Here is a 55,742-nt window from a genome sequence, read left to right as displayed (position 1 = left end):
TTGCCTTGACGCAATCCCGGACGGAACACCGCTTCAAGGCCGCGGCGTGGCTATCGGCGGCAGACCTTTGATGTAGCGCGCGATCGCCTGGCGATCACTGTCAGGCAGCATTGCCGTATTTGTCACCACATCGGCCATGGAGGATCCCACACGTCCGTGGTTCGGCGTCTCCCCCGTTTTAAGCATCGTGGCGATGTCGTTCTCGGTCCATCCGCGCATTCTGTCCTGCGTGATGTTCGGCACAAATCCCGTGCCTTGGGGATCGATGCCACCGGCAAAGCGAGTGTCCGGTTTGATTGCGCCAAAGGCGTTGCGGGTAGAATGGCACTCAGCGCAGTGCGAGATGGTCTCGACGAGATAAGCGCCACGATCATGCACAATATCTCGGTCGAGGCGGGCAGCGGTTGATCGTTGGCGAAAAAACAGCAGTTTCCAAATCCCCACGGACCGTCGGATGCCGAACAGCAGCGCAGGGTCATGCGGGGGTGCACGACCAGACACCTTCGGAAGTGTCTTGAGATACGCGTAGAGATCCTTCACGTCGTCAGGCGTCATGCTGGTAAAGCTCGTGTAGGGAAAAGTGGGATAATAGTGATCACGCTTGGGCGACACGCCGCTGATCAAGGCGTTCGCCAAGTCGGTGACAGTCCATGCGCCAATACCATCCACCGCATCGGAAGAAATGTTGGGAGGCCGAAAGGTGCCGAATGGTGAAGCGAGCGCCATACCGCCGCCAAGCCTCAGCCGGTCGGGCTGTCCTGGTGTCGCGTGACAGGACGCACAATCACCTGCAGCGAAGACGAGCTTGCCGCGCGCGAGATCGCCCCGGCCTTCAAATTGCCGATCCTGATCCTTAAACAGAGGCCTCGCCGCGGTCATGTACCACAAAACCGCGGCGACGGCCCCTGCACACAGGAAAACCGCAAGAGCAAATTTCCCCGCGGTGCTCCGCGTGACGATCCCCGAGCTCTTGGGCGGCCCCGCCTCGCGCTTGCCTTCAAATCCACCTTTCATGTGAGAAAGTTGCTCAAGGGTGCATCGCAACCGAGGCCTGAGTGGGTCGGAGATGTCGATCTGGTCCCAGGGGATGCGGTAGAGGCAATCGCGGTGACGCAGGTGAAAGAAATCGAGGACCGCGGTGCCGATCGCCAAGGCGGAGAGGCGCTCGAAAGCGGCGAAAATGCCGACGTGGAATTCGGTGACGACCATATCGTCACCGTGCCGTTCTGCTCGCATCTCTTCTATGTGACCGACGCTTTTGCCGCGCAGCGAGAGCACCCGTCGACCAGCGAGATGTTCAAGATTGACGGTGTCCATGTCAGGCTCCCGGGATGCGGCCGATGACGTGGTTGCGCAGCCAGTCTTGCCAATCGAAGATTGCTGTCCGGTGCACGTCGATGTCGACTTCGATGTCGACGCCGATATCGCGCACCTTGTTCCACGCTATGCGGTGCGGCTCGGCATGGCGTTCGCCGCCAAACCTTGCCGCAAGCCATGCCATCCAGCGTCCCGGCCGCGAACCAAGACGCCGCGCCAGCGTGATCGACCCGAGCTCGACCGCGACGATCCTGGGCGGCTTGCCTTGCCTCAACTCGGCCACCAATCCGTCCACCTTGCCGATCTTGACCCGCTGGCGGTCAAGGACCTGTTTGTCCAGCAGATCGCGCAGCACATCCATCATGAACCTCCCAAAATCTGCAAGGGAATGCTCACCACGGCAAGGACGAAGCCAAGCGCGACGATGAAGATCACCGCGGCGTTCGAAATCATGCCATTGCGGTGCTCGCCGACATAGCGCTCATCGTTGAGCAGAAAGAGGAACGGGACCACGGTCAAAGGCAGGCTGGCCGCCGTCACGGCCATGGAGAAGATGGTAAGCTTCAGCGGGTCGAGGCCGAGCGCGATCGGGATGGCTGCCACCAGTAATGAGAGCGTATAGACACCGCAGAAGGCAGGATCACTGCGGGGTTTCAGGTCCTCGCCCCACGTCCATCCAAAGCCTTGTGCGACGAGATACGCCTGCTGCAGGCCGATTTCGAGCGCCGCGCCGAAGCACGCTATGGCAAGCGAAGCTACAAACAGGACAAAGCCCCAGAACCCGAATATCGGGATCAGCATCAGCGGCAGTTGGTGATAGTTGTTGACCTGGTTGATGCCGTGCGCGCCGAGCACAAGAGCGGCCACGATCAGCACCCCGAGCGAGATGGTGCCGCCGAAGCTCATGCCGAGGCCCGCAATGGCGCGGTTGGTGCCGAGATAGGTTTTGTCCCAGTGGTCCTCGACGGCGCCCGAGGAATAGAACATGAAAAGGTAGGGCGATATCGACGCGCCCAGAATGCTGACAGCCATAAACCAGTAGCTTGCCGCGTCATGCTCCGGCAGACCGGGCACCGCCCCGGCAGCGACCTGTTTCCAATCTGGCTTCAGCATCACCGCCGCGACCACGAAGCAGAGCGTGACGAGACCGAGAATCGCCACGCCCTTCTCGATAAAACCGAAGGTGCCTTTCCATAGAAACAGCCACGCCAGGAACGCCACTGGCAGGGCCCACCATTGAAAGCCTATCCCTGTCGCAAGTTCCGCAGCGATGGAAACGCCGCCGATTTCTGCCGACATCACCATGAAGTTGACCAGCAAAATGGCCAGCAAGGGCCACAGGAAGGCATTGAAGCCGAACCTCTCTCGGATCCCGTCCGTGATCGTGTGGCCGCTGACGGCAGCGAACCGGCCAGCCATCTCGACCAGGAAGATGATGCAGATGGTGCCAAGGAGGATTGCCCAGACCAGCCGGAAGCCGAAAGTCGCCCCGGCTTGCGCGGCTGTCGCCATCGATCCAACCTCAAGGAAGCCGCCAACGCTGGTGACGATGCCAAGAGAGATTTCCAACAGCTTCTTCATGATTTGGGCGCGACAGATCTGGCATAGAAGGCGGCGAGGTCCGTCGCGGCCGTCGCGAGTTCCTGCCGCGCCTGGCTCACCTGCCGCGGGTTGCCGGCCTCCACCCCGGCCTGGGCGCGCCTTGCCGCAGCCGACAGCTGGCCGATCGCCTCCATGACACCGCGACTTTCGGAAGATGGAGGAGAATTGTCAGCCTGCATCTGCCGACCTGCCTCGGCAAGCGTCTCGGCCGATGATTGCAATGTGGCCGATGCATAATCTGAAGGGGCGGCCCCGGCGGCCCAGGCGTCCAAGACCATGGCTGCCGTCCGCGAAGCCGACGCCGCGATTTTTGATTGCTGGGCGACGTGGTCGGATGAAGAACAGGCGGCCAAAGCGAGCATGAATAACAACAGGCATGGGCGCCAAAGCCGATAGGCGTCGTTTTTGACAATGCCCAGGGTTAGCTGCATGGCCACGCAACGATCGTCCGGCCAGCCTGTGTTTCGGGTGCCGACATCAGGGATCCCGGACTGTGGATTTCGGCTTCTTGGGAAATCGTATCACATCACTGGGCAACCGCCGACTTGGTATGCGTGGAGGATTGGGACCTGCCTGCCCGCAACAGCGTGACCCACCGGGGTGCAACTCCATAACGCTTGACGCCGACAAAGTGGCCCGTTGTCTGAAAAGACGCACAAGTTCGGGGTGGAGTCCGTCACTTCGGAGCGAGGCGAGGTCGTGAAGAAATAACAACTCCATTGCGTGCCCTTTCCACGCCGACATCAGGCTCGTCTCGCAACCGAGGTCTGCTGAAATGCGCGACCAGCGAGTATTTGCATCCAGCCTGCGTTGACAGCTCTTCTTCTCATCTGAGTAAAGCTGCTGCGATCGGAAGGTTCCGCCGCGCTCACAAATTCGCCTGCGGGGACCGATTGCATTGACGCTTGTTGATGACGCAACGCATTGACCGCGTTCCTGAAGGCTCGCCGACCTTGTTCTGCTTTTACGCCCGCAAAGGCAGCACATAGATCGGCATCGCCCTCCTCGCGCTAGCTGCGGACCAGTTGGAAAAACGCGGATACGGCCAAACGCCGAAGCGACACGCCGAAGTGTCATGGACGACCCATTTAAATGGTTGGCAAGGGAACTGCCGGCTTCTCTCCGAGTTAGAAAATGCCCACGACGGGTCATTTCAAACAAGCCAACAAGGAGCACACAGCGATGGCAACCACCAAGAAGGCAAGTGCGAAGACCAAGAGCCTTGAGGATCTGTTCCTCGACGGTCTCAAGGATCTCTACTACGCCGAGAAAAAAATTCTGAAGGCCTTGCCGAAGATGGCCAAGGGCGCGGATGACGGGCAGGTCACCGCAGCCTTCGAAAAGCATCGTGCCGAAACCGAGGGCCAGGTGGAACGGCTTGAGGAGGTTTTCGAAATCCTCGGCGCGGCTGCGCGCGGGAAAACCTGCCCCGCCATCGACGGCATTCTCGAGGAGGGATCCGAAATTCTCGAGGAGTATGAGGGTTCGACGTCGCTTGACGCCGGGCTCGTTGGCGCCGCGCAGGCTGTCGAGCACTACGAGATCGCGCGCTACGGCACTTTGATTGCATGGGCTACCTCCCTTGGCAAGGACGATATCGTTCAACTTCTCAGCGCGACCCTCGAGGAGGAGAAAGCTACAGACAAGGCCCTGACGTCTCTGGGCGAAGCCGGCGTGAACGACCGGGCGGCCGAATTGAAAGCGGCTTGAATTGAGACGGTTTTCAATGGTCCCGGCGCGTCTGCCGGGGCCATTTCTATTGCAGCATGGAGAACCGGGGCCCTGCCGTGGATTGGCGCAAGCGGACCACTCCCGGAACCATTGTGGGATGTCGACGTTTCACAAGGCCACCGCGTGGCCGACAGGGGATTTCGGATTCATGGAAAGCGCAGTTGTGGCGGGGGACGGATTTGGGCTTCCGGAAATCGATTATCAGGATTTTTTCGAGAACGGCGGCATCGGTCTGCACATCGTTGACGGCGCCGGCCGTATTCTCCATGCCAACAAAGCCGAGTTGAACCTCTTAGGCTATGAAGCCCCTGACTACGTCGGTCGCGACATCGCCAGCTTTCACATTGATGAGCATGCCATCAACGACATCCTCGCCCGTCTCGCGCGAGGCGAAGCCGTCGAGCGATATCCGGCCAGACTGCGTGCACGCGATGGCTCGATCAAGCACGTGGAAGTCAGTTCCAGCGGCCATTTCGAAAATGGTCAACTGGTGCATTCGCGCTGTTTCACCGTCGACGTGACCCGGCTCAAATCCGCCGAATTGGCGGTGAACCAAAATGAGGACCGCTTCCACCAAATCCTGGATGCATTGCCGGTCGCGGTCTACACGACCGACGCACGAGGCATCATCACCTACTGTAACAGGGCCGCGGTCGAACTTGCTGGCCGGGAACCGAGGATTGGCCAGGATCAGTGGTGTGTCACCTTCCGCCTGTTCACCGTCGATGGCGAAGAGTTGCCTCACGACCAATGCCCCATGGCAATCGCGCTCAAGGAAAATCGTCCGGTCCGTAATGTCGAGGCCATCGCGCAGCGTCCCGATTGCAGTTTCTTTCCGTTCTTGCCATTTCCGACTCCCCTGAGGGACGAGCACGGCAATTTGGTCGGCGCCGTCAATATGTTGCTGGACCTGACCGACCGCAAAAGAGGCGAGGACGCCGTCCAGCACCTTTCAGCAATCGTCGAATCGTCCTTCGATGCGATTGTGAGCAAGGATTTGGATGGGTTCATCAAAAGCTGGAACAAAGGCGCCGAGCGGCTGTTCGGCTACACTCCCCCCGAAGCCGTGGGGCGGCATGTGACCATGCTGATCCCGCCTGACCACCATGATGAGGAGCCACGGATCCTCGAGCGTCTCCGGCGTGGCGAACGGCTCGATAGCTACGAGACAATCCGCCAACGCAAAAACGGGACACTGGTGCCGGTCTCACTCACCATCTCGCCGGTCCGCGACGCCGCAGGCCGCATTGTCGGTGCTTCGAAAATCGCCCGCGACATAACCGCAGCCAAGGAGAGCGAACACCGCATCCGCATGCTGATGCGCGAAGTCAATCACCGGGTGAAGAACCAGTACTCGGTGATCCTTTCAATGATTCGCGAGACCAACAAGCGTTCGGAAAGCCCCGACGTGTTCGAAAAACAGGTGCGGGAGCGCATCATGGCGCTGTCGAGATCGCACGATTTGTTGATCTCGGCGGACTGGAAAGGCGCCACACTCTCCGATCTGATCTTGGCTCAAGCCAAATCCTTCGGTCGGGAAGACGCGATCACAATGGCAGGTCCTCCCGTCACGCTCAGTCCCCACGCCGTGCAATATCTCGGGATCGCGTTCCATGAACTGTGCACAAACTCCGCCAAATACGGAGTGTTGTCCGGCAACCGAGGCATCATCGCAGTCACATGGGGCATTGCTGGTGGGCAAGACAGTCAGACATTCAAACTGACCTGGGCGGAGCAAGACGGCCCTGCGATCAAGTCTATCGGTAACAATGGCTTTGGGAGCGTCGTGCTCAATCGCGTTACGCCGCGGGCATTAAGTGGGACCGCGGAGCTGACCTACGGCGCCAACGATGTGCTCTGGACGCTCGAAGCCCCGGCATTTTTCGTCGAGGCGTCGCTGTTCAACGACGAGCGCGGCACTGAACCACTAGACGCATAGCGCCGCTCTTTAGGCTGAAGAGAGCTGTCAATCCCGTTTCCGCCAGCCCTCAGAGCCCTCGGCCTCGGAATTTTGCGTCGGGCGGCTCGGCAATACGCGCGGTTTGACGCTCGTCACGCCATCGTTTTCGCGACCATGGTCGCTACGCACATATTGCCCTTGGGCGTCGTTCTCGACTTTCTTGCGCAGGGTCTCTTTCGCTTTCGACATTGGCGCATCCTCCTGCCAGTCTGTCGTTTGGTCGAAAAAATACAAAGCCGCGGACTCAACCCCCGCCCTGTTTAAGAAGTCGGGCCTCGCGCAGGATCGATGCCCTGTCCGTCCCGACCAATGAAACGATCTCACGGATTTGGCTCTCCGTAACTCCGCACTCGCGCGCCAGGCCCGCACGGCTTGCGGGGTTATGACCGGGCGTCTGGTTTCTTCGTCAGCCACTGCTCATTCCTTTCAGTTCGAAAGGGAACGCTCCAGCTCATTCGGCGGGGGGTGGCCTGTCGGATGAACCTTTCCTATAACTTGACCCTCGCCTCCCGCGCCCAAAGCCGAAGTTTGCGGCACGCCTCCACGTACGTTCCGGCAGTGTTCCCATCTGTCAAGGGAATGAGGCCTTCATCGGCTACCGGATCGACGCCCGCCTTGGCCAGAATAGGAACCGCGCCGGGCGTAAACCCGATGAATTTGCAATGGGCATAGGCATCCGCAACGAAATCCTGTGCTGCCGCCTCTCCCGTGAGCAATTCCGCGCCTTCTTCGGTGAGCAGCAGAGCCACTGCGTCAAACAGTACGGACGAGCCGCCGTCGATCATATGCTTCGCAATAATCTTGGTGCCGTCACTAGCCTGCACACCGCCCACCTTCAGGGCAATGACTTCCAAGGTCGCCCCTTCATCTTCGATCGCGGCTTGCAAGGCTTTGAACAGAGCGGCGTCGGCCCCATTGCTGACCAGTACACCGACCTTGCGGCCCTCGAAACTGTCGGGGCCGTTCTCGATGATGCTCAAGGCCGGCGATGGCTCCAGATCCTTTCTCGGTGCCACCGTTGCGTCCGCCGGCTTCGGCAAATCGGTAATGCCGAGCTTGTCGGCGACTGTCGCGGCCAACCCGTCGTCAATGTTCAACAGGTGTGCGATCATTCGCTCCCGGATGGCCGGGGTCTCCACCTTGCTGAGCTCAAAGGTCAGCGCTTGGGCGATGTGGCGCTGCTCGGGAGGCGTCTGGCTGTTGAAGAACTGGCCAGCCTGGCTGTAGTGGTCAGCGAAGCTCTCAGGGCGCACCCGCACTTTTTGCCCCTCCTCGCCGTCAGCGAAGGCGTGAAAGCCACGCTCGGGGGATTCGCGCGGTCCCGCACCAAACGAGTTCGGCTGGTAGTTCGCCCGTCCGACCGGATTGCGCATCGCCATTTGGCCATCCTGCTGAAAATGATGGAACGGGCATTTCGGCGCATTAATCGGCAGATGGGTAAAATTGGGACCGCCGAGGCGTTTCAGCTGGGTGTCTAGGTAGGAGAAGTTGCGACCCTGCAGGAGCGGGTCATTGCTGAAATCGATGCCCGGCGGGACATTTTGGGTCATGAAAGCGACCTGTTCGGTCTCGGCGAAGAAGTTATCCGGCATGCGGTCGAGGACCAGACGGCCAACGGGTATCGGGGGCAGGACCTCTTCCGGTATGATCTTGGTAGGGTCGAGGATGTCGAAATCGAAGCTGTCGGCAAATTCCTGGTCGAAAAGTTGCAGACAGAGCTCCCATTCCGGGAATTGGCCGGCTTGAATGGCATTCCAGAGATCCCTGCGGTGAAAGTCCGGATCGGCGCCATTGATTTTAACCGCTTCGTTCCAGACCACGGATTGCATGCCGAGTTTCGGCTTCCAGATGAATTTCACGAAAGTGGACTCGTTGGCCGCGTTGACCAGCCGGAAGGTATGGACCCCGAAACCCTGCATGAAACGGAACGACCGCGGAATGGCCCGATCCGACATCACCCACATGATCATGTGCATGGATTCGGGCGTCAGGCTGATGAAATCCCAAAAGGTGTCGTGTGCCGACTGGGCCTGTGGAAAATCCCGATCGGGCTCCGGCTTTACCGAATGGATCACGTCGGGAAACTTGATGGCATCCTGGATGAAGAACACCGGGATATTGTTCCCGACAATGTCCCAGTTGCCCTCCTTGGTGTATAGCTTCACCGCGAAACCGCGTACGTCGCGGGCCAGGTCGAACGAGCCCTTGCTGCCTGCCACCGTCGAGAAGCGAACAAACGCTGGCGTTTTTTCGCCAGCACGTTGGAAAATGTCGGCACGGGTGTATTTGGCGAGGGAGTCGTAAGTCTCGAAAAAGCCGTGGGCGCCGTAGCCCCGGGCATGCACGACCCTCTCGGGAATGCGCTCGTGGTCGAAATGGAAGATCTTCTCGCGGAAGTGGAAATCCTCAATGAGAGTTGGACCACGCGCTCCGATCTTGAGCGTATTCTGATCGTCGGCGATCGGGCCTCCCTGAGCCGTCGTCAAATAGTCTGTGTTACCTTCCGCAACCTGGTGCAGCTCTCCACCCTGCCCTCGAACAAGGGTTTGGTCGTGGATCGTCGCGGCATTGGGATTGGGGGGAGCTGCTTTGCGCGCCATTGCGGTCCTCCTTTGGGCTTGCTCTGCGAGGGGTTGCTGAGCAACCCGCGGTAAGCCGACAGGTTCCATCGAACCGGGGTTCCAAGCCAATTTCTTCGACGGTGGTTTTAGGTGGACAGCGCGGAACCGACCGTCCCATGTGAGGCGAACGGCGCAATTGCTGGGAGCCCACCATAAGTCAACAACATGATGGGGATCGTAAGAAGTGTCCTCGCATGGATTTTGCGGCCTTGCTTGCCTACTCCGAGATCGCGCACATCCGGTTCTCGACAGGTCGACCGCAGATCGGCGACGATGCGACAAGATTTGCAGTCAGATGTCCCTTCAATCAAGCATTCCCCGTCAATCAAAGGCCAGAATCTGCCGTTAACTCAATGTCCAAAAGCCGACGCTCAGCGCCAAACACGACCTTTTTGACTACGCGGCGTTCATAGCCGACTGAGTTTGGGAGTGAGTCGCAACGGGCCGTGCCGTAGGTACTCTTGGGGAGGTGCTTCTTACGGCCAGCCTGCCTCGGTCCGCCCAATCCGTTGCCGTTGTTTTTTGTCATTTGGCGCCCCCCCGGCTTACTCCGGCACGCGAGTCGTATCCGCCCATTGCCCTCTTGCAAAGACGTTAGCCAGGAGTAAGTGTTCTCTCGAAACCCTGTATAGGAGCCCGGTCGATCCGCATTGCAGCCGATAGATCGAGCTCCTTTAATTTGTGCTGACGAGGTGAGCTTAGCACCCTTCGGTCGTGGTCTTCATCTGGCCAGGGGCAGCTGTTTTGGCGTCAGTGTCCTGCTGTCCGGGAGCCGCTTGTTTCGCACTGCCGGCCTGTTGACCAGGCGCGCAGTCCTTCGCCGAGTTTGGATTGGTCCCGCTCGTTGTTGTAGAGTCAGGGGCCGGATCACTGGCACTTGGCACCGTTGTGGTGGTCGTCGTTGTCGCAGACGATCCGCTGGTTGTGGCGCTCGACTGCGCGAAGGCAAGGCCGGTAGATAACGCCATTATGACTGATGCGAAAAGAAGCCGTTTCATTCTCATCTCCTGTCTCAGGCGGCAATGCCCCTTCGGTTTCATAACCGGGAAACTGGCAGAGGGTTCCTCAAATTGGTAAGCTCCGGGCCAACGTCGGCGCGAGCGGCGGTGAAGGGCGAGGCTTCGACCCCGGCCATGCCTTAGCTTTTCCCCATCATCTTGACGATCTGTGCTAACTTCATAGCGGTTTGCACTGGACCTGCCGAGATGCCGAGGATCAGCCTAGACCATCGATTGGCGACACGTGCCGATATGCCGGCGCTGGCTGTGCTGATGAATGCAGCCATCGGCGAGCTTCAAAAGCCGTTCCTCACAGAGGAGCAAATCATTTCGAGCCGAGCAATCCTGGGGCTCGATACGCAACTCGTCGATGATGGAACATATTTCATTGTGGAGCAAAATGGCATCTTGGCCGGTTGCGGCGGATGGAGTCGGCGCGCAACTCTCTACGGCGGCGACCGTTCGCCCGGGCGCGATGCAGCGCTGCTTGACCCGACGAAAGACGCTGCGCGCGTGCGTGCCATGTATACGCATCCCAGCTTCATTCGCCGAGGCGTGGGGCGTCTAATCCTCACGCTGTGGAGGATGCCGCCCGCGGCGAGGGCTTCACAAGTGTCGAGCTTATGGCAACAATGGCCGGCGAACCGCTCTATCGGGCCTGCGGCTTTGAGGCGGTTGAAGAAGTCGTCGACAACCGAGGCGGAGCGGGCGTGCCACTGTTGCGGATGAGGAAGGCGTTGTGACTGATCGGCGGGCGAGCACTCATAGCCGTTAGCTGACGATATCTGCGAGGCACACGGCGGCATTGACGCACATCAATGCAATGGGGGGCAAGCGCGCCTCGGCCGCGATGGCTGATCCGGGTCAGGGCTTGCGGTAGAAGTCCTCTGAATGAATCGCAAGAAAAACCAACGGCAAATCTATGTTGTCGCTACAGTCGAGGCTTGTCGGTTAAGCGCCTAGGTTCGTCTGCTCCCATCGCCTGATTTTGACAGTCGCCCACTTCATGTCGCCCAATGCTGTCATTGAGCTTACTGACAGTAGTTGCCGCACACGAGCTTCTATTGCTCCATCTTCGGATGGAAATACCGGCTTCTCTCGATCTTGCTGATCTGAGGCGATGCCAGGGAACCTGGATGCCCGTTGTAAGTTCTTGAAGAAAGCAATTTTCGATCGCGAGCATGCTCACCCCAATTCGAGCGATGATTTCCCGTACCGCAGCACCTTTTGTGCTGATGGCCTCCGGTAGCCACGTTCGTAAGCAAAAGAGTGACTGAAGTGCGGCCTTCCGGTCTCCTGGCTCAGCCAGCAAGCGCGAAAGCTCGCAAGTCTGGGTGTTTGCGCACAGGGCTCACCTACGCGGCAATTGCTGTCACCACCAGCTTGCTCACGATCCTGGTCATAAATCTCGCCCCCCAACCGCGCGTTTTGCGATCGATCGTGCCTCACCGTTTTGACTCTGCGGATCCCCAATTTGCCAAGACGATGAGCAGTTTCTCGCAAGGACAGCTGTTTAGTTCCAACGCCGTGCAAACCCTGGTCAACGGAGACGAGATTTTTCCTTCGATGCTGCAAGCCATCCGAGTGGCTCATTCAACCATCGATATCGAAACCTATATCTACTGGTCGGGTGCTGTCGGCTATGAGTTCGCGACGTCCCTGGCGGCCAAAGCAAAAGAGGGCGTTGAGGTTCGGGTTCTGGTCGACTGGGTCGGCAGTCTTCCGTTCGATGAAGACCTGATCCAGATCATGACAAGAGCCGGCGTGACATTCGAGCGTTATCGACCCATCCACTGGTACACGCTTGACCGGGTCAACAATCGGACCCACCGCAGGCTGCTGATCGTGGATGGACGCGTCGCATTCACCGGGGGTGTCGGCATCGCCGACAACTGGCGCGGAAACGCACGCAATCCGGATGAATGGCGCGACACGCACTATCGAATTGAAGGAATGGCGGTGCCAGCCTTCCAAGCAGCGTTCGCGCAAAACTGGCTCGAGACCACGGGGGAGAGTTTGCAGGGTGAGAAGTTCTATCCTGCACCCGAACCAGCAGGAGAGCTTGACGCGCAGCTGATCCTATCTTCGCAGCCGAATGGCTCGCAGGATGTGGAACTGATGATGTTGACAGCGATAGCTGCTGCTCAAGGCCACTTGCGTATCGGGATGGCGTATTTCGTGCCGGATGACATCGCCCTTCAGCAGATCTTGGAGGCCAGGGATCGGGGCGTATCCGTTGATGTCCTCGTACCCAATTCGCTAACGGACGTGCCGTTGACTCGACATGGCTCGCGCTACTTCTGGGGCGCGTTGCTCCAAGCCGGCGTTCGGATATTTGAGTTTCAGCCCACCATGTACCATCCCAAACTCTTGATCGTTGACGATGTCTGGTCGAGCTTTGGTTCAGTCAATTTGGACGAGCGCTCCTTACGTCTGAACGACGAAGCCACGTTGAATGTATACGGCAAGGATTTCGCAAAGACTCAAATCGACTTGTTCAACCAGGATTTGCAGCGATCCAGGCAGATCAGTCTGGAAGAATGGCAAGCGCGTTCGTTGCGCGAAAAGATGACGGACTGGCTTGCCAGCAGGCTAAGGTCGCAGCTTTAACTGGATGTTGCTCCGTGTGGCTATCTTGTCGCCATTATGGCTGTCATCTATCCAAATGTCTTGAAAGGGCCGAAGAATGAACCCGCTGCGCGGGAGGGGTGCATGCCCCATTCTGTTCTCAATGCTCCGATCAATACGGTGCGCGAGGGGCTGATCGACGACATGACCCTGCGCCGAGCCAGGAGATACAGCGAGCTCGGGCTATTCACGGTTGGACAGATCTCGCTTGACGGTCCGCTGGACGGGCCCGGCAGCACGAAAGACCTTGATCGAGGCGCGCGCGGCTCAGCCTCTCCGTGACTGACGTTGGGGCGCCGAACTCGCTGGACTGTGAAGGTTGGCCGCCCGCGACATAGGATCGAATGCCCATCAAAATCAGCACGGTCGGATCAGACAGCATCTTGATGCTCCGAAACGGCCGAAAGCCTTGTGAGTTAGCTCAGGGGAGTGGCGACCATGGCAGGCGGGTTTTTCTTGCGCCCGCCAACTAACGCCAGCCAGCGTGAAACTGTTCCCTCTTGTTGTGTTCCTCTGGCCGCTTCTCAAATTCGTATGTCAGCCAACGGCGGAACATCCCAACAATGGCGCGCCGGGCAGCTTTTTGTCATGCCTAAGGTCCTCAATAGCCTCAAGTCCTCGAAACTTTCCCAAACGATTGAGTCTTGTTGCCCACCAGAACAATCACAGGCTCAGCCAAGGCTCTCGAAAGGCGGCGCGACGGAGGCGCGGTAAACTCCGCGCGTATCGAAGGGTAACTTCCACGACAACGCACGGCTTGCCGCCAGTCGAGTAAGTTCCGTGCCTGACCAGTCCCGCATCGGGAACTCCAGGAGAGTTGCCACATAATGCGGTAGCTCTGGAACGAAAGCCTTCATGGAGAATTGTTACTTCGTCTCAGCACCTTAAAGGAGGTTGATATGGGCCGAGGTATCTTGCTTTGGTTGCTCGGGGTTCCGATCCCAATCATCATTCTGATTATGCTTTTTGCGCGGTAGGGGGTGAAAATGGCAACCGTGCTTTCATCGAGAGACATCACGCCGGTCACTGAGTCATCCTCATCGGCCGTCAGCTGGGGGCCGATCGTCGCGGGCGCTTTCGCGGCCTCGACACTGACGGTTATTCTGATGCTGGTCGGCTCCGGTCTAGGACTGACCATGGTTTCGCCCTGGACTGGATCGAGCGCTTCGACCACGACCTTCGCGGTTTCGGCGGCTGCCTGGCTTGTCATCGTTCAATGGCTATCAGCTGGCGTAGGCGGCTATCTGACCGGCCGGCTGCGCACCAAGTGGGTAAATGTCCACACCGACGAGGTCTATTTTCGTGACACCGCACACGGTTTCCTTGCGTGGGCGCTGGCAACGTTGCTTGTTGCCGGCGTGCTCGGCTCGGCTCTTTCGGCGGCGCTGGGCACGGGTGTGCAGGCTGCATCCTCCGTGGCGTCAGGCGCCGCGATGGGGGCAACGACGGCAGCCGTCAATGCGGCCAGGACGGATGCCCCATCTTCTGGCATCTGGACTGGCTATTTTGTAGATTCTCTATTCCGGTCGGCGAACCCTGCCGCAGCGCCCGCCAATGAACAGAACGTCGCCACCGCTACGGAACAGGCAACGCGCATCTTGTTAGCGGGGGCGGCAAATGGCGAGGTATCGCCCGAAGACAAGGCCTATCTGGCGCAACTCGTCGCCGCCCGCACAGGCCTGTCGGACGCCGATGCGAAGACCCGAGTGGATGCGGTGATCGCCAAGGTCGACGACGCCAAGGTCAAGGCCAAACAGGCGGCCGATACCGCAAGGAAAGCCACTGCATCCTTCGCGCTTATAGGCGCATTGTCGATGGCTATCGGTGCCTTCATAGCGAGCGTTGCAGCAGCGTTCGGGGGCAAGCAGCGCGACGACGAGGAGGCTCTCGTCCTGACCCGTTGAAGGTTGGATCGCATCGGCTGGCGGCGGGCTTGGCCTCACGGGTAATTCACCGCCGCTCGAACCTATGGGATGATCAAAGCCAAGGAGCAATGAGGCGACCTCACTGACGATGATCCTGATCGAATCGACGGGCAATCGCGACCCACTGCTGGGCGTATCCGGGAGCGGTATGGGATTCGCCAAGCAGGAAGCAGAGCGGCAGGTTGATGACAATCTGAATCGCGAACGCGAGCCTCGACCCCTGACACGATCAGAGAATTTTGCTGGTGAGTTCCAGGACAATGAGTGAACCGTCGGGGGATTCACCTTCGGGCAAGTGCAATACCCGCAAAACGCGCAGATTGGTGTGGGCTCCGTGGAGCGACATTGAAATGCTCTCGCCGATACGTGGCACCACCTCAAATGTAACATTGTCGATGAATTGGCTATCGTCGACCGAAACGCGACATTGGACGGACATCAGAAGAACCTCCCAAAAATGCACGCGGCCAACCCGGCGCGGGCGATCCGATTCATAACGGGAGCGACCTGCCTTGGCCTGCTGGTCTCGCGCTATCGCGTGCCAAGCGCCCTTGCCTCGCGCTCAAGTGTTTCACGGTCATTCCCATGCTTGGCGACAAGTTCGCGGACCTGCGGGATGGTGAGGCCGAACTTGCTGGCGAAATAACCAACCTCATACTCCTCGTCGCCCGCCAGCCTGTCTCTATCGCGAAAATCCCGCTTGCTCTTGTCGTCGGCCATCTCGCCATCTCCCTTGAAGGTTCTGTCCCTCGATGAAGTTCCCGAACTCAACGCGCCGCCAGACCCTTGGTTGCTTCGCGGGACTTGCCCGGCCGGGTTTTGTCGAACTTCTGATATGACAAAAAAGCCCGCATCGTTGCCGATGCGGGCTTTGACGGGTTAGCGCAAGATCATGCGCTGTTCGCTGCGTTTTTGCACATAGGTGCCTTTGTCATAGGCCGCTTGAGCCTCGAGCTGCTCCTTTGTGAACGTCGTGTACAGGTAACGCCTGCCGTTCTTGTCGGTCATGAACTTGAGATTGTCCATGCCGACCGCCACCTCTTTCTCGCCGACACCGAGAAAACCACCGACGTCGATGATGACCGCATCGACCGTCTTGTCGCCATTCAGCACGACGTCGCCGATCTCGCCCACATTGACGTCATTGGCCCCGTAAACGGTCGTTCCAACGAAATCTTCGGCCCGAATCTGTCCTATCGGCGTTTCGGTCAACGTCGATTTGTCGATAGACCCGGTTGTGGTCTGGTCGGCGGGCGCCGGCGCTTTCTGCGCGGAGTCGCTGGACGGCGCTGCCGGCACCGTAGCGGTAGGGGCCGGCGCAACTTCATTGGATGCGGTGGTCGCCGGCGCGGGGTCATAGGCCTTGCGGTCGAAAGCTGGCTGCGACTCCAACTCTTCCTTCGTGGTCTGTGCGACCACCCAGCGCGACCCGTTCTTTTCAGCCCACTGTACCTTCTCGAAATCGTAGGCAACGTCCTTTTCGCCAATCCCGAGGAAGCCACCGACTCCGAGAATGAGCGACTTCGCCTTGCCGTCCTTGGCTAGAACAATATCGTTCACATCGCCGATGTTCTGGGCGTCGTTGCCGGTGCCATTGTAGACGGTTTTCCCTATGATGGCGCTCGCAAGAACTGGCATAGCCGCCGGCACGGTCTGCGTCGTATCGGTCGACGTCGAAGGCGGAGTTTTGTTCTCCGCGGCAGGCTCCAAAGCCACACGGTCGAAGTCTGGCTGGCCCTTCAGCTCATCCTTGGTCGTCTGGGCGACGAGCCAACGATCGCCGTTCTTCTCGGCCCATTGAAGCTTGCCATAATCGAAAGCAACTTCCTTGGTGCCGAGCCCAAGGAAGCCACCGACGCCAATAACGGCGGACTTCGCCTGACCATTCGTGTCAAAGACCACATCGCTAACCTTGCCGATGTTTTCGGCATCATCGCCCGTTCCATTGTAGACTGTTTCACCGATGATGTTGGTTACCAAGCTGCCATCAGCGCGCGTTACCCGTGAACCCGGCGCCTCCGTAACGGGTGCCTGCGCGGGTTTCGGCGTCGTCGCCTGCTGCGCATAAACGCCCGTGGCGGTCAGCATCGCAAGCGCCGTCGTGGCTAAAAGATTGCGAAACATGTAAGTCTCTCCTTTTGCCTGACTAATGCACGCCGCTCGTCTCGGAAGACATCAAGGCGGCGTTTGCTGCCGTCAAAACGTTGTCACCCGGGCTCTAGTTCCTGGGTCGCCGTGCGGTGACATGCAAAAGGCGCACGCAGTACTTCCGCAACCGCGGGTGCAAGATCACGAATGTGCATGCGCGGCAGGGCCGCTGGCCCGGAAATTGTCAACGCGGCGCCTGCGGAGCGTCGCTCGCGCGTCTCAACGTTCGCACTTTGTCGTCATTTCGGCCATACTGACAGCAGCGGGCCTTTGCTCCCATAGACCGGATCCTTCCGGGGACGGGCAACCCTGGGAATCGTTCGCAATGCCCGCTCATGTTCCTGGGCTGTCGTGCATTCGTCATAAGTGCCCGATGCCGGATAAGCACCGACCACCAGGAAGTCATCACTTTCGCGGAGGCATTGGTGTCCGGTGCCGGCCGGTAGAACGGCCACGTCGCCGGCCTTCAAGGATAATACCCGGCCCCTTTTGCCTCCGAACCGAACCCTGCCGGTACCGCGCGCAACCCCAAGCACCTCGTGTATGCGGGAATGGTAATGAACGTAGTGATAGATGCCGTCACGCCAGCTGTCACGCCAGCCATTCGCCTCGAAAAGCTCTTCCAGCACGGCCGCGAAGTCGAATTGCTCCATCGGCTTCACGGCGCCACGATAGACGACAAATGGCCAGAACGGATGGTTCGGCACGAGGCCATCGTCCTTGAACCGAAATTCGAGTGGTTTCTTCAACCTCACCAGTTCGGCGAGTTCTTGCGTTCTCGGTCGGCCAATACCCGTCGCCAACTCGGCCGCCTTCTTCACGCTCTCAAGAATACCCACGGCTATCCTCGCGCTGGATTGTAGGGGGCCAGATAGAGCAGTGAGGACGCCTCCGCTCTGGTCTCAACAAATCTCAACTAGCGGCCCCGCACTTTGTTCCTTTTGCCGGATGGCCGTGGTCCACGCCGCGATGTCAAAGAAATGCTTCGCTTCCGGGAGCGACGATCATCCAGCCTCACGATTGACATGACCCGCAACCTGGCCGGAGAGGTCAAGTTCTATCCAGGCTGGCGCATGATCGCTCGGCTTTTCCCAACCTCGCAAGTCAGCGTCGACGCCGGCATCCCGCAGCCTGATGGCAAGTGATGGGCTGACGAGAAGATGGTCCATCCGGAGGCCGGAACTCCGATCATAACCGCCCCGGTAGGAGAAGTTCCAATAGGTGTAGATGCCTTTCTCCGGATGGATACGGCGAATGGCATCGATCCAGCCGTTACCAAGCATTTCAGCGTAGGCTTGTCGGCTCTCCGGAAAGTAGACTGCGTCGCCTAGCCAACGTCTTGGTGCCACGGCATCGATGGGCGTTGGCACGACATTGTAGTCGCCGCAAAGAACGCTTGTTGCACCTTCCCTGAGCAGTAGCTGGCCGTAGCTGATCAGACGGTCGAACCAGCGCAGCTTATAGTCGAATTTCGGGCCGGGCGCTGGATTGCCGTTGGGCAGATAGAGGCAGCCGACCACAATCCCATCCACCTCGGTCTCGATATACCGACTGTGGGTATCGTCGGGATCGCCCGGCAGGCCGCGTCGACGTTCCACCGGCTCCCTCCCCCGGGCGAGTATGGCCACACCATTGTAGGACTTTTGCCCGTGCCAGATTGCGCCGTAACCTGCGTTCCTGATGGCTTCGGCGGGAAATTTCTCGTCCGAGGTCTTCAATTCCTGAAGGCACACGATGTCATAGTCAGTCTGACCCAGCCACTTGATGAGCACGGGCAGGCGACCGTTCACGCCGTTCAAGTTGAAGGTTGCGATGCGGATCATCCGAGTCTCAATAAACTCTTGGTGAGCAAGAAAGACTTAGCTGTTGATCCTCAGTGGTCTTTGTAGGACTTGGCGGCCTCGTCAATCTTTCGCCAGTCATTTCCATAGCGACGTATCAACTCCCGCGCCTGCGCTGGTGATAGATCATGTGTCTCGATGACATGCCTCACCTCTGCGTCCTCGCCTTTTATGGGACGCGAACGAGCCTTTTTCGGCCGCTCGCCTTCAGCCGCTCTCTCGTCTGATTTCGACATCCTTGATCCTCTCGGACCCTGCTTAAACTGCCGAGCGTGGGGAAAGTTTCACAGCACACGTCTTAAGCATTGGCTTCGTTCAGGTGCCATATTCCTGCGCGCTTGCCAGGGGCTGATGAACCTTTGGCCCGGCGCCGCGTTCCATGCAGCGAACTCGGTTGATTTACAATGACGGACTCCAACGCTCGTCCTGCGCCGCACAAACAGGATGCAATTGGTGCCGAAGCCGGCTTTGCATACGATCGAATGGCGGTCGAGCGGTTTCAGAAAGCTTTTCCGCGTGCCAGATGGAGCGACGAGCGCAAGAGCTGGTTCGTGCCCGGCAAGACCGCGGCCCGCCGGATCGACCGCTGGCTGGAGCAGGAGGCGGCGTTGCGGGCGCCCCATGACGATAGCAAGGGACGAGATGCCTTCGCCTTCGACCCAATATCGAGCCAGTATCTGGAAATCGCGGACGACCTGCGCATTCGCACGCCCTATTCCAGGACGGTGCTAGAAGAACTGCGTGCCGTGCCGTGGGCGAGTTGGGACGATGAGTTGCGGGCCTGGCGAGTTCCATTCCGCTCATATGAAGCGCTCCGGCGTCGATGGCCAAACATCGAACAGGCTGCGCAATACGCCGAACCGGAGGAAAGGAAACGGCGGCTTGCGGCCACCAGAAACACGGAAGCCCATAGAGCCGCACAACAGCGGGCTGGTGAACGCCGGCGCCATCGCTATCCGTTGCCAGTTCAGGATCTGCCTACCTTGGGCCGTGCTGTCGCAACCGTGCAGTACGGGATAGTCGTCTTCACTGAAATTTCCGGTGAACTCGTTGAGCTATCAGACGCAGCCACCTTCTATCCCCATGCCACACCTGCGAGCGGCGACTTCGTTTGGGGCAGGTGGCGTTCGGCAACCCTGGCCGAACTTGTGAGCACATGGCCTGCTCGGTCAGCCGCCGGGCCGACCGAACGCTTCAGAGGCTGGTGGAGACCAACCCTTGCTGAACTTAGACTTGCTCGGCGAAATGCCCGCAGTAGTGAGCGCAGGAGGCGAAGTCGCGCCTAGTAGGCCCAGGGCCGTCCAGGTCCTCACGAACAGCGGGGAACCAAAGCCGATCACAAGCGGTTTACCAATCGAAGGGACCGCAATGGACGCGGAATAATGGAACTTTTGGATATGGAACTGGCGCGAGCCCGACAGCGGCTTAACCGAGAGGAGCTTGCCCTCGAAAATGCGAACGAGATGCTGGATGAAGACTTGCGGCGCCGCATCAATATCGCTCTCTGCAACAGAATACGGGCCGCGCAACGGCGCGTGGTCGAGGCCAGATCGCGTTTGACGAAGATTAATCGCGGCAGGGCGAACACAATTCGCACAAGTTGAACCTTGCGGCCTTAAATTGGACCACGACCCGCGCGCGGGTCGACAGGTTGCGGTCATGCCAACATCTTCTCTTCCTGGTGGACGCGGCGACTGCTGTTGCGTACCGCGCATTGACTGCCCATTTGGAGGGTCGCAGCTCGGATTGTCGATTTTGGTGTAAAGTCTTCCGCGAACTGGGCGGCAAGCCGAGCTAGCGGCAAGCACCAAAGCCCGCTACTTCGGGGGAGAGCAGCGGGCCGGTGTCGGGATTGCCAAATTATGCCTGACACTGCGCTCTGAACCGGAACCCTCGCGAAGGCGAGCCGTGGCAAAGCCGATCGTTGGCTTAACCGAAAATGAAAGCCCCCCACTGAGCACGCAGAGAAGGGCCTCTGCTCGCGTAACGTCACGATTCTCTTAAGAGAATTTTGGTAGCGGGAGAGAGAAACGCCGCCGCGATCCAAACTATTGATTTCGTTGCTCCGTTCTAGTCATTTCGCAGCAGGATTTGGCGGACTTGGCATGCGGGTGCTGGTCCACATGGACTGGCACCTGGATGACGATCTGGGCCTCTGGGCCTCTCCGACGACCAAATACATTGACTCGGGGAGCCCGGACCCTCGCTTATGAGGCTTATTTTCGCGAAAAGATTTTCACTTCGACCACGAACGCAGTCCGGAATGGGTGGTTCATGCCTGCGGGTACGGCGCGCATGGGGCCGGTACTCGATCCATTTGTGCAGGCATGCCGCCAGCTGCGCTCTGGGCGCGGGAGGCGTCCGTGAAGCTTTGAAACGGGTACCGCGCCGGCACGTCTGTCATGCGGACTCGCGGTGTCACGTTGCTCGGCTTGGCGTAAGAGATCTTCTGCTACTGGGCGAACCTCTGCTACAAACACACTACCCCGGCGGGCTGTCGCCTTTCCGCATTGCCGCACTTTCCATCCGCGCCACGCGCCGACTTGCGCCTGCCGCCGACGCTACCGCGCGGGACCGAGATGCTTCTGAGCTCAAGGGCTAAGATGGCCGTACGGCACGACTACCAATCTTGCCGACCATACCAGTCGTCAATGTCGCGCCGCACACGATCCTTCTCGATACCGTACCGCTCCTGAATCGTGCCTTCCAGCTGATCGCGCTTGCCTGCAATCCGGTCAAGGTCGTCATCGGTGAGCTTGCCCCACTGCTCTTTGACCTTGCCTTTCATTTGTTTCCAGTTTCCTTCCACGCGGTTCCAATCCATGACGCGGTTCTCCTTGATTTAGAAGTTCGAAAAGGAAACGCCGTCCAGACGAGGATGTTCCAGAAACAGCTGACGCAGGTCATGTGGTACGGCTCACCGCCAGCTAAGATTTTTCCTGCGAAGGATCGGAAATCCGTTCACGCACGGCATGCTCGGTCTTGTCTGCTGTGGACTTCACGATTTCTCCAAGCTGATTGGCCGTTGTGCCCGCGTCCATATGTTGCCGGCCAGCTTCCTGCTTGATGGTGTCGTATGCATCGGCTGCAACCTGTTTGGCCTCATCGAGGCCTCTGTTGAGCACGGATTCGGCAGTATCGCGAAGTGTGTCCCCATAGCCGCCCAGTCGCTCGTCCTCCGCTGCGGTATGGGGCAGCATGGCCCCTATAGCGGCGCCTATGGCCAGGCCAAGGGCCGCTATGGCCAAGGGCTGCTCCGCCAACAACTCTTGCGCAGAGCGGCTGGCGTTCGCCGCCATGTCACCGGTGGTCGATCTTGCACCGGCCGCGTTCCTCGCCAGCATCTCGGTAGCGACGCTCGCCGCGCTCGACACCGTATCGCCGACATTGCTTGCGGCCGACGAGACCGTTTCAGCTGCATCGGAGAGTGCACTGCCCAAGCCGCGACTCTGCTCGCTGTCACGCCGGCCAGGCGCTGTGTAGCCGGCAGCGTCACGCGTGCCATTTGAGGGGCCGCTGCCGAGCATCAGCCAAGCTAGGCCTGCGCCCACCATAGTGACCGGCAAGGGGTTGTCCCTGACTTGCGTTCTGAGGTTGCTGAGCATGGCCGAACTTTGTCCTCCGGTGAACAGGCCGGTGAATTCGTCCAGCAGTTGTCCAGGCGTCATCCTGCCCCGAATGGATTCAGCGGTCTCCACGACCCTGGCGCGTGCCGCCTCGGCCTCGCGCTCAAGTTCGGCTGCGGATTTCTTATTCATCTGACTTGTCCCTTGATCACGTTTGCATCACGCTTGAGCTGTTCCTGGGTCCGGTCGGGCGTAAGCTCGGAAGGTGCCATGCTAGCCAGCCCGGTCCGCAGCAGGATGACTCCCAAGACGGCCACGACCACACCGACGAGCAGGGAAGACCACCCTGCGCCAAGCCCTGCTTGTGTCAAGGCGATGACGAGTGCTTGCAGCAGCACCAAAAGCGCCGCGAGGAGGCAAATCGCGCCACCCAGCACTTCACCGGCACCCGATCCGGCTTTGGTAAGCTTCTCAGAAAGCTCCGCCCGAAAAAGCTTGGCTTCGGTCTGCACCAGGGTGGTGATGTGCTGGGTCAAGTCGGTGACCAGCGTGGCAAGACTAGGATTGTCTTGAGTGTTCATCTGTCTTGCTCCGCGTTCTGCGTGGCCGGATCATTGCCGACGAGGCCAAAATCTTGGGACCTATCGGCAGACCAATCCGATGCCTCATCCGTGTGTGACTTGGCGTCTCCCGGAGCGCTTTGAGAGGCTTCAGGGCCTGCCGGTGGAGAAGCTTTGATGAACCGCCCGAGAGCCAAACCGGCCAACACGGATCCCGCAAGCAGGACACCGGGATTTTGTCGGCCGAAGGACTGCACGTCCTCCAGGACATGGCCAAAAGGCTTTTGTTTCAAGGAAGATGAAAGCCGCTCCAAGCCGCCGGCGGCATCCAACGCGAATTTCGATGCGTTCCTTTCATCGTTGTTGGCCAGGTGATCGCTCGCCGCGCGCAACGCGCCACCCAACGCCGCCAAGCTCGATCCGATGTCGCGCTGCGCCTCCTGTGCCTTGTCGGAGATGACATGCGCGGCTTCTTTTGCGTAATCGCCAGCCTTGCGGCTCACCTCGTCCCGCGCGTCGTGAAGCAACTCGCTGGCACGTTCTTTTTCTTCGCGAAGCCTCTCGGATTCTTCGCGAAGCCTCTCGGAAACGTCGCTTTTCGCCTTGTCGAAATCAGTGGGCTGTCCGCCCTCATCATTATCACGCTGCATGGGTCACCTAGTGAAAACCGAGGAAGGAGAGGACCGCGAGCACGACAACGATGAGACCGATAAGATAGATGACACTGTTCATGGCACGTTCCTCCGTGCCTACCCAACTTCGAGGAGCCTGCGATGTTCCTTAGGTGAAAACATTTTTTGATCAGGCTGAAAACGGAGAGCTACGTGATGCACGCAACAATCAAGAACAAGCTGAACTGCCCTCTATGCATTGTCGCTCGATACAAACCGGGTGCGCCCGAGTCCACGGAAGCGGCAAGCCAACCCAGCCGCTTGCGCGCCGGGAGTTCGCTCTGGAATTCTTAAGTTGAACACGCTATATGACCACCTACATGGTCAGGAGAATGTCATGGATGTGATCAATCTGGCAGAAGCCAAGGCCCATCTGAGCGAGTTGGTCGACCGGGTCGAGGCAGGCCATTCAATCGACATCACTCGGCGCGGCAAGCCGGTTGCTCGGCTCACCGCCGTTTCCAATCCTCGCAAACCAATCGACGCTGCCCTGCTCCGGTCTCTGACGGCGATTGTGCCGCCGCAGACTGAAAGCGCTGCTGATCTGGTGCGCGCGATGCGGGACGGCGACCGCTACTGATGCTTTATCTCGACACGTCGCTGATCGTCGCGGCGCTCTCCAATGAAGCGATGACGCCGCGCGTCCAGACTTGGCTGGCGGAGCAGGATGCGGCGCAGCTTCTGATCAGCGACTGGACCCTCACCGAGATGTCTTCGGCCATGGCGATAAAGCTGCGGACCAGCCAGATCAGCCTGGAACAGCGCGCTGGGGCGCTCGCCATGTTCAACAAGCTAGTCATCGAGAGCTTCACCGTGCTCGGCGTGACGGGCGAGCAATTCCGGACCGCAGCGAAGTTTGCCGATCAGCATATGCTTGGGCTTCGGGCCGGCGATGCGCTGCATCTCGCCATTGCATCGGAGCATGGCGCCACGGTGCACACGCTCGACCCGCGGCTCGGCGAGGCCGGGCCGGCGCTCGGCGTGCCGACACAGTTGCTGACATGAAGCGGGCCCTCTCCCACTCCGCAATTGTCTAAGGCATCCATGGCCGGTGACTGGACCGACGAGCAGAATGACGAGATCGTCGCCGATTATCTCGCGATGCCGGGAGCGGAATGGCAGCTTCGGAGAGCGATTTTATTGACGAATTTCAGCTGTTGGGGAATCCCATGCTTTCTCAGACCATCTAGCGATCAACTGATATTGGCCAGGCGATAAGCGCGTCCAAGCCAACGGGATCGTCGCCGCGCCGTTCTTTTCAATGCATGTATTGCCCGCCATAAACTCAATGATCTGTCCATCGACGTAACGGCTCAACGCGTCCGAGGCGAGGATGAGATGGCCTAAAGCGTATCGCAGCATACGCGTGAACCTCTACGTTCGCATCATCGTGAGAGACGGCGATCACATTCATCCTGGCTGACGTGGGTGATCACGATCTCGCCGATCGCTACCTTGAAATCCGATGACTTGCCTATAAGCCGCGACTTATGCAATATCCGCCACGTGCTCCCAACCGAGGCGCGGCATGCTGGCACGAACAGACCCCTTCCTCGCGATATCCCCTCCGGCATGGTCGTCGACCCCTCGCGTGAAAGCGGCTGTGCCAGGAATTCAATGTCCGGATTGTCAGCAAATTGGCCTACCCGCTTCCAGGAGAGACCCGAGCCGTCGCCACGATCCGGCGGATCATCGATCGCCACGGCGTCGAGCATGCGCGCCTATGTGCATCCTGGCTGAAGGGCGGGGCAACAACGCCCTGATAGACGAAACCTCGCTTGTGGCCATCTCTGACCTGCTGCGCGCCTGTCCCGACCTAGTCGAGCAACACACCACGGCGCTGCTCGATATGTTCGATCTCATCCCGCTCGGGCCAATGCCAATGATGGCGCTTGCCAACGAGCTCCGCGGCATCGTTCACCAGGGCCATGCGCTCGCGGGCATGATTTACATGCTGGCGCGGCAGCGGCAGGTCGGCGCCCCACGTCGACAAGCGCATCCGAGCGAGCGAGGCCGCAAAGGGTCGATCAACTGGTGCTCGGCTCTCCGAAGATCGCAAGCTGGCGATCGGGCGCCAGTCGCTGGAGGCAAAGGCATCATTGCCGCATGGTCATTTCGGGCCTTGGCTGGACAAGCAGGAAGGTCTTTCCCGCGGTATGGCGCATCAGTGTATGGCACTGGCGAGGGCAAGACAGGGCGATTGTTGACGCGCTTCGAGCAAACGACACACGCAGTCACTTCTTGCAATCTGGAAGCTTCTTCAAGGCATCGTTCGCTTCCGCCTCGGTGGACGCGCGGCACGCGTTGGCGGCGTAGGATGGCGGCCGGCGGAAACGCGCGCTGGTGATCTTCCCTGTGTCGGCCCACTATTTCGTACTGGGGGAAGGCGGTTTCACCATAACGCGCAATTGCATCTGATCGATAGTTGCGACGATGGCATCCGCCAGCGCTTCCGCCTCATGGATCAGTTCCGGACCGTAGAGACCGTGGATCATCTCTCGATGGGCAGCACGCCGGGCGGGCAGTGTTCCTCGATAGTGCGCCGGATCAGCACCAGCGCTGCCCGGCATTCGTCGGCTTCGATCTTCATAACTCTTCAAACATGCAATTCGTCTAAAATGTTCCGGAACTATTGGCGCAGGCTAATTGAATCGAGGGTTTTGCGAGTCTGGCATGCGTTTAAAGTTCGTCGAGCCGTTGATGCCGACCCTGGTGAAGAAACCTCCGGAGGGAGACGGCTGGATTCACGAGGTCAAGTTCGACGGCTACCGATCGCAGCTCATCATCGACGAAGACGGCACCAGGATCTATACGCGCAACGGCCACCACTGGACGGCGAAATATTGCGACCTGAAAGAGGCCAAGAGCCTCGGCGCCGAGAACTCCATTGTCGACGGCGAAATCATCGTCTTGAACGAAGCAGGCCTCAGGGAAGAATGAGCAAGCGCAGCAGTGACTTTCTCTATCATTGGATATCGGACCATTTACAGGACGATCCGATCATCGACCCGGTGCTGCTGGTAATCGATATGACTGTGGACGCGAAACGGGCGGCGGAAACCCAAGGCATTCCCGGCCAAGAGATTGATTAGGAAATTGGCGTAGTCGTCGACGCTATCATGCAGGGGTTGCGCTAGCTGAAACGCCAGTCTGTGCCTGCCGCTATTGCAGTTCGGGTCGCGGCAGCGCCAGCTTGACATCAAAAGTCTCTGGCAAATTGGGATGCGTGTCGATCTCCACTGAGGTCGTTGTCATGGCATCAACCGGCATAAGGATGACCATCCGGGCTTTAGTCTCGGGCCAAAGCGGTCGGCCGAATAGTAACAACGCGATCGCCAGCAGCCACACAACCAGAGCGGCGGTCAAGGCATTCGCGATGATCTGGCCTAACTTCATGTTGTTCTTCGGTGTGGTGCCCGCCGAGCCTCAGCTGGCAGCCCGCCGCCACATAGGCGACGGGCTTCAGCCGAAAGGTTGGTCAGTCATAGACCTTGATAATCTTGCGAGTGCCTGGATCCACCAGAACTGTCCGGTTGTCGATCACGACATAGCGGTATTTGACGTCGGGCACTTCATGCAGCTCGACGGTGTCGGGCAGCGCTGTGCCGATATTGAGTTCCACGCCGGGAACCTTCACCGATGCCAAAGGCTGTTTCTTCACATACTCATGGATGACCGTGTCCTGCTCAGGCGTGATGATCACGTCCTGAGCCGCGACCGCGCCGACACCAGCGAAGAGCAACAACGCCGCAGCGGCGCTCGTAAGATGCATTCTCATGATTTTCTCCTCTTGCGGCCGGCGACCACGACATCGTCCAACGCCGACCTCCAAACCGAACTTGGGGCAACGTCAAACGTTCCCGGGTTGAGGCTTCGGTCGGGCAGAGGGTAAGACTTAAGTCCGAGCGTAAAACGCAATGGTCCTACCCATGATGTGGTGTGGAACAGCTTGCTTCCAAGGTTATTGTTTCTCGGAAAGTTCGGAGAAATCAGATGGATAGAAGTGTTGGTGAGGCGCGCTGGTTGCTCGCACCGCTATTTGGGACCGTCACCTTTTTCTCGCGATCGCTGGCTGACAATCTTGTAGATCGGCACAGCTACGTTCCTTCCTGCGCTAATAAGGGTTCGCTCGCTTCTGCCGAGAGGCGTGCGAACCCTCTATCTTCAACGATGCGTATGAGGCGACCCTAATGTTAAGCGACAAAGAAACCCGGTTTCTAGAGGCGGGCATGCTCCTGGCAGTGCCTTTCTGCGTGGCGGTCACGGCGCTATCTTCGCCTTGGCCTTTTGGCGGACAATGGTTGGAATGAATCGCTTCCTTTTCGTCGCGGCCGACTTTCTTTCCCGGCCCCCCGGGTTCTATGTGATGCTCATAGCCATGGTGCTTTGCACAGCGCTGGTACCTTTTGGCCTGACAAATACGGTTACGTATGGCCTGTCGGTCGCGGCCATCGTGATTACTGGTGTTGTCCTGATACAGGGCTATCGCGACACCGCCGCCATCCACGCCAAACTCGATGAGATCATCGTTGCACTTGAGGAAACCAGAAACGATGTTGTCGGGCTGGAGCATGCCGACCCGGAGGAGATCAGGGAAAAGGTTGTGAAGCTCGAAGAAGAAGCAGCGCAAGCATCTGGCCCATTCCAATCAGCTATTAGCTAAGCACGAGCTTTCGGAAGCAATAGGAGACAGATCATGAATAATATCATTTGGCTCGTTGGAGCGGTGGTCGTCGTATTATTGATACTGAGCTTTTTTGGCCTTCGGTAAGCCTACGTCGCGTCATCAACGTGCGCGGCCGGCCAAGAGGAGGGGGGCGAAAAGCCCAGCGAATTGTCCGGTGCCGAGAAGCCGCTCATGCGGGCACCAGTCAGCATCTTCGGTGCCTCTTCTTTGGTGAGGCGCACTTGTGCGCAAAACCGCTTGCCTCGATCGCCCTTTCCCGATCCGCCTGAGACTCCGTGCGTTGCTTGGCCTTTTTGCCCATCGATCTACCTATCGGTCTGCTGACGAGACCGAACAGTCGGATTGCTAGTGGTTCCCAGCTGCGCGAGAGCGCGCAGGAACAATGTCAGCGAGCCCAATATCGGCGTCATCCCAGCTGACATATGGCCGCGGCAACAGCCCGAGCCGGCAGGATGTCGACGCGAACGCTCTCCAACGCTTGAGGTTGGTGAAAACGCTATCCGGCTGAAAAATTCTATTCTTCGCGTCCTTTGCGGCTTCGGTCCGGGCGAGCGACTGCGGACTTGCCTGTGGTCGCGGAAGCAATCGTTGGAACAGAAGAGGCATTCGCCAGTTTGCTGGCATGGAGTCGGTGTTCGAACAAATTGCGGGATCACTGAAGGAGCGGAGAGCCATGCTGTTTGTTGGCGCCGGAGTGTCGATGAGCGTCGGCTTGCCACCATGGAGAAAACTCATCGAGCACATGGCAAATGAGCTTGGCCTGGATGAGCAGATGGTCGGTATGCCTGACGCCAGCTATCAGGCCCTTGCCGAGTACTACCGCCTTAAGCACGGCAGTATAGGGTCCCTGCGAAGCTGGATGGACCGGGAGTGGAGTGTTTCTCGGGAAAAGGTGAGGCGATCGGAGATCCACAAACTCATCGTGTTGCTCGACTTCCCGATTATCTACACCACCAACTACGACCGGAACCTGGAAGCGGCTTTCGAGATACATGGCCGCCCATTCGTCAAAATAGCCAATGCGAAGGACATCGCCAAAGCCGGCGGCGACCTTACCCAGATCGTCAAATACCATGGCGATTTTGATGACGATACTTCGCTAGTGTTGGCCGAGACGGACTATTTTGACCGGCTTTCCTTCGATTCCCCGCTGGATGTGAAGTTCCGGGCCGATGCGCTGGGGCGCACCATCCTGTTCATCGGTTACAGCATGTCCGATATGAACATCCGTCTACTGCTGCATCGTCTGTGGCAGACTTGGCGCCTGTCCGGTTACGAGCGAGACCGTCCAAAGTCATTCGTGTTCATGCCGGCCCCGAACGTGGTTCAGGAAGCGGTTCTCGGGCGCTGGGGTCTCAACGTCGTGGCTGGGGACGATAAGAATCCGCAGCAGAGCTTGGTAGCTTTCCTCAGCAAGATCGCCGAAGCGAAATGAGGGAGGTCTGGAGTATGCCGCAGGCGTCCATGGATGCGTTCCGGTCCATGGGGCGTGTCCGCCTCAAATCGGACTTTCGTAGGCTCAGGGCTGCCGATAAGATGCGACGTCTTCAACGGTGGCTGGATGCCGCACATATCTCTCGACTGGGGGAATCGGCGGATTATCGAAACTGCTCTGCAAGGAACCGTGCCGACGCGGTCAAAATGTCCATGTGAGGACGATTGCGGCTGGCCGCGCGCCGTTGCCGAAGCGCCTTTCCGCGACATCTGCGAGTGCTTAGCGAGATCGGCAACCTCGTGTCGGACGGCACCCCTCTTGCGGGCGCCGCCGTCGGGCACGCCGGAGAAGACGACGTTCGTGATGGCGGGTCGGAGCTACCAGAGATAGGGCGCGATACTCGATGCACTGCGCCGCGGTCCTCGACCCTGGCTCGATCACGCGGGGAAAGTGGGGTGATGTGGTCCTTGACGTCCTGTTGGCTTCCCGCAACAGCCGCCCGATTACATCGCCGGCGAGGGCGGATCCGCGACCGGCTTGCTTTTCCATCGCAGCAACAGAACCCGAAGCGACCTTCACGTTCGGACCACGCGGATCCTTGCCGAAGCCTGTTTTCGAGCGACTCTGTTTCAGAGCTCAAGGTGTCCTTCCGGTACGACGCCCTGGGTTTGCAAGCGGACTGAGCCGGGGTATCCCGTGGGATGGGCCGGCTACGGCGGCCAAGTAGCGAGCAAGCCCTGACGGCTAGCGCTTGGCGCTCTCGCTTTCCGTATCGGCCCGCGCAAGGAACTGCTCGGCCGTAGACGGGAGATGATCTTTCAACCAGTCCGCCATCGCGACCTCTTCTCGCAGGTTCTCCTCGCATACGCGTGCGACCTCGGCCTCACCCAGCGATCGAGCGGCGGCGATGAGAATTGTATAGGAGGCAATCTCCATGTGCTCGAACGTGTAGCTCGCAAGCGATCCTTTCATGACCTCGTCGCCAGCGAAGATGCCGCTCAGCGACTGCACCATAGCCGTTAGCTTGCCGCCGGCATCCTTCAGCGCGGAGGACCCTTGCCCGATGCGGTCGAGGCAGGTCTTGAGCCGAGCGGCCTGCTGCACCGTCTCGTCGAGGTGCTGCCGGATTCGGCTGCTGAGCTCAGGATAATTTTCGATACGGCTCAACTGCCCGTTGAGCATAGTCTGGGCTTGCTCCTCCATGGCATGAGCATCCCTGAGCCACTGCACAAACCATTCGCGCGATTCTGACATTTCGTTACTCCTTGCTGGCCGATCCAAACTTGCAAAAGGACGTATTGTTCCAACGCCGGATCATGGAAAAGCCATCGGGGTTGCCCGCCACCAGCCCAGCCTGGCGGGCCAGCTTGGCCATCAACCAGACACGATCTTCATGCTCGAGAACCATGACGATCCCGTCCGCGGGGGTGCTCGCTCGCCAAGACTCGATCTGGCTGTCGAGCACGCGCTGCGGTTCCGATACCCTGCTCGGATAGATTTTCATGCTGCCGCCGGACGAACAAACCATAGACTTACCTAAGCCCCGGCAGGTGCCTTTGCCGACCCCGTTAGTGGTGAAAAACGAATCGAACGCTCTGGCCGACACCTGCCTCGGTACGTCATCGGTTAATGACACGTGATGCGCAGCGCCGCATAAAACGCGAGGTCAGCGGGCAGCTGCGGGAATTGGGCTATTCCGTGCTGGAAATCCAAAGTCCGCGCGACCGCTGGCGGCCCTCAGGCGAGCCACTGATATACTCGGTGACCGTGTGCATGCTGGCTGCATCCTGGACGCCCCTACGTTATCGACTGGAACGGTTTGCTGCTAGCGCCGCTCGAGCAGCACCGACACTGCCCCGCATGTCGGCCGCCTCGGTGATGCTGCCGGTACCGCCGGTTCAGGCGCCTCCCCTCGGCGATTGAACCTTGTTGCTGCTCAGATGGCCCTGGTGGCCCGACGTGTCGGTCACGCTCTCGAACACCCGTAATAGGCGCGTCGACATGGACGCGGAACTCCCACGACGAAGCGGCCGAGCCCGTGAGGACCGAGTTGAGACCGTCCTGGTCAAGCAGCTTCAGCGGTACTCATTCGACCTGAAGCGGTGCGCTGCAACTCGTCTTGGCGAAAATCACGGAGGATGACGATCAGCGCTTGAGTGAGCGCCCGAACCGATCCTCGATCCGCGACTGCAGGAACTCGAGCCCCATCGAGAGCAGCCAATATATCATCGAGGCGGTGATGAGCATCTCGATGTGGCGGAACTCCGTCTGGCCCTGCGTGCGCGCGAGATACATGATCTCCCAGACCCCGACCACCGAGACCAGCGAAGAATCCTTCAACATCGCAATGAACTGGTTGCCAGTCGGCGGCACGATGACGCGCATCGCCTGCGGCAGGATGACCAGGAACATCGTCTGGTTAGCGCTAAGGCCGAGTGCCGTAGCACCCTCGGTCTGACCGCGCGAGATGCTTTCGATGCCGGCACGGAAGATCTCGGTCATGTACGCGCCGTAGCAGAGCGACAGCGCCATGATGCCAGCCGGCACGGCGCCTATCACGTAGCCAATCTGCGGCAGGCCGAGATAGATAATGTAGATCTGCATCAGCAGCGGCAAGCCACGAAACAGAGAGGTATAGAAGGTCGCCAAGCCATAGACCACGCCGTTGCGGGAAAGTTTGGCGATGGCGCCAACGAAGGCGATGAGGGTGGCGATGGCGATCGAAATGGCCGAAATGTAGAGAGTCGTCACGACGCCCTTCGAGACAAGGAAGCCGATCTTCTTGGCGATGAATGCGAAGGACAGGTCGAAGGAATAGAAAAACAGCATTAACAACACGAACAGCTCTATCCAGACCGACACAATCTGCGGTTTGCGGCTGAGATACCGCAGCGCGTTCCAGTTCGCCGCCACGATCAGTGCGATCAGCACCGCTGAGACCGCCCGCCCGATCTCAGGGTTGGCGGCGAGCCACTCGACTGACCCCGGAACAAGCTTGCCAAGCCAACTGGCTTTGATGCCGAACCCATACAGGCCGGCGGAGATGGCGGCGAGCACGAAGAACACGCCAAGCCGGCGCGCCGCGTCGGGGTGAGTAAGCAATAGTCGGCCGATCACGTCCTTTATCTCCCTGTGGTCAGCGGGCGCGCTCGCGCCACCAATCCTGGACCTGCAGCTTCCAGTAGGTAAGTTGCGCGACCGCAAGTCCAGCCGGCCCGCCCGCCCAGGCAAGCCCGAATGGTGCGAACAGCCGGTAGCGGTCCGATTCTCCGAGTATGGCTTCGGCGATCAGTTTGCCGGCGATCGCCGTGGTGTTGATGCCATGGCCGCCAAAAGCCGTGAGGTACCAGACGCCCGGCTGCAACACGCCGATTTGGGGCATCAGGTGGCGGGCATAAGACATGAGCCCGGACCAAGCGAGTTCGGCCTTGAGCTGTTCGAGTTGCGGATAGGTGGCGACCATCTCAAGGCGCAATTGCCTCGCCAACACGCCCGGCGAGGCTGCCCGCGTCGTGATGCGTCCACCCCAGAGCAGCCGTCTGCCGTCTTCGACAATGCGGTAGTAATCGCCAGCGCGACGGTTGTCGCCAACGGCGTCGGTTGTCGTAATCGCCTTGGCGATCAGATCAGGGGCTTCCTCGCTCACCATGACGTAAGTGGCGATCGGCAGGAACGCTCGCTTTAGCCGACCGACCAGTGGCCCCGTATAGCCGCCGGTGGCAAATACGGCTTGGCGGGCGCGCACGTCGCCGCCGTGGGTGCGAACGATCTTTTCCGCGCCGTCAAGGCTGGCTTCAACAGCCCCCGACCTCTCGTGGATTCTGCCACCCAGCCGTTCGATCTCGCTGGCAACGGCGCGCAGATAGTTGAGCGGATGCATGTGGAAGGCGCTGGGATCGCGCAATCCTTGATGATAGCGCTCGGAATGCAGCACCGCTCGCACCTGGTCGCGCTCGAGATAGTCGAGCCGATAGTTGAAATCGCGCGCCAGTTGCTCGGCATATGCCTTGAGTGCGGCGCCGCCATCGTGACGAAGCACGCCCAATATACCGGAGCGCGGCTCTGCCGCCTTGATGTCGAGATCACGGATCGTCTGCCGCACGAAATCGACGCCTTCGATGGACAGGCGGTGCAGTTTTTGCGCCGCGTCCACGCTTGCCATGGCGGCGATGTTATCGGTGCCGGTGGCGAAGCCGGGGTTAACGAAGCCGCCATTGCGACCCGAAGCGCCGAAGCCGATGCGCTGCGCCTCAAGCACGATCACCTGCCTGCCGGCGCGAGCCAGCTGCAACGCCGTCGTCAGGCCGGCCAGTCCGCCGCCGACAACGACTGTTTCGCACTCGGAAACGCCGCTTAGCGGCGGTCTGATGGTGTTGTCGGCAAGCGTGCGTTGGTAATAGGTGTCAGGATACGTCATAATCGGTGTGATGAGTGAAGTTTGCGGCTAGGCGGGGCGGCCGAAACAAACAGAACAGAGCGGGAGTTCAATTTAAATGTATCCCGCTCAAGCTTCGACCACGACGACTCCTCAGTCGGCGCTGTAATCCTTGCCGTACCACTTGGTGGTCAGCTTCGCGAGGGTGCCGTCCTTCTTCATCTCGTCGAGGATGCCGCCGATCTTGGCATTCCACTCGGCATCACCTTTTTCCGCGATCACAACCAGTGGCTCGCGGAAGGCATAGCCGCCCTCTAGGATACGCAACGGATAGCTGTTCTTTATCGCGTTCTGAGCTGTCTGTTCTGGTGCGATGAGCGCGTTGAGGCGCACGCCGTCGCCCAACCTCAAATCATCGAACGGCAGCATTGAGTCGGCGAAAGTCCTGATCTCACCTGGCTCCAGCTTGTATTCGATGGGGGGAAGCCCGGGAGCATCGATCTCGAGCTGTCGGCGGATGAAATCCTCCGACGTGGTGGCGGTCTCGACGCCGATGATCTTACCGTTCAGGTCGGCGACCGTTTTGGCCGGGCTGTCCTTGTGAACTACATAAACATAGGGGCTGTAATAATAGACGCCTTCGAAATCGATCACCTTGGCCCGCGCCTTGGTCGGCGTCACCGAGCCGACACCCAGATCGTAGCGCCCCTGCCAATGGCCGCCCGTCATCGTCGCCCAGTCCGGCGTGTCGAAACTGACCTCGACATCGAGGCGCCTTGCGATTTCCTTTGAGACGTCGATGTCGAAGCCGACCAACTGATTGCTGTCGTCGAGGAAACTCTGCGGCGGCCAGCCGCTGTTTGTGGCGACCACCATGGCCTTCTTCGAGGTTACCCTGTCCATGGTTTCACCCGCCGACGCCCCAGACGCGAACGCAAGCGTGGTAGTAGCCAAGGCCACCCACGCAATCAATTTCCTCATTTAATCCTCCCTCTTCATCCTCATTCAGACCAAAAGCGCACTCCCGTCGGGAAGGGCAATTTGAGATCGCGACATGAGATCGATCTCACATCGGATTAGGCACACATATCGACGAAGGGATCAAGCTTCTTTTTAGCGCTGGGAAAGAAACCCGGGCCCAGCTTTGTTTGCCGGCGCCACGCGCTGACGATCGGCGGCTACAGCCACGCATCGGCGGCTGCCGTGAAGGGTCGTGAGTTACATCAAGGGCAGATCGGCAACCCTATCCTCCTCGATGGCGTGACGGACAAGACGCTGTGGACGTTGCTTATTTCTTGCGGTGGCCTGGCTTCAGCCCGGCCAGCAGGTTGGTGATCCTGTCCGCCTTGCGGTCGCGGATCTCGGCATCGTTCTTGCGGCGGACCGCCCCGCGCACGAGCTTGGCGCCAAGGTAGCGGAATGGCTCCGGCGGCAGCGACATGCGCCGCTCGATGCCAACCAGGCCGCTGTCGCTCCAGCGATCCTTTCGCTCGAGCACCAGGCTGGCCAAAATGCGTCCGGCGATCGGCGTCTGCGCGATGCCGGTGCCGTTGAATCCCATGCCGTAGAAAATGTTGGGATGATCGCGCAGGTGGTCGAAGACGGGAACGTGTTCAGGCACGCAGTCGATTGGCCCCGACCAGTCATATTCGATCGCCACACCACGCAGCGACGGGTAGACCCGATGCAGCTCTCGCACATTGTCGCGGCCATGCTCCGGACCGCGGTTGAAGCTGGCGCCGAAATTCCCGCTGAAGGCGACGTTGCCGCTGCCACGGCCGAAGACGACCCTGCCACTGATGGTGCGCTGGTAGTAGAGCACCTGGGCCTGCGAATCGCAGATCGAGGCGCCGTTGCGCCAGCCAATGCTGTCGAGCAGTTCGGGGACGGCGGCGGTGGCAATCACCTCGCTGCCGACCACATAAAGATGTCGCCGCAGTTCAGGCAGCGCCGAGAGCCAGGCGTTGGCGGCAAGCACGATTTTCTCAGCCCGTACCGCGCCGTGCGCCGTGCGCACCGTGCATGTCCTGCCGGGCTCGATGTCGAGGACCGGGCTGCGCTCGTGGATGATGACCCCGCGGGCCAATGCCAGCTTGCGCAATCCGATGGCCAGCTTGGCGGGATGGACTGTGCCTGCATTGGTCTCGACGACGCCGACATAGGATGCCGATGAACCGGTGCGGCGTTCAATGTCCTCGGCCGTCAGCGGCTTGAAACGGTTCTCTCCAACCGCCGCCGTCATGGCAACGGCGTTCTCCCAGGCGCCCTCTTGCGCAATTGAACTCGCGGTCCACAGCCATCCGTCCAACCGCAGATCCATATCGATGATTCCGCTTTGCTGCAGCGCCTTCAGCTCCGCGATCGATTCCACCGTGTCGGCGCACAGCTGTCGCGCTTCGTCGAGGCCGACGACGGCACTGATCTGCTCGATTTCGGCGAACCAGGAATGGACTTGGCCCCCGTTGCGCCCTGAAGCTCCTGAACCGCATAGATCTGCCTCAAGCATGATGACCCGCGTCTCCGGCGCCAGTTCACGGATCCGCAGCGCCGTCCACAGACCGGTGTAGCCGCCACCGACGATCACCACGTCGGCGCGCTCATCGCCGTTCAACGGTTCGCTCGCGGTGTCGGCGCCGATGTCCTCGAGCCAAAACGACCGGTCGGACGGAAGCGCCACCGCAGGCCGCCGCAAACGAAGTTTGGTCACGCTCGGGCTCCCTGCGCGTGGGTAATGAAGCTGGCATATTTGGCCGGTAGCCAATCGGGTATGGGACGCGGTCTCTGGGGAAACCCGCCGAGATGGGTGCAGGTCTGCGCCGCGGCGACCGACGCCTTGTGCAATGCTTCCAGGGCGCCAAGGCCGCCGAAACGGAAGCCGGCGAGGAAAGTGGCAATAAAGCTGTCGCCGGCGCCACACGTATCCACGACATCGACAAGCGTCGCCGGCGCATGCACGACGTCGATGCCGTCGTCAAAGTAGGAGCCGCGTCGGCCGCAAGTCAAAACCACCTGCCGCGCACCGGCGGCGCGGAGCGCGGACAGCGACGGCTCGATCGGAATATCGTCGTCATCAGGGCCGGAAGCAAACAGCAACGGCACGCCATCGAGCGGCAGGACCAAGTGGGCCGTCGAGACGTCGATGCTGAACGGCACGTTGTCCACCACCAACCTGCGAACAAAGCCCTTGTTCGCATTGGTGCCGAGATGCACCCAATCGGCTGCGGCAATGATCGCATAGTGCTCCGGCGAGGGCATATAATCTTCACCAACCCCAAAGGATTCGTGCAGGAATTTCCGATCGCCAGCCTCGTCCCGAAGCAAGGTCACCGCAGTGTCGCCGAGGCGCTGTTCGACATCGCCGCGCGACAGGCCGACACCTGCCAGTTCGGCAAGAACCACCTCGCCTTCGGAATCCTGGCCGACGGCCCCGAAATAGCGTGCGCTCCAGCCATTGCGCCGCCATTGCGCGGCAACATTCAAGGCGTTGCCGCCAACAGTCATCAAGCCGTTTGTCAGATAGAGGTCTAGGCAATTGTCGCCGACAGCGACAAACTTCCTTGAGGTCATGCCAGCACCGTTGCGCGTTTCAGATAGGGCTCGATGGCGCTGAGACAGCGTGTCCAGGCCTTTACCGGGTCCAGCGCGTAGGAACCGTTGCCGAAGGGCTCGAAGGTGAGCTTTCCCGCATAGCCGAGGCGCGCCAGTTCGCTCACATAGTGGCTGAGCGGCAATGTCCCGTCCCCCCACACCAAATGCCCACCTGGAGTGCCGTCGATAAGATGGACATGCGCCAGCCGCGAGCCGAACAGGTCGACATAGCCGGCCACGGTGTCGCCGGCCGTGGCCGTGGCGACAGTGTCCAGCACGACATCGATGTTGTCAGCGCCCAGCTCGTTCAGCATTTGGCGCAGGCCCGCTGCATCATTGACGATGTTGCTCTCGAGCCGCTGCAAAGGTTCGAGCAGGCAGCGCACCCCGTTTCCGGCGGCATGCCGGGCGATATTGCCGATCGCGTCGGCCGCGCGGTCCCATGCCAGTTGCCGGGCGTGACTCTCATAGCCATGACCGGGCGTCAGGAAGAGATAGCGCGCACCGAGCAGGGCGCAGATGTCGGCTGCACGGCAAAACCGCTCGATGCTGTCTTGGCGCAGTGCCTCGTCGCCGGCGGCGATGTTGATTGGATACAACATCTGCTCAGGGGTAAAGCACCAAGCCGACAGCTCGTTGTCGGCGAGCACCCGGCGAACGGATTCGACACGCGCGTCCGTGGCATGGAACAGGTCTAGATGCTGGGCAATCCCCCACAGTTCGATCTCGCGCATGCCAAAGTCGCGGATCGTCCTGGCGACCTCATCGAACGGGAAGTGCTGAAAGCTGAAATTGGCTCCGATCAGCTGGTGAGCAGCGAGCTGCGGCATGAAGGCTCCTTTGGGGATTGTTATTTGCCGATGCCTTCGGACAGGCCCCGGATGAAGTAGCGTTGCGCGGCAAAGAACACGATCACGATGGGCAGGGCCGAGATCGTCATGGCGGCGAAGACCACGGCATAGTTGGTCCCGTGCGTTGCCATGATCGACGTCAGTCCAACCGGCAACGTCTGCACATCGCTGCCACTCGTGAAGATCATGGCGAAGAGATATTCGTTCCAGGCGAACAGGACGTGCAGGATGACGCAGGAGATGATGATCGGCCGGCACAGCGGCAAGGTGAGGCGCCAGAAGATCTGGCCTTCGCTGGCGCCGTCCATCGTCGCCGCCTCATCGATATCTCCAGGCAGGTCCAGCATGTATGCGCGGATGAGGAAAGTGGTGAACGGCACCCGGAACGCCGTGTAAAGGATGATCAGCGCCCAGTAGGTGTTGTAGAGGCCAAGCCCCTGCAGCATCTTCACCAGAGGAATGATCGCGACGGTCGGGCTAAGCATGAGCCCGCCCAGAACGATGGCGATGACCAGCGGCTTTGCCGGCATTCGCGTTCGGGTCAGGCCAAATGCGGTCCAGGCGCTGATGAGCACGGTGCATACGGCCGAGGTAACAGTTACCAGCACCGAGACTGTTACGTAGCCACGCACGCCCTGGTTCCACGCCTGTGCGTAATTGTTCCATGACCAATGGGTAGGCAGCGCGAAGGGATCGCCGAAGATCTGCGCATTGTCCTTGAAGCCGCTCAGCGCCATCCAGATCAGCGGATAGATGACGACGACACCGAGGCAGACCAGGAACGAATAGAGCAATGTCCTGGCGATGACCGACCACACATTGACGTGCCGGCTGCGCCCGGCTGCGACCGTTGCGCTCATAGCTGCACCCGGCGGCGCTTGGTGTACCAGAGCTGGGCCGCGCCGGTGAGCATGGTCAATATGAAGATGACGGCGGCGATCGCCGCGCCATAGCCGAAACTGTCCTCGATGAAGGCCTTCTGGTAGAGCCATGTACCCAGCACCTGGCTGCTGTTGTTGGGCCCGCCCGCGGTCATCACCATGACTTCGTTGAACACCTGGAAAGCGCCGGTGATGGTGACGATGATCATCAACCCCGTCATTTCCCGGGTCAGCGGAAAGGTGATGCTCCACAGGCGGCGAAGCGGACCCGCGCCGTCGATCGTTGCGGCATCGTAGAGGTCGCGCGGGATCTTCTGGATGGCAATGGCAAACAGAAGCGTCGAATAGCCAAAACCCTGCCACTGGCTCATGGCGATGATGGCATAGATGGCGGTATGCTCATTGCCGAGCCAGGGCATGACGAGCTGGCTGAGGCCAACACGGCTGAGCGCCGCATCCAGCAAGCCGATCTGCGGCTGGTAGATGAAATAAAAAAGCAGTCCAGTCACCGTGATCGAGATGGCAGATGGCACGAAATAGACGGCGCGCCACAGGCGGCGCCAGCGTTCGCTCCTCAAGTCCTCGATGATGGCCGCGAGCAGGAACGCGCCGAAGACCTGGAAGATGACGGAGATGATGGCGTAGAGGCAGTTGTTCCAGAGCGCGAGCAGCACGACCGGGTCATGCAGCAGCCGGCCGTAATTGGCGAGGCCGACATTGGTGACCTCGCCGGTATAGATGTCTTGGTCGGTGGTGCTGACGATGAAATTATCGACGATCGGATAGTAGACGAACCAGCCAATGAGGATGAGCGCAATCGCCGCCCATCGGAACGACAACAGATTGTCGAAGCGGACGCGCGGGCTTTTTGGCCCTTGCGGCCTGGCGACGCCGCGAAGGTCGGCGCCGCTGTCCCTTGTGTCCGAGGCGCTTGCCATGGTCTGCTTTATTTGGCCGCGGATGCGGCTTTGCGCACCTCGTCCATCACTTGCTCAGGCGTCATTGAGCCGCCCGCCAGCGCCTGCAGGCTGGACAGCCAGACGGCGGCGACACGCGGCGGATTGGCCGTATCCAGCCAAGGCATGAGGTAGGAGGCCGCGTTGATATCCTTGAGGCCGTCAACCACAGCCACGCTCATATTGTTTTCCGAGGCGCCGCCGATGGTGGCGCTCGGCTGGCCATAGGGCGGCGCCGACAGCACCTGCGCGTTTTCCTTCGAGGTCACGAACTTCATGAAATCGATCGCCAGCGGGACGTTCTTCGATGCTGCATTGATCATGTAGCCCTCCGGCGCGCCCTCGATCGAGTTGGGGTCACCCTTGGCGCCATCAGGCACCGGCAGTCTGAAGAATCCGAAATCGACAGGTTTCAACGCCGAGTCGGAGGTGGCGGCCTGATCGAACTCGATGATTTCCTGGTAGTACATGGCCGACTGCGCGTTGGTGAAGGCCTGGAGAGCCGAGGCATAGGACGTGCCGTTGACGCCGGCGCCATCGGTGCAGCGCTCGACAAGCTGACTGAACTGCTTGAGTGCCGCGACATAGCCTGGATCGCTGTAATCGGCGGTGGCCGGATCGAAGTCGCGCTCCAGCGTCGCCTGCGGCACGTTGTAGGCGAGCAGCTGACCCGCGAAGTGGATTGCCGGCCAGGCCTCCTTGTTGCCGAACGAGATCGGTGTCGCGCCGGATTTGCGGATGGCGTCGCAGCTGGTCAGCAGTTCCTCGAAAGTGGCGGATGCCTTCAGGCCAAGCTTGGCGAAGACCTGCTTGTTGTAGCCCATGAACTTGGCATCCTGGTAAAGCGGAATGCCATAGAACTTGCCGTTGTATTCGAACGCCTTGACGGCCGCCGGAGACAGCGACTTGCCCCACGCGGTATCGGGACCAATGACGGGAGTAAGATCAACGGCGCGATTGCCGCGCACGAAATTGCCACCCCAACTGCCCGTCCAAGAGAAGTAGACATCGGGCAGTGAGTTCGAAGCGACAAGCGTCTTGGTCTTGCCCTTTACGCTGTCGTCGCTTTCCTGGATGAGTTCGACCTTCACGCCCGGATGAAGTTTTTCGTAGTCCTGCGCCAGGTTGACGAAATAGGGCGACAGCTGCTGCAGCCCGAACTTGGTCAGGATCGACAGCGTGCCGCTATATTCGACCTTGGCATTGGGGTCGGCCGCGACGGTCGTCGAAGCGGCTGAACTGGCGCTCATAGACCACCCCAACGATGATACCGCGGCCACCGTGACCGCCACGACTTGCAGCGAACGTTTCATAAACAGCTCCTTGGGATGTGAGAGGGATCAATATTCAACGCGTTTGTAGTAGCGACGTGTCGTCAGCGGGTGGTTGCGCAGCACCTCGAGATGCGCGCTCAGCCGCTCAAGCAAGGTGGCGAGCAGGACCGGCGAGATCATGCTCCGCACGTGGGCGGAGATGCCCGGCAATTTTACCGAGGCTGCATCGAGGGTACGAACACGGTCCGTGTAGCGTCTGGCAAAGTTCTCGACCCGGTCGGCCAACGGGCGAAGAGCGTCCTCGCCCTTGAACACGAAGACGCTGACGCCCGGCTCGACCAGTTCGAGCGTGCCGTGGAAGAAGTCCGCGGCGTGCACCGGGCGGGTGCGGATCCACTGCATCTCTTCGAGGATGCACATGGCGTAGTAGTTGGCTTGCGGCCAAACCGAGCCAGCGCCGGTGAAAATGTGATAGGTCTCGTCCTTGATCGTCGCGGCCAGTTCAGCCGCCTTGTCCTCGAAGGCAGCCTTCGCATCGGCAAGCAGGCCCGGCAACAGCTTGAGTTCGGCGACAGCCGCGTCGAAGCCTTCGTATTCGCCGCGTTCAGCCAGCAACGCCAGAACGATCAGCAGCGTCTGCAGGTAAAACATTTCCGATGACGTGTCGTCTTCGGCAAAATTCGTGAAATTGTGATCAGCCTCCCGCGCGATCGGCGTGTCCGAGTGGCCTGTGAGTGAGATCGTACGCACGCCCCGCTTTTTCAGGAAAGCCATGAGCTCGACGCCTTCCTTGGTCGTACCCGACAACGACGGGATGACGACCGCAGCCTTGCTGTCGAGACCAGCCGGCGGATCGAGAACGACCTGGGCCGGATATGCGGCGCTCATCGGGAAGGTGGTGTAACGCTGCGCCAGCTCGATTGCGGGTAGGGTCAGAAGCTGCACACCGCCGGTACCCATGAAAAACAGCCGCTCGACGCCTTCCGCAAGCAGCGTCCGTATAAGCGAGCGAGCCTCACCGGCGATTGAAACAGCCCCGCTTTGGATTTTTATGAAGCGGTCCCTATCGAAGTTCAGCATGTAGTTTTCCTTGTACTCGCATGTGGCAGGCCTCTGCCTCGCCAGCGCGCCGTCCCACTTTGTTTCTCTGCTAATGTGAGATCGATCTCACACGCGGATAATGGGCACGCAATTCCGCCAATGGCAAGTCCTCTAGCCAGAAATTTTCTGGAATAGCGGAGTCCGCTCTCAGGGCATGATGGGCTGAGTAACCGAGCCGCGCACGATTAAGCGGGTTTGGAATCGGGTGCGGCGCGGGGCAACTTTCTTGCCGGCGAGCCGCTCGAGCAGATACCTGGCCGCGAGCGGTCCGATCTCGGAGATGGGCTGCGCCACGACCGTTATCTGCGGGTCGGTGAACGTGGCGAGATTGAAGTCATCAAATCCAACCAGCGACACGTCGTGCGGAATCGAGAGCCCCATGGAACGCAGGCCAAGAAGAGCACCTTGCGTCATAAGACTGTCCACCGTGAACAGGGCCGTTGGCCGATTGCGTCGGCTGAACAGGCGGATGGTGGCTTCGACGGCGTGCTCGACCGTCGAGCGCGACACCCCGATGAACGATTCATCGATCGCAATCCCGTGCGACTGGAGCGAGTTTTGATAGCCAGCCAAGCGTTCCTGTGCGGTGAAGATGCGCGACTCGTCCCGCAGAAGACCAATCCGGTCGTGACCATTGCCAACGAGATAATCCACCGCCTCGCGCGCACCACCCTCATTGTCAACGACGACGCTGTCGCATTGCAGGTCCTTGACGACGCGGTCGATCAACACGATCGGCGCCCCTTCTTGCGCCAACTGCACGATGTGATTGCTGTCAGTTGCTGAAGTTGGCGCTAGGATAAAACCCCGAATCCTGAGAGATCGCAGGCTTTGGAGCAATTCTTTTTCCTGTTCGACATCTTCCTCACTGCTGGCGATCAGCAGATTGTGGCGGTGCTTGCGCAGTTCCACTTCAATGTCGTGGGCGATTCGAGCGAAGAAAGGGTTTTGGATATCGCCCGGCACGAAGCCGACGATCGGCAACTGTCCGCTGCGCAACGCCTGGGCGACGAGGTTCGCTCGATAGCCCAGCTTTTCGGCGGCCTCCAGCACGCGCACCGCCGTCTCGTCGCCGACGTAACCATAACTGTTGAGCGCCCGCGCTGCCGTGGCGCGCGACACGTTGGCCGCGGCGGCTACGTCTTTGAGAGTGATCCCCTTTTGCGTCACGGCTGCTTGTCCTCCTGCGACCTGACATTTGGTCAGACGTGCCTGCCGGCCCAGCGTTGCATTTACCGTTGTGCGGCATATCGGCGAATTCTCAAACTGCCAACGCAGCTTGTGCACGCTCTTTCCTCAAACCTCCTATCATCAATTTTGGAAGAAGCACCGGAACTGCGAACTCTGGCCCGTCGGCTCAACGGGCGGCGCCTTATCCTCACATTACCCACCGAGACTCACTGATGTATTGCTCAGCCATCAGAGCATGTGAGGGGACGCTTGATTTTCCGGGCCAAGGCGATCGGAAGGGCTAGCCGGACGGTGACCTCTCATGGGAACCATACCTCGAAAGCGTTTGGCGCTTAGGTGTGGGGCAGTTCCCAATAATGGCCGAGCATTATCAATCAGGGCAGATGTCGGCTGCGAACCGGCGCATGATTGCGTCCGATACGACCCTCCTCATAAGAAGAACAAGAAGGACAGTCCGACGAAGCCTCCTAGGTGCCGCTGTCCAGTTCCCGATCCGTCCTTTCATCCCTGTGGCTCACGCCGCCCTTCTGGCAACTGCCCTGAACGGACGGTCGATCGTAAAGGCATCTGGGCGGATACATTCCTCAACTTGGCTCCAGGTCACCGGATGGGCGATTGGGAAGCCGGGCCGCGCCCGTGGCGAAAAGGCGCCGACCGCAGTGTTGCCGCGCCCATTGCGAAGATAGTCAATGAAGATGCGGCCCCTTCGGGCTGCCGGCGCGGCGGACAGCAGGTAACGGTCCGGATGACCTTCAGCGAGCCGCTTGGCGAAAGACCGGGCAAGGAGCCGGGCATTGTCGTGCGTGATCTTCGCCCCGAGCGGGGCCATCAGGTGAATGCCCTTGCCACCGGTCACCTTCGGCCAACTCTCCAAACCTTCCGCTTCCATGATGCCGCGGAGCGCCAGCGCGGTCTCGATCACTTCACCCCACTCGACGCCCTCGCCGGGATCCAGGTCCAGAACGATGCGGTCAGCATGCTCGATGTCATCAACAGTGGCGTTCCACGGATGCAGTTCTACAGCATCCATCTCGACCAACCCCAGCAAGCCAGCAAGGTCGTCCACCCACACGCGCACACCTTCGCCGCCCTCACGCTTCTGGACCCTTAACTGATGCACCGCGGCCGGAATCTTCGGCAACGCGCCCTTGTGGTAGAAGGTCGCGCCGAGTGCATGGCGGACCAGCTTTAGCGGTCTGTGACCGAGATGGACCAGGGCATGATCCGCAACCCTCTCCCAGTACCGCCCAAGCTCGTCCTTGGAGGGCGAGACAGCGTCAGGCAGCAATTGCAGAATGTTGTGGCTTGGAACGCCATGCTTCGGGGTTGGCCCACGTCGCTTTGATGGAGCTGGAGGCTTGGCCGGGATGGGCACGAGGTCTTCGCGCAGCCCCTTGAACACTGCCTCGCGCAGCACGCCACGATCAGTGACGCCGCTGAATTGCACCTCGGCCAGAACGTCCGGGCTCACCCAAGTTGCCTTGGGTTTCACAATGGGCTCTGACAAAGGCGACTTGCTGATGATCAGCGGGTCAAGCCGCTCTCGAACAGATTGCGCAGCGCTCAAGGTGTACCCGCTTCTCGCCTTCCCCGCATAGAGCAGTCGGTCGCCCTCGCGACGCCCGATATAGAGCGATGCGATGCGGCGCGGGTGAGCGCCAAGTTTCTCGACAAATGCAACGATGGGAAAGGTGTCGCTCTTGACGCACTTCACCTTGAGCCAACTGGTCTGAACGCCCGAACGATAGGTGCCATCAACGCGCTTGGATACGATCCCCTCCAACCCCATCCGGCAGGCATGGTGAAACACGTCTTTGCCACTCACCTCCAGATGTTCGGCATAGGTCAGTGTCGGGGCGGTGTTCTCCAGCAGCTTCTCCAGCGCTGCCTTGCGCTTCACCAGCGGCTGTTGCCGAAGATCGCGCCCGTTAAGGTGCAGCAGGTCGAATGCGTAGAAGATGAGCCTCGCCGAGTCTGGATTGGCCAACTCCCTTTCCAGAGCTTGGTAATCCGGCAGTCCAGTGTCGCCGAGAACGACAGCCTCCCCATCAATGATCGCGGTCTTCACCGGCAAGCCCGCAGCTGCTTGAACAATTCGTCGGTATCGATGCGACCAGTCGTAGCCCCGGCGCGTGAATGCTCGCGCTGTGCGGTTCTCAATGATCAGCTCGGTGCGGTAGCCATCGTACTTGATCTCATGAATCCAATTGCCGCCCCCGGGTGCATTCGCGACCAGCGTGGGCGACTGAAACTCAACGAACGAGAGCCTACCACCCGCGGCTTTGAAACTCACGGCACACTCCTGACACCGAGTCAAAGCGTGCGGCAAGCGAATAGGTTCCACGACACAGTTGGTCGACCGGTTGCATCATCACAAGTGGGGCGCCGGGGCTACATGATCCTGCTCCTCAGCGACAGGTATCCGCCCCACGCGCTTAGCCCGAGGAACATTGAAAGCAGCGCTACAATGACGCCCTTTGGGCGGGTGGAAGCCGATTTGCTGCCAGCGAAGCATATCCAAGTCCCGTATGTCGCGATCAAAAGCACCCGACAAATAAGCTCTCGGGATAGGCCGGTCGCATCAGGCACTTGATCTTGGTCTGGGGCTTGCAGCGGCTGCAGTCGAACTTCAACGTCTGCGGATCGATGCCGCCGCCATAGACCATCATCTAATTGGCCGGTCGGCAGCAGCGGACATTGCCGTGCAAGTTGCGAAATCATTGGTCCAGCCGTTGTCGTCATCCTCCGGAAATCTTGCAGCGCGAAGCGTGTCGCGGATCTTCCTCGCCGCGAGATGCTTGACGCAGCCGATCAGCTCCCGCTGAACCCATAGCGTCGCCGGCCGCTTCATGCGCTTTGGCGCGGTGCCGGGATGGTCCTTGACGCGCTTCCAGAGCCGTTCGCGCATTTCTCGGTTCAGTGTCACGAAAGCGCTGCCGACATAGCGTCCAGTGTCGCGCTCGGCCACCAGCGCGAAAGCCGGTTTGCCGGCCTCACGCTCGACGCCGAGCAGCACAAATTCGTCGATCGAATAGCATTTTGCCTTGAGCCAGTTGGTCGACGGACCGCTGCGGCACTTGCTTTCCCGGCGCTTCGAGATCACGCCCTCAAGCCAAGCTTGGTCGACAAGGTGATAGATGGCCTTGTTCGCCCGCAGCGGCTCGCTGAACCTGGAGGCTCCGCCGGGTTCGATCATGCTTGCCAGGATCTCGCGGCGCTTCCTCCAGCGCCATGTCACGTAGATCGTGGCCGTTGTGGTGGAGCAGATCGAACGCGACGAAATAGAGGTCGTGCTGTCCCCCACAGCGATTCCTACGGCTCGCTATTGCGGTGAGAAACACAGGCTCGAACAGTTATCACCCGAAGGCTTTCGTCGAGAGCACAAAAAAGATCAATCTCTAAACAGCCTCGCCAGCGCGTTCCCGCTCGCTGCTCTTCCGCCCCGCCGAAGCGTTGTCTCAGCCTGCCAGTGGCCCGCGCCCTGTTGCAGGACACGGGCCGACCGAGGAGGACTCTCAGTCAGCAGCAGAGCCCGATGAAAACCTGCCGCATCAGCTTCAATAAGCCAAGGTCAGCGAAGTTCCGAGCGCAAACAAAAAAGCCCGCCGGTCGAGGCCAGCGGGCGAAAGTTTCCGACGGACTAACCAGGACGCTCCCGCCTTAGGAAAGCTAGCAACCTTCCGCAGTTTTTTTTACCTGCCCAGGAGCTGCGGATTTGGCCGCCGTATCTTGCTGACCAGGAGCTGCCTGCTTAGCGCTGCCGGTCTGCTGCCCGGGTGCACAGTCCTTCGCGGAGTTGGAGTTAGTCGACTTGGTCGTGGTCGCGTCAGTGTTCTGATCCGTCGGCACGGTGGTAGTTGTGTTTATTGAAGAGGATCCACCCGAAGTCGTGCTAGTCCAGCCGGCGATCCCAAGACCGGTGGAAAGAAGCAGAAGCGAGAAGAAGTTGTTTCATCATTCATCTCCTATTAGAAGCAATCTCCCTTCTCCCCTCAAACAAGGGAGCTCGGTGAAAGGTTCCTTTTTGAGCTTCTGGACTTTCCGGCGGCTTGCATCGTTGGTCTGACCTCGCGACTTAGGTCCTACAGTTCGGTGCCGGTAATGAATGCGGAGGAGGCGCCCGCCGGCCGGGGCCGGGCGTGCATCTGCCTGGGATGACGGTCCCGACATCAGCAAGCGCATGGACGAGCCTGAAGGCGTTTGCCGAGCGCCCGCTGCAAGAGCCGTTTGCCCACTTCATCCTCGATGCCGGATATGACCGGATATGATGCACGAAGACGGCATTGTCATGAGCCAGCGGTGCTGATCGCTGTCGGCATCGACCGGGACGGAAGGCGCCAGATCCTGGCCGTGGAGATGGCCAATCGCGAGAGCCGCTCGGCCTGGAAGGACTTCCTCGTCGGTTTGAAGGCGCGTGGCCTCAGGGGCGTCAAACTGGTCATGTCCGACGACCATGCCGGCCTGGTGGCGGCGATCGGGGAGAAGCGGCATGGCAGCGCTGCTAATCACTTCCTCAGGAAACGCGCTCGACAAACGGCCGAGATGCGAGCGAAGGCGCCAGCTTCTCTTCCATCCGCTCTCACAAGGGCGGCCAAGATGGCAGCCCCGATTGGCCAGGACCAAATAGGCGAAACACGGCTTGTCCACACAAACCAGCAAAAAAGAGCACCCACAAAGAAGCTGGCTTATGTCGTCTGGCTGATCCGCCTCTGACGTTTGGCATTATGACTTCGGCTGAACTAGACCTCGGATCGCTGGACCGTTAAGTACCGTCCCGTCCGGCGCGAACTGCGAGCCATGGCAGGGGCAATCCCAGCATTGCTCGGTGGAATTCCAGTGCACGATGCAGCCGAGATGCGTGCAACTGGCCGACCGCCTGTGCAGCTTGCCGTCGCGGTCGCGGCACACGGCGAGTTTGCTCAAGCCGTCATGAAGGACGCCGCCTTCGCCGGGTTTGAGATCCTCGGCCGATTTGATCTGGCCGGGTAGCAAGTAACCGGCGAGGTTCTTCACCGTCGTGAGGTTCTCATTGACGTAACGCGTGAAGGCAGCGGGCGGCGTCCGGTCGGGAGCATAGACGGCTTCCCAGGGGTTCGATCCGTCGACGATCAGATCGCGGATCAGGCGTCCGGCCAATGCACCATGCGTCATGCCCTGGCCGGAGTCGCCGGTGGCGATGAAGACGTTGCCGTTGCCGGGACTGCGGCCGATGAAGCCACAGTAATCAATTGTTTCGAGAACCTGACCTGACCATCTCGCTCTTTCTCCGCCAAGGTCGGGCACCAACGCTCTGATCCAGGCTTCGAGCGCCGCAAAGCGTGCGTCGCCATCGTCTGCTTCGCCCGATTTGTGATCGCGACCGCCCGCGATGAGACAGTCGGTCTCACCAGACCCGCGATTGAGGCGGACGTAATAGTAGGGGTCGTCCATATCCCAGTAGAGCGCGTCCGGGAGAATTCCCCTGGCGATGTCAAAAGCCATCGCATAGGTCCGATAGGGCGCCATCTTGCTGTGGATCTTGACCCAAGTGTTGATCGGAGAGTTGGTTGCAAACACCGCATTCAAAGCCATGATGGTTGAGCCGCTGTCGCATTTGAGGCGAACTGGGTTCCCCTCCTTGATTTCGACGACGGCGCTGTCGGCGAATGCCTTGCCGCCTCGCTTCCCGAAATCAGCAAGGAGGGCGCGGAGGTACTTCAGCGGGTGGAAGGTGGCCTGGCCTGGATAGCGCAGGACGGGCGCCGATTCATGACCCTTGAGCGGCACGCCCTTGCCATGCTCGACTTCGACGCCCGTCTTTGCCGCGGCCGCATATTCCTCGTTGCATCGTCTGGCGGCCTCCTTCTCGTCCATCCATGCGGCCGGGAAAAGGAACCCCTCCAGTCGCCGGAAATCGCAGTCAATTTCCAGCCTTGCGATATGCTGTTCGATCCGGTCGACCGCAGCTTGCTGGCTTGCCTGAAACCCGCGCGCCACAGCCTCGCCACGCAAACCGACCAGCGCGCTCAAGCCGTCGTCGCAGATGGGCGCCAGATGGGCGGTCGTGCGCGATGTCATGCCGCCGAGCAAGGGTCCACGATCCACGAGCACCACTTTGCGTCCCGCCAGTGCCAGTTCATAGGCAACCGAAATCCCGGCGATGCCAGCCCCAATCACGGCCACGTCGCATTCTTCGTTTTGCTCGAGACGGGGAGCGGTGGGCAAGCTGGCGTCGAGCGCCCAAAAAGATTTCGTCGCTTCGCTGCTGACGTTCATTGCGCTCTCATCAGCATAAAAACGGATGAAAGGGATAGCTGCCGACGACTGTCATATTGCAGTGCCCGGGGGCGACAGACATGAAGCGAAGGCGTGACATGAACCATAGCTTCCTCCCGAAGGCATCAAGAGCGAGCCATCCAACCAAACTTCGTTAAACGCCTAATGTTCCGCAACGCGAGGAGACAACCCAGATCTCCCGCCCCATTTTGCAAGGCGGCGTCGTCCAGGCGCTATCCTTTAGAAATGGTCGGGCTGTGACCAGCATGGTGGCTGCGACCGACCGCGCGACGCTCCTCGGCTGGATGGGTTCGGAGGTGGCTGACGCAGGCGATCCCGCTCGAATGTTGGTGAAGAGCGCTTGGAATCGCACTCGTGGCGCCGGGCGCCACACTGACGGACGTCCTTGATGGCTGGCGTCCCCGAGGCGCGGCGGCTGTAGCCCCCCGCAAGGACACCCGGGGACGGAGGCTTGGCTGGCCTATCTCTTGGCGTGGGCGGGATCAGTCAAGTTCTCGGCCATCCGTTTGGCGAGGAAGTTGATCCTGCGGGTGCTCATCCAAAGATGATCCACCAACCCACCAGCGGCCGGCCGCGAGCAACACTGCGACCGGTAGTCGTGCGCAGCAAGGCTTTTCGAAAAGGATCCCGCTTCCCCTTGAGCCCGCGCCTCTGGCGGAGAGCGCGGGCCGATCAAGGGTAATGCCCCGATCTTCGGCAGGGGGATGGAGAGGGCCACTCTACCGCTAAGCAACAACCTTTAGCGGCTCGTAATGTTCCACTGCGGGGTATCACCATATGTAGGTCGGTCAGAACGTGCTGCCCTTGCCATCCCATCGACACAGCGCGGCGTTTGGAGCGCCGCCAGACTTTATGGAAAGTGCTCGCAGGATGTCGCTATCGAGCGCCGACACGCGGCAACCTTCAAGATCCTGGTCCATGATGCTAACCTCCCATCTAAGGACGGGAGTGCAACCAGCTCTCAATCACCGATGCCCGCTAGCCTTGCCCGGTGACATTGGGATTGTAATCCATCAGATCCTGGGTTCAATGCCATCAAGCCTCCGCGATAACGCGCAACTTCCTTGAACAAGGCGTGGCCCTGTTGCCACCTGTTGCCAACCACCGGTCGCGAAAGGCAATGCGGCCAAGGCTTTCCGAGACCATTTCGTTGGCTAGGCGTTCGACCCGAAACGCGACCAAGAGAATGGCAAAATACGCGGTGTCTGGCGTCGCACGGATCAGTACAAACGCATCCTTGGCCTTAGCCCGCTCAGTGTTCCCGAGATCCTGTGCAATTGGGGAAGACACTTGCGGCCGCTACACGAGAGAGCTGGTCGGAAATCCACCGCCTCTATCGGCTGACGGCGCCAGCCGAGACCGGCCGCAATGAGGAGCCGCGCTACAATATCGCGCCGACCACAGGACCTTCGTCACTGCCGGTGAAGATGACAATAACCGCCTGCGTGAAGGGCATTAGTGGGCCCCAGGTGAGCGCCGAGGCCGCCGTCAGAGTTGGGGCTGGGCCGCGACACGATAGCCTTGCTTGATCTCGATCTCTCCGGCCTCACGGTCGTCGTTGGCGCTACGACAGGATACCAAGCCGTGACTGCTACAGTGGCGGCGCTTGCCAATGCCAGCCATGTCGTTGCGCTCACCCGCATATCCTCCAGACATCCGAGCCTGGTGGCCATCGCAGACGCGACGTTGGCATTTGCCAAACACGCTAAGGTCTCCGAACGCGTTGAAGCGACAAACCGCATCGGCAGCCGCAAATGGCAGGACGTCGACCTCGTCACGAACTGTCTCCAGGTCGGGCCAATTTCGAGATCGCTTATCGAACTCTTACCCTCGGATGCGGTTGTTTCGCTAATGGCTGAACCATGGGAGCTTCGGCCGGGCGTTGTAGACTTCGACGCCTGTGACGAGGCCGGCATCAAAGTTGCGGCCCCCAATCTCAGCCACCCAGCCATAAATCTGCTGCCGGAATTCGCGCGGTTATGCTGCATCTTGCTCGGCGATGCCGGTGTCGATCCACGTGCCGCCCGGCTCGCCATCGTCTGTGACACGCCCTGTGCGCCGTCCCTTGAGCGAACGCTGCGCGAGAGCGGGGCCACAGTAAGTGTCTTTTCGCACCCCATGCTCCTGACCGACGATGCATGGGATGTGATCGTGGTCGCGATGAGGCCGTCCGACAAGCCACCAATGAACATTAATAGCCTGGGCCGGATTGCCCGGAACTCTCGCCAAGCGCTGCTGGTGCAGTTCAGCGGCGGGATCGATCGCTCGGCCGCCAGCTATTTCGGCCTCAGGATCTGGCCACTGAAGCGGCCCACCAGTGGTCAGCTAGGCCTTCCCCTTGACGTACTCGGACCGGCTCCAATGGTCCGCAGAGTGACGGGAGGACTGAAGGCCGCCGAAGCCGCATATCGGGGCGCAGAGCTTGGAGGGGACAGCAGCGTTGGATTTCTCGTGAGGGCAGGGTCCGCGACGGTTGGCTGGGAACATGCTTAAACACACGCTGAGCGTGCCCGTTGTCGCGAAACGCTCAGACGAGGCCATCGACCTTCGGAACCTTAGATCGGAACGGCGAACCTGTGGTCCCTCCCTTAACGCACCCGGCAGTTACATTGCCCAGAGCCGTCCAGGCAAAGACCGATCGAGGCAGCCTCAAAGCAACATTTGTCTAAGCTTGTACGCTACTTCGGTGCGGTTCGTAGCCTTGAGCTTTTTCATGATATTTCGGATGTGGACCTTGACGGTGCTCTCGCAGAGGTTGAGTTCGTAGGCAATTATCTTGTTCGCCTTGCCTGTCCTCAGTGCCTCCACAACCGCAGCCTCGCGTGTGGTGAACATGCCGGTGAGCGGACGGGCACCGTTTGCGGTCGAGTGGATGACCTCTCGAAGCGCCAGCACGCAGCTGGCGGGTACAAAGATCCCTCCGGCACGAGCGAGACCAATGGCCTCGGCAGCGACCTTCACCTTCACGGTCGTAGGAATGTAGCCTCGGGCGCCGCATTCGAGAGCCGCGAGAATCTCCCCCGGCTCGTCGGAATCCACCACGACGATTACAGGTACGGTGCCAAACTCGGAAATGAAGTGCGCAAGTTCCGCCCGAACACTCTGGTCCGTGACCTTTCTGGCGCCAAGAATTACGAGGATCGCAGATGGCTCCTCGTCCCCGGCAATGTGCTGGATTTCGTCAAGCGATCCTACCGCGCTAACGCGCAAGTTGGGATTGTGTTCGATAAGGCCGCGCGCAAGGCATTCACGCTCAAGCGCTCGCTTGTCGACGATCATGACAAAGCCTTCGCTTGGACGTCCTTCGTCGAGATCGGACCTGCCAAGACCATTCGCGTCCGGCAGATGTCCATTGTGTACCGGTCTTGTTGCGTCGTTCCAAAAATCGGAAATTTGGGGATTTGCCATCGCTTTACCTACTCCTCTCCATCGCGCTGACTTGCTTTTATCCTTTTTGGTTTGGCTCCCTCGCAAAGCATGTCAAAGGCGTGAACTGATACGCTCATCGTCCGTCAGGCTGACTAGATGTTGACTGAAGATTGGATTCAAGGAGTAGGGCATACGCCGCCCCAACGCACGGACGTATGGCTTCCCCGCCCTATGGAGGTAACCCAACCTGGAGGGCATACTACGATGCTGTGGAAAAGACGCATTAACCCTGGTTAACAATTTGGTAATTATATCTTAGCTAGCTAATATACCCGAAAGTACCGGAGTAGGTCGACCGATAATATCCTGCCAGCAGCGTCGTTCCCTCGAAATCACGAGATTTGAAGTTGCCGGTCAGGCCGATGATTTTGTCGACATATTCGGCCAGTCCTGGCTTGCCAGTCATGTTCTCGTGCTGCGTGGACCGCGCAATATAATTGCCGCCGCGAACGCCGATGCCGACCGTCCAGCCTGCCGGCACGGCCGGTAGCATGACGTCGCGAATGCGCGCACTCGGAACCGAGATCGAAAGAAGCCACTCTTCATTCTTGGGTCCGAGCACTCGCCTTGTAACAGCAACGCGATAGCCCCCCGACTGCTGGCCCACAAAGACATTGCTGACCAAGACACCAGTGGACTTCAGCTTTTCACTGTCTTCAGCCGTTGTCGGTTCCACGAGTGGCGAATTTCCACCTTGCGCGATGCCGGTGGTCGCCAGCTGATTGTGATCGGCATCGTTCAACGCGATCACCTGATCCATGCCTTGCACAAGGCGACCAGCCTCATCGTGAAACGATTTCAGATCGCCGTTTGCGAGAGTGGCCGATTTGGAGAGACCGTCAAGAATCCTCTGCAGGTTGATCAGTTCCGCCTCGACCAGCAGCGAGACTTGTCGTGCCGTCTGCAAGGCATCCTGTTCGAAGCGAGCTTGCTGTTGCACTGCATACTGGACGAGCAAATATGCCGCGAACAGCCAGACCGGCAGAACCGCTGCGGCGATAAGACCAAGCAGATGAGCTCCAGCCGATCGACGAAGCACGCCGGTGTCCTCTTTTTGAACCCGCTGGAGCCATAGTGGCAAGCCGCGAAACGACAAGCGTTAGCTATGACAACCCGAAGGCGGTCGGCGCAGCGATGTGCCAAATCAGCAAAACGTCCAGAAGGAGTACAAAAAGCCGTATGGCATTCTGGCGCCGTGGAAAGCGGGAAACGAGAAGCCTTATTCCTACGCTGTCGCAGCCGCCCCTCCTACTCCCACTCTGCTTTAATCAGCACCAGTGCGGCTTCTCGCATATGGTCACGGCGGCGGTCGTCACCCGGTTGTCCCCCCGATTGTTGCACTCGTACTTCTTTCGTATGCTTTGCGCCTATTCAGCATAAGCGCATATAGTCCCCAGCCCCGGCGCCGTTTCTCACAAACTGCCCCGTCGGTTAGGCCCGGTGTCCTAGCCCCATCCCAACAAGGGATGCCGGGCCGCTCGACTCAAACCCGTTCGTTCAAAGGCCCGCCGCCCCATTTGCGAAGCGACGGGCCCTCGCCCCAGCCCACACACGTATCCACGCAATTGCGGTGCCAAGCGTATTGACCCGTAACGGGTCACATTGGGCCCAGCGGGAGATGAGCTCACTTGGTAGCTGGCAGCATTGTGGCCCGACCCTGCCGTGGCCTCGCCAACGCCGAAGTACGCGCCGGTGCTGATGACGTTTTGTGCTCGATCATCATGGCCCTGTTGCAGCTTCAGGCGAACCTGACCCATTGATTGGACCATTTCATGGACGCGCCCCCTGCGGTATAATGATCCAGAGTCCTCTTGCCTGATCCGCGGAAGCGCAGATCGTGAGAAGACAGCGTCGAGGACGAGGATTATGAAGAGCCGGTGATTGGCTTGGAGACGACCATGTCCATCAGGGACCAGATCGCATCGCTCGGCACAGACCCGGCTTTCGGATTGCATCGCGCGACCGACCGCGCGGATGGGGGCCGCCGGACGCCGATCCTAAACCTGTCCTTTTTTCCGCGGCGAGGAGCTCTATTTCGCCAGGAACGGCCGGTGGTGGAACGCGACGGCATGTTGATCCTCAGGGATGACGAGCGCATGAAACTGCGCCCCAGCGAGACGGTGGAGAACC

The 55,742-nt window shown here is 59.8% G+C and carries 56 protein-coding genes and 3 pseudogenes; 21 read left to right on the top strand and 38 right to left on the bottom strand.

The annotated features are described in order from the left end of the window. Positions 1–33: 33 nt before the first annotated feature. Genes NKH19_RS23465 through NKH19_RS23450 form a run of 4 tightly spaced genes read right to left on the bottom strand, consistent with a single transcriptional unit; the run spans position 34 to position 3,356 of the window. On the bottom strand, positions 34–1,317 hold the full coding sequence (locus tag NKH19_RS23465; protein WP_502911012.1) for a c-type cytochrome: 1,284 nt from the start codon (positions 1,315–1,317) through the stop codon (positions 34–36). 1 nt (position 1,318) lies between these two features. Then, positions 1,319–1,678 (bottom strand): hypothetical protein, encoded by a 360-nt coding sequence (locus NKH19_RS23460; RefSeq protein WP_352870832.1) that lies wholly within the window; start codon positions 1,676–1,678, stop codon positions 1,319–1,321. Continuing rightward, complete coding sequence (locus NKH19_RS23455) at positions 1,678–2,898, bottom strand: Nramp family divalent metal transporter (RefSeq protein WP_352870805.1); 1,221 nt, start codon at positions 2,896–2,898, stop codon at positions 1,678–1,680. The genes NKH19_RS23460 and NKH19_RS23455 overlap by 1 nt, the downstream gene beginning before the upstream one ends. Next, entirely contained in the window at positions 2,895–3,356 is a 462-nt protein-coding gene (locus NKH19_RS23450) for a hypothetical protein (protein ID WP_352870804.1), read from the bottom strand. The genes NKH19_RS23455 and NKH19_RS23450 overlap by 4 nt, the downstream gene beginning before the upstream one ends. Positions 3,357–4,101: 745 nt before the next feature. On the opposite strand from NKH19_RS23450, the gene NKH19_RS23445 reads away from it, so the two are divergent. Both NKH19_RS23445 and NKH19_RS23440 read left to right on the top strand, forming a co-directional pair. Continuing rightward, complete coding sequence (locus tag NKH19_RS23445; RefSeq protein ID WP_352870803.1) at positions 4,102–4,629, top strand: YciE/YciF ferroxidase family protein; 528 nt, start codon at positions 4,102–4,104, stop codon at positions 4,627–4,629. Positions 4,630–4,747: 118 nt separating this feature from the next. Continuing rightward, a complete protein-coding gene (locus NKH19_RS23440) occupies positions 4,748–6,589 on the top strand; it encodes a PAS domain S-box protein (RefSeq protein WP_352870802.1) in 1,842 nt (613 codons plus the stop codon). A 27-nt stretch (positions 6,590–6,616) separates the two neighbouring features. Here NKH19_RS23440 and NKH19_RS23435 read toward each other — a convergent pair whose 3' ends face one another. Both NKH19_RS23435 and katE read right to left on the bottom strand, forming a co-directional pair. Beyond that, positions 6,617–6,799: a hypothetical protein gene (locus NKH19_RS23435; protein ID WP_352870801.1), complete on the bottom strand. Its 183-nt coding sequence runs from the start codon at positions 6,797–6,799 to the stop codon at positions 6,617–6,619. A 299-nt stretch (positions 6,800–7,098) separates the two neighbouring features. After that, positions 7,099–9,210: a catalase gene (katE, locus tag NKH19_RS23430; protein ID WP_352870800.1), complete on the bottom strand. Its 2,112-nt coding sequence runs from the start codon at positions 9,208–9,210 to the stop codon at positions 7,099–7,101. Between the two features lie 1,226 nt (positions 9,211–10,436). Between katE and NKH19_RS23425 the strand changes: the two genes are divergently transcribed. The 5 genes from NKH19_RS23425 (at position 10,437) to NKH19_RS23405 (ending at position 15,050) form a co-directional block, all read left to right on the top strand. Then, on the top strand, positions 10,437–10,958 hold the full coding sequence (locus NKH19_RS23425; protein ID WP_352870799.1) for a GNAT family N-acetyltransferase: 522 nt from the start codon (positions 10,437–10,439) through the stop codon (positions 10,956–10,958). 609 nt (positions 10,959–11,567) lie between these two features. Next, positions 11,568–12,839: a phospholipase D-like domain-containing protein gene (locus NKH19_RS23420; RefSeq protein ID WP_352982878.1), complete on the top strand. Its 1,272-nt coding sequence runs from the start codon at positions 11,568–11,570 to the stop codon at positions 12,837–12,839. 102 nt (positions 12,840–12,941) lie between these two features. Further along, complete coding sequence (locus tag NKH19_RS23415) at positions 12,942–13,139, top strand: hypothetical protein (RefSeq protein ID WP_352870797.1); 198 nt, start codon at positions 12,942–12,944, stop codon at positions 13,137–13,139. A gap of 704 nt (positions 13,140–13,843) precedes the next feature. Next, positions 13,844–14,761, top strand: a complete 918-nt coding sequence (locus NKH19_RS23410; protein WP_352870796.1) for a hypothetical protein — start codon at positions 13,844–13,846, stop codon at positions 14,759–14,761. 109 nt (positions 14,762–14,870) lie between these two features. Further along, positions 14,871–15,050: a hypothetical protein gene (locus tag NKH19_RS23405; RefSeq protein WP_352870795.1), complete on the top strand. Its 180-nt coding sequence runs from the start codon at positions 14,871–14,873 to the stop codon at positions 15,048–15,050. A 263-nt stretch (positions 15,051–15,313) separates the two neighbouring features. On the opposite strand, the gene NKH19_RS23400 is transcribed toward NKH19_RS23405, so the two are convergent. The 4 genes from NKH19_RS23400 to xth form a co-directional block, all read right to left on the bottom strand. Continuing rightward, complete coding sequence (locus NKH19_RS23400; RefSeq protein ID WP_352870794.1) at positions 15,314–15,502, bottom strand: DUF3606 domain-containing protein; 189 nt, start codon at positions 15,500–15,502, stop codon at positions 15,314–15,316. A gap of 159 nt (positions 15,503–15,661) precedes the next feature. Further along, positions 15,662–16,906 (bottom strand): PRC-barrel domain-containing protein, encoded by a 1,245-nt coding sequence (locus tag NKH19_RS23395; RefSeq protein ID WP_352870793.1) that lies wholly within the window; start codon positions 16,904–16,906, stop codon positions 15,662–15,664. A 263-nt stretch (positions 16,907–17,169) separates the two neighbouring features. Continuing rightward, positions 17,170–17,769: a cupin domain-containing protein gene (locus NKH19_RS23390; RefSeq protein ID WP_502911010.1), complete on the bottom strand. Its 600-nt coding sequence runs from the start codon at positions 17,767–17,769 to the stop codon at positions 17,170–17,172. Positions 17,770–17,934: 165 nt separating this feature from the next. Continuing rightward, on the bottom strand, positions 17,935–18,753 hold the full coding sequence (gene xth, locus NKH19_RS23385; protein ID WP_352870791.1) for an exodeoxyribonuclease III: 819 nt from the start codon (positions 18,751–18,753) through the stop codon (positions 17,935–17,937). A gap of 422 nt (positions 18,754–19,175) precedes the next feature. On the opposite strand from xth, the gene NKH19_RS23380 reads away from it, so the two are divergent. From NKH19_RS23380 to NKH19_RS33595, 4 genes and pseudogenes are all read left to right on the top strand, one after another. After that, positions 19,176–20,057 (top strand): hypothetical protein, encoded by an 882-nt coding sequence (locus NKH19_RS23380; protein WP_352870790.1) that lies wholly within the window; start codon positions 19,176–19,178, stop codon positions 20,055–20,057. Positions 20,058–20,153: 96 nt separating this feature from the next. Beyond that, positions 20,154–20,375, top strand: a complete 222-nt coding sequence (locus tag NKH19_RS23375; RefSeq protein WP_352870789.1) for a hypothetical protein — start codon at positions 20,154–20,156, stop codon at positions 20,373–20,375. A gap of 77 nt (positions 20,376–20,452) precedes the next feature. Beyond that, positions 20,453–20,569, top strand: a complete 117-nt coding sequence (locus NKH19_RS33600) for a Y4oE-related protein (RefSeq protein ID WP_502911013.1) — start codon at positions 20,453–20,455, stop codon at positions 20,567–20,569. A gap of 421 nt (positions 20,570–20,990) precedes the next feature. Next, positions 20,991–21,071 (top strand): annotated as a pseudogene (locus tag NKH19_RS33595) (catalase); the annotation flags it as partial. Between the two features lie 320 nt (positions 21,072–21,391). Here NKH19_RS33595 and NKH19_RS23370 read toward each other — a convergent pair. The 4 genes from NKH19_RS23370 to NKH19_RS23355 form a co-directional block, all read right to left on the bottom strand. After that, complete coding sequence (locus NKH19_RS23370; RefSeq protein ID WP_352870788.1) at positions 21,392–21,595, bottom strand: CsbD family protein; 204 nt, start codon at positions 21,593–21,595, stop codon at positions 21,392–21,394. A gap of 103 nt (positions 21,596–21,698) precedes the next feature. Continuing rightward, complete coding sequence (locus NKH19_RS23365; RefSeq protein WP_352982874.1) at positions 21,699–22,529, bottom strand: hypothetical protein; 831 nt, start codon at positions 22,527–22,529, stop codon at positions 21,699–21,701. Continuing rightward, positions 22,526–22,918, bottom strand: a complete 393-nt coding sequence (locus tag NKH19_RS23360; RefSeq protein ID WP_352870786.1) for a phage holin family protein — start codon at positions 22,916–22,918, stop codon at positions 22,526–22,528. Before NKH19_RS23360 ends, NKH19_RS23365 begins: the two co-directional genes overlap by 4 nt. Then, entirely contained in the window at positions 22,915–23,547 is a 633-nt protein-coding gene (locus NKH19_RS23355; protein ID WP_352870785.1) for a hypothetical protein, read from the bottom strand. Before NKH19_RS23355 ends, NKH19_RS23360 begins: the two co-directional genes overlap by 4 nt. 358 nt (positions 23,548–23,905) lie before the next feature. Here NKH19_RS23355 and NKH19_RS23350 point away from each other — a divergent pair, with 358 nt between their 5' ends. Next, positions 23,906–24,148 carry a type II toxin-antitoxin system Phd/YefM family antitoxin gene (locus NKH19_RS23350; protein WP_352870784.1) on the top strand — a complete coding sequence of 81 codons (243 nt, stop codon included), beginning with the start codon at positions 23,906–23,908 and terminating at the stop codon, positions 24,146–24,148. Beyond that, positions 24,148–24,573, top strand: a complete 426-nt coding sequence (locus NKH19_RS23345) for a type II toxin-antitoxin system VapC family toxin (RefSeq protein ID WP_352870783.1) — start codon at positions 24,148–24,150, stop codon at positions 24,571–24,573. The genes NKH19_RS23350 and NKH19_RS23345 overlap by 1 nt, the downstream gene beginning before the upstream one ends. Before the next feature lie 380 nt (positions 24,574–24,953). On the opposite strand, the gene NKH19_RS23340 is transcribed toward NKH19_RS23345, so the two are convergent. Together NKH19_RS23340 and NKH19_RS23335 are read right to left on the bottom strand one after the other, a co-directional pair. Continuing rightward, on the bottom strand, positions 24,954–25,283 hold the full coding sequence (locus NKH19_RS23340) for a hypothetical protein (protein WP_352870782.1): 330 nt from the start codon (positions 25,281–25,283) through the stop codon (positions 24,954–24,956). Positions 25,284–25,384: 101 nt separating this feature from the next. Continuing rightward, positions 25,385–25,561 carry a hypothetical protein gene (locus NKH19_RS23335; protein ID WP_352870781.1) on the bottom strand — a complete coding sequence of 59 codons (177 nt, stop codon included), beginning with the start codon at positions 25,559–25,561 and terminating at the stop codon, positions 25,385–25,387. A gap of 4 nt (positions 25,562–25,565) precedes the next feature. Between NKH19_RS23335 and NKH19_RS23330 the strand changes: the two genes are divergently transcribed. The 3 genes from NKH19_RS23330 to NKH19_RS23320 all read left to right on the top strand — a co-directional run bounded on the left by NKH19_RS23330 (position 25,566) and on the right by NKH19_RS23320 (position 26,660). Continuing rightward, a complete protein-coding gene (locus NKH19_RS23330) occupies positions 25,566–25,775 on the top strand; it encodes a DUF3102 domain-containing protein (protein ID WP_352870831.1) in 210 nt (69 codons plus the stop codon). Between the two features lie 466 nt (positions 25,776–26,241). Then, the gene (locus NKH19_RS23325; RefSeq protein ID WP_352870780.1) at positions 26,242–26,508 is read left to right on the top strand and encodes an ATP-dependent DNA ligase; all 267 of its coding nucleotides are present in this window, start codon (positions 26,242–26,244) and stop codon (positions 26,506–26,508) included. After that, positions 26,505–26,660 carry a hypothetical protein gene (locus tag NKH19_RS23320; RefSeq protein ID WP_352870779.1) on the top strand — a complete coding sequence of 52 codons (156 nt, stop codon included), beginning with the start codon at positions 26,505–26,507 and terminating at the stop codon, positions 26,658–26,660. Before NKH19_RS23325 ends, NKH19_RS23320 begins: the two co-directional genes overlap by 4 nt. A gap of 70 nt (positions 26,661–26,730) precedes the next feature. Here the strand turns inward: NKH19_RS23320 and NKH19_RS23315 are convergent, their stop codons facing one another. Both NKH19_RS23315 and NKH19_RS23310 read right to left on the bottom strand, forming a co-directional pair. Next, positions 26,731–26,964, bottom strand: a complete 234-nt coding sequence (locus NKH19_RS23315) for a polymerase (protein WP_352870778.1) — start codon at positions 26,962–26,964, stop codon at positions 26,731–26,733. A gap of 82 nt (positions 26,965–27,046) precedes the next feature. Continuing rightward, complete coding sequence (locus NKH19_RS23310; RefSeq protein WP_352870777.1) at positions 27,047–27,346, bottom strand: DUF1236 domain-containing protein; 300 nt, start codon at positions 27,344–27,346, stop codon at positions 27,047–27,049. Positions 27,347–27,874: 528 nt separating this feature from the next. Here NKH19_RS23310 and NKH19_RS23305 point away from each other — a divergent pair. Next, positions 27,875–28,231, top strand: a complete 357-nt coding sequence (locus NKH19_RS23305; protein WP_352870776.1) for a low affinity iron permease family protein — start codon at positions 27,875–27,877, stop codon at positions 28,229–28,231. Between the two features lie 646 nt (positions 28,232–28,877). Then, on the top strand, positions 28,878–29,690 hold the full coding sequence (locus NKH19_RS23300; RefSeq protein WP_352870775.1) for an SIR2 family NAD-dependent protein deacylase: 813 nt from the start codon (positions 28,878–28,880) through the stop codon (positions 29,688–29,690). Between the two features lie 744 nt (positions 29,691–30,434). Here NKH19_RS23300 and NKH19_RS23295 read toward each other — a convergent pair. The 16 genes from NKH19_RS23295 to NKH19_RS23220 form a co-directional block, all read right to left on the bottom strand. Next, complete coding sequence (locus tag NKH19_RS23295) at positions 30,435–30,944, bottom strand: ferritin-like domain-containing protein (protein WP_352870774.1); 510 nt, start codon at positions 30,942–30,944, stop codon at positions 30,435–30,437. A 4-nt stretch (positions 30,945–30,948) separates the two neighbouring features. Further along, positions 30,949–31,194, bottom strand: a complete 246-nt coding sequence (locus tag NKH19_RS23290) for a hypothetical protein (protein WP_352870773.1) — start codon at positions 31,192–31,194, stop codon at positions 30,949–30,951. 641 nt (positions 31,195–31,835) lie between these two features. Then, a complete protein-coding gene (locus tag NKH19_RS23285; RefSeq protein WP_352870772.1) occupies positions 31,836–32,807 on the bottom strand; it encodes an amino acid ABC transporter permease in 972 nt (323 codons plus the stop codon). A 19-nt stretch (positions 32,808–32,826) separates the two neighbouring features. Next, on the bottom strand, positions 32,827–34,107 hold the full coding sequence (locus NKH19_RS23280) for an NAD(P)/FAD-dependent oxidoreductase (protein WP_352870771.1): 1,281 nt from the start codon (positions 34,105–34,107) through the stop codon (positions 32,827–32,829). 111 nt (positions 34,108–34,218) lie between these two features. Beyond that, entirely contained in the window at positions 34,219–35,046 is an 828-nt protein-coding gene (locus NKH19_RS23275) for a transporter substrate-binding domain-containing protein (protein WP_352870770.1), read from the bottom strand. Between the two features lie 307 nt (positions 35,047–35,353). Beyond that, positions 35,354–36,772, bottom strand: a complete 1,419-nt coding sequence (locus tag NKH19_RS23270) for an NAD(P)/FAD-dependent oxidoreductase (protein WP_352870769.1) — start codon at positions 36,770–36,772, stop codon at positions 35,354–35,356. Further along, a complete protein-coding gene (locus tag NKH19_RS23265; RefSeq protein ID WP_352870768.1) occupies positions 36,769–37,632 on the bottom strand; it encodes a PfkB family carbohydrate kinase in 864 nt (287 codons plus the stop codon). Before NKH19_RS23265 ends, NKH19_RS23270 begins: the two co-directional genes overlap by 4 nt. Beyond that, a complete protein-coding gene (locus NKH19_RS23260; RefSeq protein ID WP_352982870.1) occupies positions 37,629–38,483 on the bottom strand; it encodes a sugar phosphate isomerase/epimerase family protein in 855 nt (284 codons plus the stop codon). The genes NKH19_RS23265 and NKH19_RS23260 overlap by 4 nt, the downstream gene beginning before the upstream one ends. 20 nt (positions 38,484–38,503) lie before the next feature. Beyond that, the gene (locus tag NKH19_RS23255) at positions 38,504–39,364 is read right to left on the bottom strand and encodes a carbohydrate ABC transporter permease (protein WP_352870766.1); all 861 of its coding nucleotides are present in this window, start codon (positions 39,362–39,364) and stop codon (positions 38,504–38,506) included. Then, positions 39,361–40,323, bottom strand: coding sequence for a carbohydrate ABC transporter permease (locus NKH19_RS23250; RefSeq protein WP_352982868.1), 963 nt, complete (start codon positions 40,321–40,323; stop codon positions 39,361–39,363). The genes NKH19_RS23255 and NKH19_RS23250 overlap by 4 nt, the downstream gene beginning before the upstream one ends. 8 nt (positions 40,324–40,331) lie before the next feature. After that, positions 40,332–41,654: an ABC transporter substrate-binding protein gene (locus NKH19_RS23245; protein ID WP_352982867.1), complete on the bottom strand. Its 1,323-nt coding sequence runs from the start codon at positions 41,652–41,654 to the stop codon at positions 40,332–40,334. A gap of 27 nt (positions 41,655–41,681) precedes the next feature. After that, positions 41,682–42,695: an SIS domain-containing protein gene (locus tag NKH19_RS23240; RefSeq protein ID WP_352870763.1), complete on the bottom strand. Its 1,014-nt coding sequence runs from the start codon at positions 42,693–42,695 to the stop codon at positions 41,682–41,684. A gap of 168 nt (positions 42,696–42,863) precedes the next feature. Next, complete coding sequence (locus tag NKH19_RS23235) at positions 42,864–44,003, bottom strand: LacI family DNA-binding transcriptional regulator (protein ID WP_352870762.1); 1,140 nt, start codon at positions 44,001–44,003, stop codon at positions 42,864–42,866. Positions 44,004–44,421: 418 nt separating this feature from the next. Further along, on the bottom strand, positions 44,422–46,200 hold the full coding sequence (ligD, locus tag NKH19_RS23230) for a DNA ligase D (RefSeq protein ID WP_502911009.1): 1,779 nt from the start codon (positions 46,198–46,200) through the stop codon (positions 44,422–44,424). A gap of 244 nt (positions 46,201–46,444) precedes the next feature. Beyond that, complete coding sequence (locus tag NKH19_RS23225) at positions 46,445–46,576, bottom strand: hypothetical protein (RefSeq protein ID WP_352870761.1); 132 nt, start codon at positions 46,574–46,576, stop codon at positions 46,445–46,447. Further along, positions 46,573–47,211, bottom strand: a complete 639-nt coding sequence (locus NKH19_RS23220) for a hypothetical protein (RefSeq protein ID WP_352870760.1) — start codon at positions 47,209–47,211, stop codon at positions 46,573–46,575. The genes NKH19_RS23225 and NKH19_RS23220 overlap by 4 nt, the downstream gene beginning before the upstream one ends. 864 nt (positions 47,212–48,075) lie before the next feature. Here NKH19_RS23220 and NKH19_RS23215 point away from each other — a divergent pair. Further along, positions 48,076–48,450, top strand: a pseudogene (locus NKH19_RS23215) (transposase); the annotation flags it as partial. Between the two features lie 179 nt (positions 48,451–48,629). Here the strand turns inward: NKH19_RS23215 and NKH19_RS23210 are convergent. Then, entirely contained in the window at positions 48,630–50,162 is a 1,533-nt protein-coding gene (locus tag NKH19_RS23210) for an FAD-dependent oxidoreductase (RefSeq protein WP_352870759.1), read from the bottom strand. 809 nt (positions 50,163–50,971) lie between these two features. Further along, positions 50,972–51,103, bottom strand: a complete 132-nt coding sequence (locus NKH19_RS23205; protein WP_352870758.1) for a hypothetical protein — start codon at positions 51,101–51,103, stop codon at positions 50,972–50,974. A 601-nt stretch (positions 51,104–51,704) separates the two neighbouring features. Here NKH19_RS23205 and NKH19_RS23200 point away from each other — a divergent pair. Continuing rightward, positions 51,705–52,676, top strand: coding sequence for a hypothetical protein (locus NKH19_RS23200; protein WP_352982863.1), 972 nt, complete (start codon positions 51,705–51,707; stop codon positions 52,674–52,676). Between the two features lie 156 nt (positions 52,677–52,832). Here NKH19_RS23200 and NKH19_RS23195 read toward each other — a convergent pair whose 3' ends face one another. Continuing rightward, positions 52,833–53,591, bottom strand: coding sequence for a LuxR C-terminal-related transcriptional regulator (locus tag NKH19_RS23195; protein ID WP_352870756.1), 759 nt, complete (start codon positions 53,589–53,591; stop codon positions 52,833–52,835). 280 nt (positions 53,592–53,871) lie between these two features. After that, on the bottom strand, positions 53,872–54,651 hold the full coding sequence (locus tag NKH19_RS23190; RefSeq protein WP_352870755.1) for a hypothetical protein: 780 nt from the start codon (positions 54,649–54,651) through the stop codon (positions 53,872–53,874). A 994-nt stretch (positions 54,652–55,645) separates the two neighbouring features. On the opposite strand from NKH19_RS23190, the pseudogene NKH19_RS33590 reads away from it, so the two are divergent. Continuing rightward, a pseudogene (locus NKH19_RS33590) lies at positions 55,646–55,742 on the top strand (sulfate adenylyltransferase subunit CysD); the annotation flags it as partial.

It is taken from the genome of Mesorhizobium sp. M1338 (genome assembly GCF_040318045.1).
In the GTDB taxonomy this organism is placed as follows: domain Bacteria; phylum Pseudomonadota; class Alphaproteobacteria; order Rhizobiales; family Rhizobiaceae; genus Mesorhizobium.
The sequence above is the reverse complement of the archived record's forward strand: the minus strand, read 5'-3'. Positions and strand labels throughout refer to the sequence as shown.

What these genes read in the sequence shown, in the direction of transcription:
- NKH19_RS23465 (WP_502911012.1), bottom strand. Translation starts at nt 1,317, where the DNA reads ATGGACACCGTCAATCTTGAACATCTCGCTGGTCGACGGGTGCTCTCG.
- NKH19_RS23460 (WP_352870832.1), bottom strand. Translation starts at nt 1,678, where the DNA reads ATGGATGTGCTGCGCGATCTGCTGGACAAACAGGTCCTTGACCGCCAG.
- NKH19_RS23455 (WP_352870805.1), bottom strand. Translation starts at nt 2,898, where the DNA reads ATGAAGAAGCTGTTGGAAATCTCTCTTGGCATCGTCACCAGCGTTGGC.
- NKH19_RS23445 (WP_352870803.1), top strand. Translation starts at nt 4,102, where the DNA reads ATGGCAACCACCAAGAAGGCAAGTGCGAAGACCAAGAGCCTTGAGGAT.
- NKH19_RS23440 (WP_352870802.1), top strand. Translation starts at nt 4,748, where the DNA reads ATGTCGACGTTTCACAAGGCCACCGCGTGGCCGACAGGGGATTTCGGA.
- NKH19_RS23435 (WP_352870801.1), bottom strand. Translation starts at nt 6,799, where the DNA reads ATGTCGAAAGCGAAAGAGACCCTGCGCAAGAAAGTCGAGAACGACGCC.
- katE (WP_352870800.1), bottom strand. Translation starts at nt 9,210, where the DNA reads ATGGCGCGCAAAGCAGCTCCCCCCAATCCCAATGCCGCGACGATCCAC.
- NKH19_RS23425 (WP_352870799.1), top strand. Translation starts at nt 10,437, where the DNA reads ATGCCGAGGATCAGCCTAGACCATCGATTGGCGACACGTGCCGATATG.
- NKH19_RS23415 (WP_352870797.1), top strand. Translation starts at nt 12,942, where the DNA reads ATGCCCCATTCTGTTCTCAATGCTCCGATCAATACGGTGCGCGAGGGG.
- NKH19_RS23410 (WP_352870796.1), top strand. Translation starts at nt 13,844, where the DNA reads ATGGCAACCGTGCTTTCATCGAGAGACATCACGCCGGTCACTGAGTCA.
- NKH19_RS23405 (WP_352870795.1), top strand. Translation starts at nt 14,871, where the DNA reads ATGATCCTGATCGAATCGACGGGCAATCGCGACCCACTGCTGGGCGTA.
- NKH19_RS23400 (WP_352870794.1), bottom strand. Translation starts at nt 15,502, where the DNA reads ATGGCCGACGACAAGAGCAAGCGGGATTTTCGCGATAGAGACAGGCTG.
- NKH19_RS23395 (WP_352870793.1), bottom strand. Translation starts at nt 16,906, where the DNA reads ATGTTTCGCAATCTTTTAGCCACGACGGCGCTTGCGATGCTGACCGCC.
- xth (WP_352870791.1), bottom strand. Translation starts at nt 18,753, where the DNA reads ATGATCCGCATCGCAACCTTCAACTTGAACGGCGTGAACGGTCGCCTG.
- NKH19_RS23380 (WP_352870790.1), top strand. Translation starts at nt 19,176, where the DNA reads ATGACGGACTCCAACGCTCGTCCTGCGCCGCACAAACAGGATGCAATT.
- NKH19_RS23375 (WP_352870789.1), top strand. Translation starts at nt 20,154, where the DNA reads ATGGAACTTTTGGATATGGAACTGGCGCGAGCCCGACAGCGGCTTAAC.
- NKH19_RS23370 (WP_352870788.1), bottom strand. Translation starts at nt 21,595, where the DNA reads ATGGATTGGAACCGCGTGGAAGGAAACTGGAAACAAATGAAAGGCAAG.
- NKH19_RS23365 (WP_352982874.1), bottom strand. Translation starts at nt 22,529, where the DNA reads ATGAATAAGAAATCCGCAGCCGAACTTGAGCGCGAGGCCGAGGCGGCA.
- NKH19_RS23360 (WP_352870786.1), bottom strand. Translation starts at nt 22,918, where the DNA reads ATGAACACTCAAGACAATCCTAGTCTTGCCACGCTGGTCACCGACTTG.
- NKH19_RS23355 (WP_352870785.1), bottom strand. Translation starts at nt 23,547, where the DNA reads ATGCAGCGTGATAATGATGAGGGCGGACAGCCCACTGATTTCGACAAG.
- NKH19_RS23350 (WP_352870784.1), top strand. Translation starts at nt 23,906, where the DNA reads ATGGATGTGATCAATCTGGCAGAAGCCAAGGCCCATCTGAGCGAGTTG.
- NKH19_RS23345 (WP_352870783.1), top strand. Translation starts at nt 24,148, where the DNA reads ATGCTTTATCTCGACACGTCGCTGATCGTCGCGGCGCTCTCCAATGAA.
- NKH19_RS23340 (WP_352870782.1), bottom strand. Translation starts at nt 25,283, where the DNA reads ATGCTCGACGCCGTGGCGATCGATGATCCGCCGGATCGTGGCGACGGC.
- NKH19_RS23325 (WP_352870780.1), top strand. Translation starts at nt 26,242, where the DNA reads ATGCGTTTAAAGTTCGTCGAGCCGTTGATGCCGACCCTGGTGAAGAAA.
- NKH19_RS23320 (WP_352870779.1), top strand. Translation starts at nt 26,505, where the DNA reads ATGAGCAAGCGCAGCAGTGACTTTCTCTATCATTGGATATCGGACCAT.
- NKH19_RS23315 (WP_352870778.1), bottom strand. Translation starts at nt 26,964, where the DNA reads ATGAAGTTAGGCCAGATCATCGCGAATGCCTTGACCGCCGCTCTGGTT.
- NKH19_RS23310 (WP_352870777.1), bottom strand. Translation starts at nt 27,346, where the DNA reads ATGAGAATGCATCTTACGAGCGCCGCTGCGGCGTTGTTGCTCTTCGCT.
- NKH19_RS23305 (WP_352870776.1), top strand. Translation starts at nt 27,875, where the DNA reads ATGAATCGCTTCCTTTTCGTCGCGGCCGACTTTCTTTCCCGGCCCCCC.
- NKH19_RS23300 (WP_352870775.1), top strand. Translation starts at nt 28,878, where the DNA reads ATGGAGTCGGTGTTCGAACAAATTGCGGGATCACTGAAGGAGCGGAGA.
- NKH19_RS23295 (WP_352870774.1), bottom strand. Translation starts at nt 30,944, where the DNA reads ATGTCAGAATCGCGCGAATGGTTTGTGCAGTGGCTCAGGGATGCTCAT.
- NKH19_RS23290 (WP_352870773.1), bottom strand. Translation starts at nt 31,194, where the DNA reads ATGAAAATCTATCCGAGCAGGGTATCGGAACCGCAGCGCGTGCTCGAC.
- NKH19_RS23280 (WP_352870771.1), bottom strand. Translation starts at nt 34,107, where the DNA reads ATGACGTATCCTGACACCTATTACCAACGCACGCTTGCCGACAACACC.
- NKH19_RS23275 (WP_352870770.1), bottom strand. Translation starts at nt 35,046, where the DNA reads ATGAGGAAATTGATTGCGTGGGTGGCCTTGGCTACTACCACGCTTGCG.
- NKH19_RS23265 (WP_352870768.1), bottom strand. Translation starts at nt 37,632, where the DNA reads ATGACCTCAAGGAAGTTTGTCGCTGTCGGCGACAATTGCCTAGACCTC.
- NKH19_RS23260 (WP_352982870.1), bottom strand. Translation starts at nt 38,483, where the DNA reads ATGCCGCAGCTCGCTGCTCACCAGCTGATCGGAGCCAATTTCAGCTTT.
- NKH19_RS23255 (WP_352870766.1), bottom strand. Translation starts at nt 39,364, where the DNA reads ATGAGCGCAACGGTCGCAGCCGGGCGCAGCCGGCACGTCAATGTGTGG.
- NKH19_RS23250 (WP_352982868.1), bottom strand. Translation starts at nt 40,323, where the DNA reads ATGGCAAGCGCCTCGGACACAAGGGACAGCGGCGCCGACCTTCGCGGC.
- NKH19_RS23245 (WP_352982867.1), bottom strand. Translation starts at nt 41,654, where the DNA reads ATGAAACGTTCGCTGCAAGTCGTGGCGGTCACGGTGGCCGCGGTATCA.
- NKH19_RS23240 (WP_352870763.1), bottom strand. Translation starts at nt 42,695, where the DNA reads ATGCTGAACTTCGATAGGGACCGCTTCATAAAAATCCAAAGCGGGGCT.
- NKH19_RS23225 (WP_352870761.1), bottom strand. Translation starts at nt 46,576, where the DNA reads ATGATGGTCTATGGCGGCGGCATCGATCCGCAGACGTTGAAGTTCGAC.
- NKH19_RS23210 (WP_352870759.1), bottom strand. Translation starts at nt 50,162, where the DNA reads ATGAACGTCAGCAGCGAAGCGACGAAATCTTTTTGGGCGCTCGACGCC.
- NKH19_RS23205 (WP_352870758.1), bottom strand. Translation starts at nt 51,103, where the DNA reads ATGGACCAGGATCTTGAAGGTTGCCGCGTGTCGGCGCTCGATAGCGAC.
- NKH19_RS23195 (WP_352870756.1), bottom strand. Translation starts at nt 53,591, where the DNA reads ATGGCAAATCCCCAAATTTCCGATTTTTGGAACGACGCAACAAGACCG.